General features: G+C 71.2%; 53 protein-coding genes and 2 pseudogenes (1 of these 55 cut by a window edge). 32 read left to right on the forward strand and 23 right to left on the reverse strand.

Annotated elements, in window-relative coordinates; translation table 11 throughout:
* Positions 1-90 precede the first annotated feature (90 nt).
* Both ACGFIQ_RS34060 and ACGFIQ_RS34065 read right to left on the reverse strand, forming a co-directional pair.
* Positions 91-606, reverse strand: coding sequence for an SRPBCC family protein (locus ACGFIQ_RS34060; protein WP_393250107.1), 516 nt, complete (start codon positions 604-606; stop codon positions 91-93).
* On the reverse strand, positions 603-965 hold the full coding sequence (locus ACGFIQ_RS34065; RefSeq protein ID WP_393250109.1) for a metalloregulator ArsR/SmtB family transcription factor: 363 nt from the start codon (positions 963-965) through the stop codon (positions 603-605). Before ACGFIQ_RS34065 ends, ACGFIQ_RS34060 begins: the two co-directional genes overlap by 4 nt.
* A gap of 90 nt (positions 966-1,055) precedes the next feature.
* On the opposite strand from ACGFIQ_RS34065, the gene ACGFIQ_RS34070 reads away from it, so the two are divergent.
* A complete protein-coding gene (locus ACGFIQ_RS34070) occupies positions 1,056-2,156 on the forward strand; it encodes a calcium:proton antiporter (RefSeq protein WP_393250213.1) in 1,101 nt (366 codons plus the stop codon).
* Positions 2,157-2,171: 15 nt separating this feature from the next.
* Here the strand turns inward: ACGFIQ_RS34070 and ACGFIQ_RS34075 are convergent, their stop codons facing one another.
* The 3 genes from ACGFIQ_RS34075 to ACGFIQ_RS34085 all read right to left on the reverse strand — a co-directional run bounded on the left by ACGFIQ_RS34075 (position 2,172) and on the right by ACGFIQ_RS34085 (position 4,390).
* Positions 2,172-3,428 (reverse strand): RNA polymerase sigma factor, encoded by a 1,257-nt coding sequence (locus ACGFIQ_RS34075; RefSeq protein ID WP_393250111.1) that lies wholly within the window; start codon positions 3,426-3,428, stop codon positions 2,172-2,174.
* A gap of 2 nt (positions 3,429-3,430) precedes the next feature.
* Positions 3,431-3,823, reverse strand: coding sequence for a YciI family protein (locus ACGFIQ_RS34080; RefSeq protein WP_393250215.1), 393 nt, complete (start codon positions 3,821-3,823; stop codon positions 3,431-3,433).
* Positions 3,824-4,024: 201 nt separating this feature from the next.
* The gene (locus ACGFIQ_RS34085; protein ID WP_393250113.1) at positions 4,025-4,390 is read right to left on the reverse strand and encodes a hypothetical protein; all 366 of its coding nucleotides are present in this window, start codon (positions 4,388-4,390) and stop codon (positions 4,025-4,027) included.
* Between the two features lie 162 nt (positions 4,391-4,552).
* Here ACGFIQ_RS34085 and ACGFIQ_RS34090 point away from each other — a divergent pair, with 162 nt between their 5' ends.
* Both ACGFIQ_RS34090 and ACGFIQ_RS34095 read left to right on the forward strand, forming a co-directional pair.
* Positions 4,553-5,296, forward strand: coding sequence for a neutral zinc metallopeptidase (locus tag ACGFIQ_RS34090; RefSeq protein WP_393250115.1), 744 nt, complete (start codon positions 4,553-4,555; stop codon positions 5,294-5,296).
* Between the two features lie 120 nt (positions 5,297-5,416).
* Positions 5,417-6,067, forward strand: a complete 651-nt coding sequence (locus tag ACGFIQ_RS34095; RefSeq protein WP_393250217.1) for an HAD family hydrolase — start codon at positions 5,417-5,419, stop codon at positions 6,065-6,067.
* A 72-nt stretch (positions 6,068-6,139) separates the two neighbouring features.
* On the opposite strand, the gene ACGFIQ_RS34100 is transcribed toward ACGFIQ_RS34095, so the two are convergent.
* Entirely contained in the window at positions 6,140-6,787 is a 648-nt protein-coding gene (locus tag ACGFIQ_RS34100; RefSeq protein WP_393250117.1) for a TetR/AcrR family transcriptional regulator, read from the reverse strand.
* Between the two features lie 128 nt (positions 6,788-6,915).
* Between ACGFIQ_RS34100 and ACGFIQ_RS34105 the strand changes: the two genes are divergently transcribed.
* Complete coding sequence (locus ACGFIQ_RS34105) at positions 6,916-7,839, forward strand: SDR family NAD(P)-dependent oxidoreductase (protein ID WP_393250119.1); 924 nt, start codon at positions 6,916-6,918, stop codon at positions 7,837-7,839.
* 84 nt (positions 7,840-7,923) lie between these two features.
* Positions 7,924-8,363 (forward strand): annotated as a pseudogene (locus ACGFIQ_RS34110) (transposase family protein); the annotation flags it as partial.
* A gap of 116 nt (positions 8,364-8,479) precedes the next feature.
* Here the strand turns inward: ACGFIQ_RS34110 and ACGFIQ_RS34115 are convergent.
* The 4 genes from ACGFIQ_RS34115 to ACGFIQ_RS34130 all read right to left on the reverse strand — a co-directional run bounded on the left by ACGFIQ_RS34115 (position 8,480) and on the right by ACGFIQ_RS34130 (position 14,051).
* Positions 8,480-11,035: an ABC transporter permease gene (locus ACGFIQ_RS34115; RefSeq protein ID WP_393250121.1), complete on the reverse strand. Its 2,556-nt coding sequence runs from the start codon at positions 11,033-11,035 to the stop codon at positions 8,480-8,482.
* A complete protein-coding gene (locus ACGFIQ_RS34120) occupies positions 11,035-11,802 on the reverse strand; it encodes an ABC transporter ATP-binding protein (protein ID WP_357074016.1) in 768 nt (255 codons plus the stop codon). Before ACGFIQ_RS34120 ends, ACGFIQ_RS34115 begins: the two co-directional genes overlap by 1 nt.
* A gap of 355 nt (positions 11,803-12,157) precedes the next feature.
* Positions 12,158-12,844 carry a response regulator gene (locus ACGFIQ_RS34125; protein ID WP_393250123.1) on the reverse strand — a complete coding sequence of 229 codons (687 nt, stop codon included), beginning with the start codon at positions 12,842-12,844 and terminating at the stop codon, positions 12,158-12,160.
* Positions 12,845-13,136: 292 nt separating this feature from the next.
* Positions 13,137-14,051: a PD-(D/E)XK nuclease family protein gene (locus tag ACGFIQ_RS34130; protein WP_357074009.1), complete on the reverse strand. Its 915-nt coding sequence runs from the start codon at positions 14,049-14,051 to the stop codon at positions 13,137-13,139.
* Positions 14,052-14,128: 77 nt separating this feature from the next.
* Here ACGFIQ_RS34130 and ACGFIQ_RS34135 point away from each other — a divergent pair, with 77 nt between their 5' ends.
* Genes ACGFIQ_RS34135 through ACGFIQ_RS34145 form a run of 3 tightly spaced genes read left to right on the forward strand, consistent with a single transcriptional unit; the run spans position 14,129 to position 16,900 of the window.
* Positions 14,129-15,283, forward strand: a complete 1,155-nt coding sequence (locus tag ACGFIQ_RS34135; RefSeq protein ID WP_393250125.1) for a M50 family metallopeptidase — start codon at positions 14,129-14,131, stop codon at positions 15,281-15,283.
* Positions 15,280-16,281, forward strand: a complete 1,002-nt coding sequence (locus ACGFIQ_RS34140) for a tRNA (adenine-N1)-methyltransferase (RefSeq protein WP_393250127.1) — start codon at positions 15,280-15,282, stop codon at positions 16,279-16,281. The genes ACGFIQ_RS34135 and ACGFIQ_RS34140 overlap by 4 nt, the downstream gene beginning before the upstream one ends.
* Positions 16,282-16,327: 46 nt before the next feature.
* Entirely contained in the window at positions 16,328-16,900 is a 573-nt protein-coding gene (locus ACGFIQ_RS34145) for a hypothetical protein (protein ID WP_357074003.1), read from the forward strand.
* 52 nt (positions 16,901-16,952) lie between these two features.
* On the opposite strand, the gene ACGFIQ_RS34150 is transcribed toward ACGFIQ_RS34145, so the two are convergent.
* The gene (locus tag ACGFIQ_RS34150; protein ID WP_393250129.1) at positions 16,953-17,246 is read right to left on the reverse strand and encodes a ferredoxin; all 294 of its coding nucleotides are present in this window, start codon (positions 17,244-17,246) and stop codon (positions 16,953-16,955) included.
* 178 nt (positions 17,247-17,424) lie between these two features.
* Between ACGFIQ_RS34150 and arc the strand changes: the two genes are divergently transcribed.
* The 7 genes from arc (at position 17,425) to prcA (ending at position 25,471) form a co-directional block, all read left to right on the forward strand.
* Positions 17,425-19,209, forward strand: coding sequence for a proteasome ATPase (gene arc, locus ACGFIQ_RS34155; RefSeq protein WP_393250131.1), 1,785 nt, complete (start codon positions 17,425-17,427; stop codon positions 19,207-19,209).
* Positions 19,210-19,412: 203 nt separating this feature from the next.
* Positions 19,413-21,377 (forward strand): hypothetical protein, encoded by a 1,965-nt coding sequence (locus ACGFIQ_RS34160; protein ID WP_393250133.1) that lies wholly within the window; start codon positions 19,413-19,415, stop codon positions 21,375-21,377.
* Positions 21,378-21,499: 122 nt separating this feature from the next.
* Positions 21,500-23,017, forward strand: a complete 1,518-nt coding sequence (gene dop / locus ACGFIQ_RS34165; protein WP_393250135.1) for a depupylase/deamidase Dop — start codon at positions 21,500-21,502, stop codon at positions 23,015-23,017.
* A gap of 104 nt (positions 23,018-23,121) precedes the next feature.
* On the forward strand, positions 23,122-23,337 hold the full coding sequence (locus tag ACGFIQ_RS34170; protein WP_030332902.1) for a ubiquitin-like protein Pup: 216 nt from the start codon (positions 23,122-23,124) through the stop codon (positions 23,335-23,337).
* Between the two features lie 220 nt (positions 23,338-23,557).
* On the forward strand, positions 23,558-23,821 hold the full coding sequence (locus ACGFIQ_RS34175; protein WP_393250219.1) for an endonuclease VII domain-containing protein: 264 nt from the start codon (positions 23,558-23,560) through the stop codon (positions 23,819-23,821).
* Positions 23,740-24,579, forward strand: a complete 840-nt coding sequence (gene prcB, locus ACGFIQ_RS34180; protein ID WP_393250137.1) for a proteasome subunit beta — start codon at positions 23,740-23,742, stop codon at positions 24,577-24,579. The genes ACGFIQ_RS34175 and prcB overlap by 82 nt, the downstream gene beginning before the upstream one ends.
* Positions 24,580-24,640: 61 nt before the next feature.
* Positions 24,641-25,471 carry a proteasome subunit alpha gene (gene prcA, locus ACGFIQ_RS34185; protein ID WP_393250139.1) on the forward strand — a complete coding sequence of 277 codons (831 nt, stop codon included), beginning with the start codon at positions 24,641-24,643 and terminating at the stop codon, positions 25,469-25,471.
* 129 nt (positions 25,472-25,600) lie between these two features.
* On the opposite strand, the gene ACGFIQ_RS34190 is transcribed toward prcA, so the two are convergent.
* The 5 genes from ACGFIQ_RS34190 to rfbB are packed head-to-tail and all read right to left on the reverse strand — an operon-like array spanning position 25,601 to position 29,855.
* Positions 25,601-26,911 carry a lipopolysaccharide biosynthesis protein gene (locus ACGFIQ_RS34190; RefSeq protein WP_393250141.1) on the reverse strand — a complete coding sequence of 437 codons (1,311 nt, stop codon included), beginning with the start codon at positions 26,909-26,911 and terminating at the stop codon, positions 25,601-25,603.
* Positions 26,908-27,609, reverse strand: coding sequence for a glycosyltransferase family 2 protein (locus tag ACGFIQ_RS34195; RefSeq protein WP_393250143.1), 702 nt, complete (start codon positions 27,607-27,609; stop codon positions 26,908-26,910). The genes ACGFIQ_RS34190 and ACGFIQ_RS34195 overlap by 4 nt, the downstream gene beginning before the upstream one ends.
* Positions 27,602-27,973 carry a DUF2304 domain-containing protein gene (locus tag ACGFIQ_RS34200; RefSeq protein WP_110567401.1) on the reverse strand — a complete coding sequence of 124 codons (372 nt, stop codon included), beginning with the start codon at positions 27,971-27,973 and terminating at the stop codon, positions 27,602-27,604. The genes ACGFIQ_RS34195 and ACGFIQ_RS34200 overlap by 8 nt, the downstream gene beginning before the upstream one ends.
* The gene (gene rfbD, locus ACGFIQ_RS34205; protein WP_393250145.1) at positions 27,970-28,857 is read right to left on the reverse strand and encodes a dTDP-4-dehydrorhamnose reductase; all 888 of its coding nucleotides are present in this window, start codon (positions 28,855-28,857) and stop codon (positions 27,970-27,972) included. Before rfbD ends, ACGFIQ_RS34200 begins: the two co-directional genes overlap by 4 nt.
* Entirely contained in the window at positions 28,854-29,855 is a 1,002-nt protein-coding gene (gene rfbB / locus ACGFIQ_RS34210; RefSeq protein ID WP_393238511.1) for a dTDP-glucose 4,6-dehydratase, read from the reverse strand. The genes rfbD and rfbB overlap by 4 nt, the downstream gene beginning before the upstream one ends.
* An 87-nt stretch (positions 29,856-29,942) precedes the next feature.
* On the opposite strand from rfbB, the gene rfbA reads away from it, so the two are divergent.
* From rfbA to ACGFIQ_RS34230, 4 genes are all read left to right on the forward strand, one after another.
* On the forward strand, positions 29,943-30,833 hold the full coding sequence (rfbA, locus tag ACGFIQ_RS34215; RefSeq protein ID WP_393250147.1) for a glucose-1-phosphate thymidylyltransferase RfbA: 891 nt from the start codon (positions 29,943-29,945) through the stop codon (positions 30,831-30,833).
* Positions 30,830-31,453 carry a dTDP-4-dehydrorhamnose 3,5-epimerase gene (gene rfbC / locus ACGFIQ_RS34220; RefSeq protein WP_393250149.1) on the forward strand — a complete coding sequence of 208 codons (624 nt, stop codon included), beginning with the start codon at positions 30,830-30,832 and terminating at the stop codon, positions 31,451-31,453. Before rfbA ends, rfbC begins: the two co-directional genes overlap by 4 nt.
* Positions 31,454-31,521: 68 nt before the next feature.
* The gene (gene pafA / locus ACGFIQ_RS34225; protein WP_007459930.1) at positions 31,522-32,880 is read left to right on the forward strand and encodes a Pup--protein ligase; all 1,359 of its coding nucleotides are present in this window, start codon (positions 31,522-31,524) and stop codon (positions 32,878-32,880) included.
* Positions 32,881-32,947: 67 nt separating this feature from the next.
* The gene (locus ACGFIQ_RS34230) at positions 32,948-33,142 is read left to right on the forward strand and encodes a hypothetical protein (protein WP_393250151.1); all 195 of its coding nucleotides are present in this window, start codon (positions 32,948-32,950) and stop codon (positions 33,140-33,142) included.
* Positions 33,143-33,178: 36 nt separating this feature from the next.
* On the opposite strand, the gene ACGFIQ_RS34235 is transcribed toward ACGFIQ_RS34230, so the two are convergent.
* Positions 33,179-34,264, reverse strand: coding sequence for a DUF3866 family protein (locus ACGFIQ_RS34235; protein ID WP_393250153.1), 1,086 nt, complete (start codon positions 34,262-34,264; stop codon positions 33,179-33,181).
* 60 nt (positions 34,265-34,324) lie between these two features.
* Positions 34,325-35,329, reverse strand: a complete 1,005-nt coding sequence (locus ACGFIQ_RS34240; protein WP_393250155.1) for a cation diffusion facilitator family transporter — start codon at positions 35,327-35,329, stop codon at positions 34,325-34,327.
* A 118-nt stretch (positions 35,330-35,447) separates the two neighbouring features.
* Between ACGFIQ_RS34240 and ACGFIQ_RS34245 the strand changes: the two genes are divergently transcribed.
* The 6 genes from ACGFIQ_RS34245 (at position 35,448) to ACGFIQ_RS34270 (ending at position 40,409) form a co-directional block, all read left to right on the forward strand.
* Positions 35,448-36,446 carry a helix-turn-helix transcriptional regulator gene (locus ACGFIQ_RS34245; RefSeq protein WP_393250157.1) on the forward strand — a complete coding sequence of 333 codons (999 nt, stop codon included), beginning with the start codon at positions 35,448-35,450 and terminating at the stop codon, positions 36,444-36,446.
* Positions 36,443-37,498, forward strand: coding sequence for a helix-turn-helix transcriptional regulator (locus ACGFIQ_RS34250; protein ID WP_393250159.1), 1,056 nt, complete (start codon positions 36,443-36,445; stop codon positions 37,496-37,498). Before ACGFIQ_RS34245 ends, ACGFIQ_RS34250 begins: the two co-directional genes overlap by 4 nt.
* A 10-nt stretch (positions 37,499-37,508) precedes the next feature.
* Entirely contained in the window at positions 37,509-37,754 is a 246-nt protein-coding gene (locus ACGFIQ_RS34255; protein ID WP_357067263.1) for a hypothetical protein, read from the forward strand.
* A 168-nt stretch (positions 37,755-37,922) separates the two neighbouring features.
* Positions 37,923-38,237, forward strand: coding sequence for a Sec-independent protein translocase subunit TatA (gene tatA / locus ACGFIQ_RS34260; RefSeq protein ID WP_393250161.1), 315 nt, complete (start codon positions 37,923-37,925; stop codon positions 38,235-38,237).
* Positions 38,238-38,255: 18 nt separating this feature from the next.
* Positions 38,256-39,206 (forward strand): twin-arginine translocase subunit TatC, encoded by a 951-nt coding sequence (tatC, locus tag ACGFIQ_RS34265; protein WP_393250163.1) that lies wholly within the window; start codon positions 38,256-38,258, stop codon positions 39,204-39,206.
* Positions 39,207-39,503: 297 nt separating this feature from the next.
* Positions 39,504-40,409 (forward strand): diacylglycerol kinase family protein, encoded by a 906-nt coding sequence (locus tag ACGFIQ_RS34270; protein WP_393250221.1) that lies wholly within the window; start codon positions 39,504-39,506, stop codon positions 40,407-40,409.
* Between the two features lie 69 nt (positions 40,410-40,478).
* On the opposite strand, the pseudogene ACGFIQ_RS34275 reads toward ACGFIQ_RS34270, so the two are convergent.
* Positions 40,479-41,162, reverse strand: a pseudogene (locus tag ACGFIQ_RS34275) (DMT family transporter); the annotation flags it as partial.
* Between the two features lie 457 nt (positions 41,163-41,619).
* Between ACGFIQ_RS34275 and ACGFIQ_RS34280 the strand changes: the two are divergent.
* From ACGFIQ_RS34280 to ACGFIQ_RS34290, 3 genes are all read left to right on the forward strand, one after another.
* Entirely contained in the window at positions 41,620-42,828 is a 1,209-nt protein-coding gene (locus ACGFIQ_RS34280; RefSeq protein ID WP_393250165.1) for an MFS transporter, read from the forward strand.
* A gap of 101 nt (positions 42,829-42,929) precedes the next feature.
* Positions 42,930-43,238, forward strand: a complete 309-nt coding sequence (locus ACGFIQ_RS34285; protein ID WP_393250167.1) for a hypothetical protein — start codon at positions 42,930-42,932, stop codon at positions 43,236-43,238.
* On the forward strand, positions 43,235-43,633 hold the full coding sequence (locus tag ACGFIQ_RS34290; protein ID WP_393250169.1) for a PIN domain-containing protein: 399 nt from the start codon (positions 43,235-43,237) through the stop codon (positions 43,631-43,633). The genes ACGFIQ_RS34285 and ACGFIQ_RS34290 overlap by 4 nt, the downstream gene beginning before the upstream one ends.
* An 11-nt stretch (positions 43,634-43,644) precedes the next feature.
* On the opposite strand, the gene ACGFIQ_RS34295 is transcribed toward ACGFIQ_RS34290, so the two are convergent.
* On the reverse strand, positions 43,645-44,409 hold the full coding sequence (locus tag ACGFIQ_RS34295) for an HAD family hydrolase (protein WP_393250171.1): 765 nt from the start codon (positions 44,407-44,409) through the stop codon (positions 43,645-43,647).
* An 86-nt stretch (positions 44,410-44,495) separates the two neighbouring features.
* Between ACGFIQ_RS34295 and ACGFIQ_RS34300 the strand changes: the two genes are divergently transcribed.
* Both ACGFIQ_RS34300 and ACGFIQ_RS34305 read left to right on the forward strand, forming a co-directional pair.
* The gene (locus ACGFIQ_RS34300) at positions 44,496-47,297 is read left to right on the forward strand and encodes a DEAD/DEAH box helicase (protein ID WP_393250173.1); all 2,802 of its coding nucleotides are present in this window, start codon (positions 44,496-44,498) and stop codon (positions 47,295-47,297) included.
* Positions 47,298-47,462: 165 nt separating this feature from the next.
* Positions 47,463-48,347, forward strand: a complete 885-nt coding sequence (locus ACGFIQ_RS34305) for an MHYT domain-containing protein (protein ID WP_393250175.1) — start codon at positions 47,463-47,465, stop codon at positions 48,345-48,347.
* 23 nt (positions 48,348-48,370) lie between these two features.
* On the opposite strand, the gene ACGFIQ_RS34310 is transcribed toward ACGFIQ_RS34305, so the two are convergent.
* The 3 genes from ACGFIQ_RS34310 to ACGFIQ_RS34320 form a co-directional block, all read right to left on the reverse strand.
* Positions 48,371-49,237, reverse strand: a complete 867-nt coding sequence (locus ACGFIQ_RS34310) for an endonuclease/exonuclease/phosphatase family protein (protein ID WP_393250177.1) — start codon at positions 49,235-49,237, stop codon at positions 48,371-48,373.
* 119 nt (positions 49,238-49,356) lie between these two features.
* The gene (locus ACGFIQ_RS34315; protein ID WP_393250179.1) at positions 49,357-50,295 is read right to left on the reverse strand and encodes a superoxide dismutase; all 939 of its coding nucleotides are present in this window, start codon (positions 50,293-50,295) and stop codon (positions 49,357-49,359) included.
* A gap of 184 nt (positions 50,296-50,479) precedes the next feature.
* Positions 50,480-52,813 carry a beta-L-arabinofuranosidase domain-containing protein gene (locus ACGFIQ_RS34320; RefSeq protein ID WP_393250181.1) on the reverse strand — a complete coding sequence of 778 codons (2,334 nt, stop codon included), beginning with the start codon at positions 52,811-52,813 and terminating at the stop codon, positions 50,480-50,482.
* Between the two features lie 752 nt (positions 52,814-53,565).
* On the opposite strand from ACGFIQ_RS34320, the gene ACGFIQ_RS34325 reads away from it, so the two are divergent.
* Both ACGFIQ_RS34325 and ACGFIQ_RS34330 read left to right on the forward strand, forming a co-directional pair.
* Entirely contained in the window at positions 53,566-55,359 is a 1,794-nt protein-coding gene (locus ACGFIQ_RS34325) for a family 43 glycosylhydrolase (RefSeq protein WP_393250223.1), read from the forward strand.
* A 396-nt stretch (positions 55,360-55,755) separates the two neighbouring features.
* Positions 55,756-56,890 carry the 5' portion of an endo-1,4-beta-xylanase gene (locus tag ACGFIQ_RS34330; protein ID WP_393250183.1) on the forward strand. The gene runs 260 nt beyond the window's last position, so only the first 1,135 of its 1,395 coding nucleotides appear in the window; the start codon lies at positions 55,756-55,758; the stop codon falls past the right edge of the window.

Here is a 56,890-nt window from a genome sequence, read left to right on the forward strand (position 1 = left end):
GGATACCGGTGTTGTATCCGGGCCAATCTCCAACGCGGCCGGTCGTCGTCTGGGCCCGCCGCAGGCCGGCCAGGGGCTTTGACACAGGCCCTAGGCGTGCGGCGCGGCTTCTTCGGCGGCCAGGGCCTGATAGTAGGGCTGCATGGCGGGGTGGTACTCGTCGAACTCGGGCCGGGGTGAGCCGTCCCGGGAGGCGACGAGCAGGTCCAGGTAGTACTCCCAGCCGGCGCCGACCTCCGCGACGCCCTCCAGGCTCGTCAGGTGCTGGACGAACCGCAGCTCGGTCGTGCCGTCGGTCTCGGTCAGCACCAGTTCCAGCCGCCAGGTGCCGTAGCTGTCGATCAGCGACACGGCCAGGCGTCGCTGTGGCTCGCACGCGTCGATGTGGACGTCAGACCAGGGCTGCTCCTCCTCGTACGCCATCTGGAGCCGGATGGTCCGTCCGGGCGCGGCGTCGCCCTCCCACGGGCCGAACCAGCGGGCCGTGCGCTCCGACTCGGTCAGGCTGGCCCAGACGTCCGCCGCCGGGGCGCGGAAGGTCCGGGTGAGGACGAGATCGTGGCCGGTGGCGGTGCGGAACAGGCGTCCGGCGGGCGTACGGGTCATGCGGTGTGCTCCCTTCGATGCTCCGCCGGGCCGCTGCCGCGGCGCTCTCGGCGGGTGCGATAGATCTCGGTCTCCAGCGCGTCGAGGTGCCGCTCCCACCGGTCGGCGCCGGCGAGCCCGGCGAGCCAGTCGGCAAGCGGGGCGAGTGGGCCGGGGTCGAGGCGGTAGATCCGCTGCCGGCCGACCAACTCGTCGCGGACCAGCCCGCTCTCGCGCAGGACCCGCAGGTGGCGGCTGATCGCGGGTCGGCTGATCGTGAAGCGTTGGGCGATGTCGCCGGCGGAGAGGGGTTCGTCGCGCAGCATGGTCAGGATGTGCCGTCGCACCGGGTCCGCGATTGCGGTGGCCACCTCGTCCACACCGGAAGCGTAACCCATAGGTTACGGGTTTGCCGACCCGCCTGCGTCGATGATGGGCACATGATCAGCTGGCCTGGCACCCTGTACGGCATGGCCACCCTGCTTCGCTCCCGGATGACCGACTGGACCGTTGCCGTACCCGTGCTCGCCGTGCTGGTGCTGCTCGCCACCTGGGGGCGGGACCTGCCCGGGCCGATCATCGCGGTGGTCGCGGTGCTGCTGGGAGGTGCGGTGCTGGCGGCCGTGCACCACGCGGAGGTGGTCGCCCACCGGGTGGGGGAGCCGTACGGGTCGCTGGTGCTCGCCGTCGCGGTCACCGTGATCGAGGTCGCCCTCATCGTCACACTGATGATCAGCGGGCCGGAGAAGACCCAGTCACTCGCCCGCGACACCGTCTTCGCCGCCGTCATGATCACCTGCAACGGCATCCTCGGCCTGTCCCTGCTGCTCGGGGCACTACGCCGGCGCGTCGCCGTGTTCAACCCGGAGGGCACCGGTGGCGCGCTGGCCACCGTGATCACCCTGGCCACGCTGAGCCTGGTCATCCCGACCTTCACCACGGCCCGGCCCGGCCCGGAGTTCAGCCCGGCCCAACTCACCTTCGCCGCCGTCGCGTCGCTGGCCCTGTACGGGCTGTTCGTGCTGGTGCAGACCGGCCGGCACCGTGACTACTTCCTGCCGGTCGACAGCCAGGGGCGGGTGATCGACGCCGAGGAGCACGCCAAACCGCCGACGACCCGCGCGGCACTGATCAGCCTGGGGCTGCTGCTGGTGGCGTTGATCGCCGTGGTGGGTGACGCCAAGACCGTCTCGCCGACCATCGAGGCCGGCGTGGCGGCCGCGAACCTGCCGCACGCCTTCGTCGGTGTGATCATCGCCCTGCTGGTGCTGCTGCCGGAGACCCTCGCCGCCGCCCGCGCCGCGCGCCGCGACCGCGTACAGATCAGCCTGAACCTCGCGCTCGGCTCCGCGATGGCCAGCATCGGCCTGACCATCCCGGCCATCGCGATCGCCTCGATCTGGCTGGACGGCCCCCTCCTGCTGGGCCTCGGCGGCACCCAACTCGCCCTGCTCGCGCTGACCGCGGTCACCGCGGTGCTGACCGTCGTGCCGGGCCGGGCCAACGTGCTGCAGGGTGGCGTACACCTGGTGTTGCTGGCCGCGTTCGTCTTCCTGGCCGCGAGTCCCTGACCGTCCGCCGCCGGCTCAGCCGGCAGGCGGCGGGTCGCCCGCGAGGCGGTCCGCGCGGGCGTTCAGGTAGCGCTGCTGCGCCAGGTTCGTCGAGCGCGCCGCCGCCCTCCGGTACGCCTCGCGCGCCGCGACCCGCTCACCCTCCAGCTCCCACAGGTGCGCGCGGGCGGCCGGCAGGCGGGGGTCGTCGGCCAGCCGCGCGTCGTCGGCCAGGTCGGCGAGCAGCGCCAACCCTGCCGACGTGCCCCGACTCATCGCCACCGCCACCGCGTGGTTGAGCGCCACCACCGGGTTGTCGGAGATGCCCAGCAGCACCTCGTACAGGGCGGTGATCTGTGCCCAGTCGGTCTCCCGCGCACTGGGCGCCTCGTCGTGCAGTGCCGCGATGGCCGCCTGCACCTGGTACGCCCCGACGACCCCGCGCGGCAGCGCCCCGGTGATCAGCTCGACCCCCTCGGCGATCTGGTCGGCCCGCCACCTGCTCCGGTCCTGCTCGGCCATCGGCACCAACTCGCCGTGCGGGCCGAGCCGCGCCGGAGCCCGCGCATCGGTGAGCAGCATCAACGCGAGCAGCCCGGTGACCTCGGGATCCTCGGGCAGCAGCCGGTGCACCAGGCGGGTCAACCGGATCGCCTCGGTGGTCAGGTCAGCGCGCAGCAACCCGGGACCGGCCGTGCGGGCATACCCCTCCGTGAAGATCAGGTAGAGCACGTGCAGCACGGCGGCGAGCCGGTCGGCGCGCTCCGGGCCGGTCGGCGGCGCGAACCGCAGTCCACTGTCACGGATCCGTTGCTTGCCCCGGCTGATCCGCCGGGTCATCGTCGCCTCCGGCACCAGGAACGCACGCGCCACCTCGGCGGTGCTCAGCCCGCCCACGGCGCGCAGCGTGAGCGCGATCTGCGACGCCGGCGACAGCGCCGGGTGGCAGCACAGGAAGAGCAGGATGAGCGTGTCGTCCGCGTCCGCCGGCGAATGGTCGGCCGCCGGAGCCCGCCACTGCTCCGGCAGCACCCACCGTGCCACCGTGTCCTCCCGCCGCATCCGGGCCTGTTCGGAGCGCAACAGGTCGGTCAGCCGGCGGGACGCGACGGTGATCAACCAGCCGCGTGGGTTGTCCGGTACGCCGTCGCGCGGCCACCCGCTCACCGCCGCGATCAGCGCCTCCTGCACCGCGTCCTCAGCGGTGTCGAAGTGCCCGTAGCGACGTACCAGCGCGCCGAGGACCTGCGGCGCCAGCTCGCGCAGCAGGTCCTCGACGCGTGTCGGCGGCATGGTCAGCCGGCCAGGTCCTCGATGCCCTCCAGCACCGGCCGCACGTCCACGTACCCGTCGGGCGCGGTGGGGTCGACAAGTCCGGCGGCGATCTCGGTGGCCCGGTCGAAGCTGGCGCACTCCACGATCGTGTAACCCGCCAGGACCTCCTGCGTCTCCGGGTACGGGCCGTCGGTGACCACGGGTGCGCCCTCGCGTACCTGCACCCGGCGCGCGTGCACGGGCTCGGTCAGGCCCTGGGCGTCCACCAACTCCCCGGACTCGGCCAGCGCCTGGTGGAACGTCTCCATGTGCTTGTGCATCGCCGCGATCTGCTCGGCCGACATCGCCGGCCGGTCGGAAGCCCGCCCCGACAACACGTCGTAGTCCTGCTGCGAACCGTAGAGCAAAATCATGTACTTCACGGGTGCTCCCTCCTGTCTCTGGTGCCGCCGCGGCACCGCTCACCAGAAACGTCGAAGCCCAACCCCCACCACCAGACACCACCCCACCGATTCGATCCGTTGATCATGAGGTTATAGCTCCGACACGCCGACACCGGAGGCAATAACTCCATGATCAACAGGGGAGAGGTGGGGAGGCCGGCGGCTGACGGTTCACTGGCCGTAGGAGCGGCGGAGCCGGTCATTGATCAGGTAGTTGAGCCGGTGCCGCAGGTACCCGAGTGTGCTCTCGCTCGGCACCTCCCCGTCGGTGGTGAGCGTCCACCGCAGCGCGCACTCCGGGCCGGGTGGGTGGGCGGCCAGGTCGAAACGGACCCGGTCCAGCGGCCGGTGCGGCCACAGCGACGACCAGATCAGCAGTACGGGGGCGTAGCCGGCCAGCACCCTCGGCGGCACCTCGTCGTCACGCAGTTCCAGCCAGGGCCGGCTACCGACCTCGTACGGGTCGCGCAGCGAACGCCACACGACGTGGGGCGGGGCCGGCTGACGGCGAAGGCGGCTGCCCAACTCGTGCACCACGACCCTCCTCGCTGGGCGGCCACACCCGCCCTCGTCTCATTCTGGTCGCACGGCACGTGAACCATCCGGTGCCCGTGCCCGTGCCCGTGCAACCGACGACGGGCGTGGCGGTCGTATCGTCGGGGTACTGCGTAGCGCGAGCACGGATGTCTGGGAGGCACAGTGGGCACACGGTCAGGACGCGACGCCCGGGGCCCGGTGGCGGCCCTGCTGACCGCCGCCCTGCTGTCGCTCGCCTGCGCGGGAGGCGGGCTGGCCGAGCCGGAGGGCGAGCGCCCCGCACCGGCCCGTTCGCCGGGCTCCCCGGAGCCGACCACCACCCGGGCCGACGGCACCACGAGCGTCGCCGAGTTCAAGCAGGACGTCGCCGACGCGCAGACGATCGCCGAACGGTACTGGGCGGCCCAGTTCAAGGAGTCCGGGCAGCGGTTCCAACCGATCCGGCGGATCACCCCGTACCAGCGGGCGGGCGAGGTGTCCTGCGGGGGCGAGCCGCTGCCCCGCAACAACGCCGTCTACTGCTCGCGGGGCGACTTCATCGCGTACGACGTCGCCTGGTCGGTGGCGGCGTTCCGCCAGGTCGGCGACGCGTTCGTGTTCTACCTGCTCGGCCACGAGTACGCCCACGGCATCCAGGTGCGGCTCGGCATCAACTACAGCTTCACCATCCAGCAGGAGTTGCAGGCCGACTGCATGGCCGGCGCGTACCTCGGCGACTCGGTGCGCGCCAAGGCCCTGACCCTCGCCGACGGTGACCTGGACGAGTTCCGCGAAGGGCTGGCCGCCGTGGGCGACGACCCGGACCAGCCGTGGTTCGCGGAGGGCTCGCACGGCACCGCGCAGCAGCGCACCGACTCGTTCTTCCGCGGCTACGAGCGTTCGCTGGAGGCCTGCGACCTGGGCTGAGGGGGTTGTCCGGATCACGTCGGCGCCCAGCACGGTCACCGGCGGTGCCCTGGCCTGGCAGGATCGCCGGTGTCGCCCACGACCCTGGAGGATCCGCTGAGCAGCCACCACCTTGCCGCCGTGCTCTTCGACATGGACGGCACGCTTGTCGACAGCGAGAAGCTGTGGGACGTCGCGTTGGAGGAACTCGCCCGGGAGTACGGCGGCGAGCTGTCCGAGGACGCCCGCCGGGCGATCATCGGCACCAGCATGGCGGAGTCGATGCGGCTCCTGCACGACGACCTGGGGCAGCCCGAACGGGACCCGGAGATCAGCGGAGCGTGGATCTACGCCCGGATCCTGGAGTTGTTCCGCGGCGGCCTGCCCTGGCAGCCCGGCGCGTTCGAGCTGCTGCGTGCCGTCCGCGCGGCGCAGATCCCCACCGCGCTCGTCACCTCCAGCCCCCGGGCGCTCGTGGAGATCGCCCTGGACACCCTGGGCCGGGACAACTTCGACGTGGTGGTCGCGGGCGACGAGGTCGTGGCGGCCAAGCCGCATCCCGAGCCCTACCTGACCGCGGCCCGCCTGCTGGGTGTGCCGATCGAGCGGTGCGTGGCCATCGAGGACTCGCCGACCGGGGTGGCCAGCGCACGCGCCTCGGGTGCGGCGGTGCTGGCCGTACCGGCGGAGGTGGCGCTCGCGCCCACTGTCGGCGTACACCAGGTGCAGAGCCTGACCGGCGTGGACCTGGCGCTGCTCGCGGCGCTGCTGGCCGACCGCGCCGCGGCCTAGCGAGAGAACGGGGCCCCGGCGCCCGCCGCGGCCTAAGGGATATCTCGTAACTCGATTACCGTGCTGGCCTGTTCAGGTGAGTCGTACCCCGTCGAGGAGCATGGTCAGGCCTCGCTGGTAGTACTCCTGCTCGTCGGGAAGTCCGAGGAAGAAGTCGGCGGTTTCGGTCAGGTGGGGGTAGTCCTGCGGGGAGAGTGACTTCAGCCGCGCGCGCTTGGCGTTGAGCAGGGACTCCCGCAGGGCCGGGTCGGCGACGGCGGTTTCACCCGGCTGGCGGATCACCAACCCGATCAACGCGTTAAGCAGGAAGATGCTCAGCTGCGCTGCGGCCACCGGCGAGTGTCCCTCGGCGCGCAGCAGTCCGATGACCCGCTCGGCCAGATCGATGCCGGCGTCCGTGCGCATGAAGCGGAGGGGTGCGATCTCGGCGAGGGCGGGGTGCGCGCGCAGGACACGCAGCAGGGCCGCCATCACCGTAGGCAGGTCGGGCTCGCTGTCGGCGGTCAGCTCCATTTCGCCGAGGATCCGCTCGACCAGCGCGTCGAGGAGGGCGTCCTTGCTGTTGAAGTGCCAGTACAGCGCCATGGGAGTGACGTTCCAGACCGCAGCGACCCGGCGCAGTGTGACGGCGTCGAGCCCGTCCGCATCCGCGATGGCGAGGGCTGTGGACAGGAGCTCGCCGCGATCGAGTCGCTCGGTGGCCGGGGGTCGGGGTGACATGAGGCTCACTATATCTCGTAAAGGGTGCGGTTGACGATACAGCAAGGAGGCGTTATCTTCGATATACAGAGTAAATTTACACCATATAGTTAGAGGCGGCCATGAGTCTTCAACAAGGGGAGAACCCTGTGACCCGCACCATCGTCATGACCGGCGCGACTCGCGGGTTCGGCCGCGTCGCCGTCGAGCGCGTCCTCGACGGCGACGCTGAGGCGCACCTCGTGCTCCTGGCCCGTGGCGCCACGGGAAACGAGCTCGCCGCCCAGCTCCGCCGCAACGGGCGCGCCGTGACATCGATTCCCATGGACCTGTTGTCGATGGGCAGCGTCCGCGCGGCAGCTGACGAGCTGATCCGACGGCTCGATACAGGAGATCTGCCGCCGCTGCGCGGATTCATCGGCAACGCCGGCCTGCTTTACACGAACAACGTCACGGAGAGTCCGGACGGATTCGAGGCGACATTCGCCGTCAACGTGCTCGCCAATCACGTCCTTCTCCGCCTTCTGCAGGATCGATTCGAGGTGCCGTCACGGATCGTCCTCACCGTCAGCGACGCGCACTTCGGCGACTTCCGCCACAACGCGGGAATGATGCCCGCGCCGTCCTGGCAGGATCCGGCCGGCCTGGCCCGCATCCGCGCGTTCCCGGAGGCCGACACTGTCACGGCGGGAGGGACGGCTTACTCCACCAGCAAGCTCGCCGCGATTTACCTCATCCACGAGTACGCACGACGCCTGCCGCAGGGCGTCGACATTGTCGGCTACAACCCTGGATTCGTGCCCGGTACCGGCCTGAGCCGCGATGCAGGCGCAGCTGTCCGGTTCGTGGGGCGGCGGATCATGCCACTTTTGACGCTGACCCCGATGGCGTCGAGCCAGAAAGTCGCCGGCCAGCGCCTCGCCGACGTCGCGCTCGGACGCGTCCCGGCACCTTCCGGTTCCTACATCGACCGCACCCGAGTGGAGCGCTCGTCCAAGGAGTCCTACGACCCTGACCGTGAACGACAGCTTTGGGAGGCCGTAGAAGACCTGCGCTCCTCAGTCGCATCCTGAGAGACACCCCAGACGTAAGCAATATCCCGTAATCCGGTGAAGGTCCGAGCCGGGCGGTGGGTGATCATCGATGGGTGCAGGTGGTTCGGGGTTTCTCACTCGGCGGTGCACCGGGTGATCGATATCCTCGGGCCGCTACTCGCGTCGGCGCCGGTACGCCACTGCCCGAAAGACCAGGTCGCGATCGTGGACGGCACCCTGTTCCCGACCCGGGATCACCGGCTCGCCGCGCAGAGCAAGAACTACCGCTACTCGACCAACCTGCTGGTGGCGATCGACGCGAACACCCGCCTCGTCATCGCCTTGGGCGACCCGCAACCCGGCAACCGCAACGACACGATCGTGTACCGCAGCAGCGGCATCAACACCCAACTCGCCGGTCGCGAGGTGATGGCCGACGGCGGCTACCGCGGGAACCTCGAAGTGATCATGCCGTACCGCAAGCCCGTGACGGCAGCGAGTTGCCCGAGTGGAAGCAGGACTGTAACGCCAGGCATCGCAACGATCGCCCACCTGCACAACATCGCTCTGTCCAGCTGACCGGAAACCGGCGGCGAGCAACGCCTGCATCGAGTTACGAGACGTCGCCTAGCGAGGAAAAGGGGCCCCGGCGTCTGCCGAGGCCCCTTTTCCTTCCTGCTCAGTCGTGGGCGATAGCGCCCAGGACGTTGATCCGAGCCGCACGGATGGCCGGGAGCACCGCGGCCACCACCCCGATGATCGCGGCCAGGCCGAGGAAGACGCCCATCTGCCCCCAGGGCAGGATCAGGTCGGTGATCCCCTCGTCCTTGAGTGCCTCGACCACGGCGGCACCGAGGCCGGTGCCGACCGCCACGCCCAGCAGCGCGCCGAACACGGAGATCACCACCGCCTCCACGGTGATCATGCCCATGGTCTGCGACCGGCGCAGGCCGATCGCCCGCAACAGACCCAACTCCCGGGTCCGCTCCAGCACCGAGAGCGCCAGGGTGTTGATGATGCCGAGTACGGCGATCACGATGGCCAGGGCCAGCAGGATCTGGATCATCGTGAGCAGCCCGTCGAGCTGACCGGTCTGCTGCTTGATGAACGCGTCCCGGTCCGCCACCGACACCTCGGGACTGTCCGCCAGCAGCGTCTCCACCTGGGGCTGCACGTCGGCGACCCGGGCACCGGGGGCGAGCTGGATGAAGCCCTGGATGGGCTGCGGGATGGTGAAGTCCGTCGCGGCCTGCACCGGCAACGTCACCGGGTTGGTCAACTGGGACGACTCGTAGATGCCGCTGACGGTGTACGTGCGGGCCTCACCGCGGGTCAGCTGCACCGTGACCGTCGAACCCACCGACCAGCCACGCGAGGTGGCCGTGTCGGAACTGGCCAGCATCTGGGTCGGCCCGAGCCGGTCGATGTCACCGGCGGTGGCCTTCGCCCCGAAGATCTGCCGCAGCGACGTGATGTCACTGCTGGCCGCGACCCAGGTGCTCTTGCCGTCGAGCTTCGCCATGTCGCCGTACTCGCCGTCGACCAACTGCACACCGGGCAGGGCCTTGGCCTTGTCCAGCACACCCGGGTCGAAGCTCGGCGGACGCGGACCACCCTGCTGACCGGAGATCACCAACTCGGCCTTGATGGTGTCCTGGGCGAGCGCGCTGATGCTGCCCTTGGCCGAGTCGAGGATCACCGTGACGCCGGTGACCAGCGCGATGCCGACCATCAGCGCGGCGGCGGTGATCGCCGTGCGGCGCGGGTTGCGCCCGGAGTTGAGCCGGCCCAGCTTGCCCGGCACCGACCAGGAGAAGATCGCACCGAGCAGGCTCACCACCGGCCGGCTGATCAACGGGGTCAGCAGCGCCACACCGATGAAGGCGAACAGCACCCCACCCAGGATGGTCGGCAGGGTGCTGCCGCGGGCATTGCCGCTGAGCCCGAGGAAGAGCAGCACCGCGCCGATGGCGGTGACCAGCGACCCGGCCACGGTGACCTTGGTCAACGGCCGGTCCGGCGTGGCCACGTCCTGCATGGCCGCGATCGGCGGGATCCGCGATGCCCGCAGCGCCGGCAGCAGGGCCGCCACCACGGTGATGACCAGACCGACCGCGAACGAGCCGATCACCGCGGCCGCCGGCACGCCGACCCCGGCCAGGGCCAGGCCACCGGCGAACTTGCCGAACAGGAACGCCAGCAGCGCCCCCACCCCGATGCCGGCGGCGAGGCCGAGCACCGAGGCGATCAGGCCCACCGCGATGGCCTCCAACACCACCGAGCCGATGATCTGCCGGCCGCTGGCCCCGATGGCGCGCATCAGCGCCAACTCCCGGGTGCGTTGCGCGACGATGATCGAGAAGGTGTTGAGGATCAGGAACGTGCCGACGAGCAACGCCACCGCCGCGAAGCCGAGCAGGATCTTGTTGAAGAAGGACAGCCCCTCCTTCAGGCTGGCCGACGCGTCCGCGGCCAGCTGCTTGCCGGTCTTCACCTCGAAGTCCGGGCCCAGGGTGCGAGCCACGTCGTCGCGCAGCTTCTCGTCGGAGACCCCGCCGACGGCGTTGACGGTGATGCTGCTGAACGTGTCCGGCTGGCCGAGCATCAGCCGCTGCGCCACCGGCGTGGTGAAGAAGACCTCGTTGACCCCGCCGATCGAGTCCCGGTCGCCGCTGTAGCCCATGATGCCGACCAGGGTGAAGTCGCGCTTCTTCGACTCGAACGCGGTGAGCACGCCGACCTTCTGGCCCACCTGCACCTTCGCCGTCGTGGCCAACGCCTTGTTGAGCACGATCTCGTCCTCGGCCTGCGGCGCGCGTCCCTCCCGCAACTGCATCAGCTCGGTCTCGCCGATCCAGTTCTCGCCCAACTGCGGCGGGCCGAACGAGGTGACCACCTTGCCGTTGCTGCCGATCACGCGGGCGCCGTCGGCGTTGACGATGCCGGTCGCCGACGCCACCCCCGGCGCCTGCTTGACCCGTTCCACCACGGCGGCGGGCAGCGGGGCGTTGGTCTGCTCGCCCTCCATCTCGCTGAGCTCCACCTTCGGCTTCGCCGCGACGTTCACGTCGATCTCGGAGAAGCCGTCGGCGAAGACCGAGTCGAACGAGCGACCCAGCGTGTCGGTCAACACGAAGGCACCGGAGACGAACATCACCCCGAGCACCACCGCCAGACCGGACAGGATCAGCCGGACCTTGCGGGCCAGCAGACTCTTCATTGTCGCGCGGAACATCAGTTGCCCACCTCGGCCGGAGTGTCCAGCTTCTTCATGGTGTCCAACACCGTCTCGGCGGTCGGCTCGATCAGCTCCGAGACGATCTGCCCGTCGGCGAGGAAGACCACCCGGTCGGCGTACGCCGCGGCGGTCGGGTCGTGGGTGACCATCACGATCGTCTGGCCGTGCTCGCGGACCGAGTTGCGCAGGAAGTTGAGCACCTCCGCGCCGGAGCGCGAGTCCAGGTTGCCGGTCGGCTCGTCCGCGAAGATCACCTCGGGGCGGGAGACCAGCGCCCGCGCGCACGCCACGCGCTGCTGCTGCCCGCCGGAGAGCTGAGCCGGCCGGTGGTCCAGCCGGTCCTTCAGACCGACCGTGGTGATCACCGTGTCGTACCAGGTCGGGTCCGGCTTGCGCCCGGCGATCGAGAGCGGCAGCAGGATGTTCTCCTTGGCGGTCAGCGTGGGCAGCAGGTTGAACTGCTGGAAGATGAAGCCCACCTTGTCGCGGCGCAGCTTCGTCAGCCCCGCGTCGCCCAGCCCGGTGACTGTCGTCTCACCGATCGCCACCGTCCCCCGGGTCACCGAGTCCAGGCCGGCGAGGCAGTGCATCAGCGTCGACTTACCCGAACCGGACGGCCCCATGATCGCGGTGAACCGGCCACGTTCGAACTCGGCGCTGACCCCCCGTAGCGCGATGACCTGAGCCTCGCCGCTGCCGTACACCTTCCACACGTCGTTCGCCCGGGCCGCGGCCTGCGCCTGCTGGCCTACCGTCGCGGTCACGTCATCTACCTCTTCCGTCTGTCCGTATGTTCACGCCGCCCCCCGATGGTCCGGCGTGACTGTTCCATCTTCGGCGCTGATCACGCCCGTTCCGTCCGCCCACGGGGGGACCCGGTGCGGATTTCCCGCTGCGGGTGGCCCCCGATGTCGGCTCAGGGTTGCCCCTGACCCGACGACCGGTCGACCCCTTTCCCACGACCGGCGAAGCCGCCGAACCCGACTCTGCCCCCTCACGTCACAGGAGGGTCAACAGGGCCGAGCCGTCTCCGGTCACGGTAGGTGACGACGGCAACGAGGCCGTCCCCCCACGGAGGGATTCCCGAGTACGCCCGGTGGGGTAGTCGCCGTACGACGGCTACGCCCGTGGGCGGATCAGACCCGACTCGTACGCCAGCACCACGGCCTGCACCCGGTCCCGCAGTCGCAGCTTCGTCAGCAGGCGCCCGACGTGGGTCTTCACGGTGGTCTCGCTGACCGACAGCACCGCCGCGATCTCGGCGTTGGACAACCCCCGTGCCACCTGCACCAGCACCTCGCGTTCCCGGTCGGTCAGCGTGCCGAGCACCGGCGAGGGCGTCGCCGCCGGGTCGGGCAGCAGGTCGGCGAAGCGCTCCAGCAGCCGCCGCAGGATCCGTGGCGCGACCACCGCGTCCCCGCCGGCCACCGTGCGGATCGCCGCGATCAGCTCCTCGGCGGGCACGTCCTTGGCCAGGAACCCGCTGGCACCCGCGCGCAGCGCCCCCACCACGTACTCGTCCAGGTCGAACGTGGTGAGCACCAGCACCCGCACCGGCAACCGGGCGTCGACGATCGCCCGGGTCGCCGCCACCCCGTCCATGCGGGGCATCCGGATGTCCATCAGCACGACGTCGGGCAGCAGCCGCCGGGACAGCTCCACCGCCTCCACACCGTCGCCGGCCTCGGCGACCACGTCCAGGTCACCCTCGGCCCCCAACACCATCCGGAAACCGGTGCGCAGCAGCGGTTGGTCGTCGGCGAGCAGGATTCGTACCGGCCGCGCCGAGGCCCCCCGATCCGTCATCTCGTCTCCCGTTCCGCCGACGCCGTGCCCGCACCGCTCATCCTCGCGTACGCCGGACGGTGCGTCGCGGACCACGGTAGAGGCCACCCCGCCGCGGTGTCCCCACCGACGCGGCACCGCTTCGATCGGGCCGGCCGGCGGGGCGTGGTGCCACGCGGCGGGGCGCGGTCGGCGGGGGTGTGGTGCCACGCGGCGGGGGCCTGGTCGGCGGGGCGTGGTGCCACGCGGCGGGGCGCGGTCGGCGGCCGGCCGGACACGGTGCGGCGGGCACAGGCGGCCCGCCGCGAGGCGCTCACTCGTCGGCGCCGGGCACCACCGGGGCGGACCGGGCGTCGCGCAGCGGATCGGCGGTCGCCGCGGCGACCGGAAACGGCGGTGGGGTGCCGCCGAAACTCGGGCACAGCGCCTGGTGGCTGCACCAGTCGCAGAGCCGGCTCGGCCGGGGGCGGAAATCCTGCCGGGCGGTGGCCTGCTCGATCGCCCGCCACAACGCCACCACCGTGCGCTCGAAGCGGAGCAACTCGTCGGCGTCCGGCGTGTAGTCCAACACCTCGGCGTCGCGCAGGTAGAGCAGTCGCAGCACCCGGGGCACCACCCCCCGGGTGCGCCACAACACCAGCGCGTAGAACTTCAGCTGGAACAGTGCCCGCGCCTCGAACGCCTCCCGTGGCGCGCCCCCGGTCTTGTAGTCGACCACCCGCAGCGCACCGTCCGGAGCGACGTCGAGCCGGTCGAGATAGCCCCGGATCAGCAACTCCTCGTCGACCACCGCCGAGATCAGGCTCTCCCGTTCGGCCGGCTCCAGCCGGGTCGGGTCCTCCACGGCGAAGTAGCCCTCCAACAGCCCCGCCGCCGAGCGGAGGAACTCCACCGGACCGGCCGGCTCCGCCCCGTCGAAGATCGCGGCCAGCTCCGGCTGCTCGGTGACCAGCCGGTCCCACTGGGGGGCCACCAGATCGCCGGCCGCCGCCGGTGTGCGGCCCTGCGCGGGCAGGTCGAACAGGCGCTCCAGCACCGCGTGCACAAGCGTGCCCCGGGCCTGCTCGATCGTGGTGCGCTCGGGCAGCCGGTCGATGCTGCGGAACCGGTAGAGCAGTGGGCAGGTCTTGAAATCCGCCGCCCGCGACGGCGACAGCGAGGCCCGCACCGTCGGCGGCGCCTGCGCCGGAGAGGAGGGCTGGGAGGTGGTGACCGGTTCCGCCGTCATGTCCGCAAAGGTTAGGGCACCGGTGTGACACCGACCGCCGCCCGCCCCGCGCGGCGACGGTCCGTAGCATCGTGGCGATGGAGCAGACCCCCCGGCCGCCGCGCCGACCCGATCGGCGCCTCGGCCTGAACGTCGGCCGCGTGTTCGGGGTGCCGCTGCACCTCAACGGCTCCATGGTCCTGCTCGCGGTGCTCATCGCCGTGCTGTACGCCGAGTTCGCCCGCCGGCAGCTGGACCTGCCGCAGATCAGCGGCTACCTGATCGGCTTCGGGTTCGTCGTGTCGCTGCTCGGCTCGGTGCTCCTGCACGAGCTGGGCCACGCCCTCACCGCCCGGCGCTACGGCATCGGTGTGCGCGGAATCACCCTGGAACTGCTCGGCGGCTACACCGAGATGGACCGGGACGCCCCGTCGCCCCGCGTCGACCTGCTGGTCTCGCTGGCCGGCCCGGCGGTCTCCGCGGTGCTCGGCGTCCTCGCGGTCGTCGCCACCCTCGCCCTGCCCGAACGGACGGTGGCGCACCAACTCGCCTTCCAACTCGCCGTCAGCAACGTCATCGTCGCCCTGTTCAACAGCCTGCCCGGGCTGCCCCTCGACGGCGGCCGGGCGCTGCGCGCCGCGGTGTGGGGGCTGACCCACGACCGGCACCTCGGCACCGAGGTCGCCGGCTGGGCCGGCCGGGTCGTCGCGGTCGGCACCGCCGCCCTGGTCGGGCTGCTCACCGTGGCCGACTACCTGGCGCCGCTCGCGCTGCCGCTGATGCTGCTGGTCGCCATCACCCTCTGGCGCGGCGCCGGGCAGGCGATCCGGGCCGCCCGCGTCAGCCGCCGGTTCCCGCTGATCGACCTGTCCCGGCTGGCCCGCCCGGTCTGGCCGGTGGCCACCGGTACGCCCCTGGCCGAGGCCCAGCGCCGACGCGCCGAAGGTGGGCAGCCCACCGCGGCCCTGCTGGTCACCGACTCCACCGGCCGGCCGGTGGCGCTCGTCGACCCGGCCGCCGCCGACGCGGTGCCCGTCGACCGCCGACCGTGGTTGGCGGTGGACTCCGTCGCCCACGCGCTGGGCGCACTTCCCGCGCTGCCGGTCGGCCTGGACGGCGAGCGGGTGATGGAGGCCGTACAGGCCCACCCGGGCGCGCAGTACGTGGTGACGTCAGGCGAAGATGTCGTCGGCATTCTGCACATCGCGGACCTGGCACAGCTCCTCGAACCCAACCGGAAGATGACACCGTGACCGCAACTCCCTCCACCGTCGGAGCCGACCCCACCACCCCGGCGCTGACACCCGTGCACCGTGGGCCGTTCCGGCCCGGCGACCGGGTCCAGCTGACCGACCCCAAGGGGCGGATGCACACCGTGACGCTGGAGCCCGGCAAGGAGTTCCACACCCACCGCGGCATCCTGGCGCACGACACGCTGATCGGGCTCCCCGACGGCAGCGTGGTGACCACCGCCGGTGGCGGCACCGCGTTCCTCGCCCTGCGGCCACTCCTGTCGGACTATGTGCTGTCCATGCCGCGCGGCGCCCAGGTGATCTACCCGAAGGACTCGGCGCAGATCGTCGCCATGGGTGACATCTTCCCCGGCGCGAAGGTCCTCGAAGCCGGCGCCGGCTCCGGCGCGCTGAGCTGCTCCCTGCTGCGGGCCGTCGGCACCGAGGGCGAGCTGCACTCCTTCGAGCTGCGCGACGACTTCGCCCAGATCGCCAAGCGCAACGTCGAGGCGTTCTTCAACGGGCCACACCCGTCGTGGCACCTGCACGTGGGTGACGTCGCCACGTGTGAGGAGACCGGCTTCGACCGGATCATCCTGGACATGCTGACCCCCTGGGAAACTCTCGACATGGTCGAGCGGGCGCTGGTCCCCGGCGGGGTGTTCATCGGCTACGTCGCCACCACACCGCAGCTGTCCGAGCTGGTGGAGGCGCTGCGCGAGCGCGGCGGCTGGACCGAGCCGCGCGCCTGGGAGTCGCTGGTGCGCGACTGGCACGCCGAGGGCCTCGCCGTCCGGCCGGACCACCGGATGATCGCGCACACCGCGTTCCTGGTGTCCGCGCGCAAACTGGCCCCCGGGGTCACCGCGCCGCCGCGCCGCCGCAAGCCCAGCAAGGGCACCGAGGCGTACGCGCAGCGCCGCCAGGACCTGCGCGCGGCGGAGGCGGCCCGACAGGCCGCCGCCGCCGTGGCCGCGGACGCCCAGTCCAACGGTACGGGGGAGATGGGCAGGCCGTGACCATCGAGCTGGCTGCCGGCACCGTCGAGCAGGGGGAGGCGCTGGCATGAGCCGACCGGGCTACGGCGGCGGTGACCTCCCCGCGGTCTTTCCCGACTGGTCGCCCTACCAGGATCTGGAATCGGCGGCGCGGGCCTACCTGCGCGACCCGGACGTCGCACTGGAGGCTCTGGGTGGCGTGCTGCGCGGCGCGTCGGTGCTCGGCTTCACCCTGGAACGCTTCGTCAACGAGGTCAACGGTGTGTGGCAGGAGGTCGTCGTCTGCGACGGCAGCCGGCTGATCCTGTGGCACGGCGAGGACGTGCCGCCGGAGGAGGGCCCACCGGGCTCGATGACGTCGTCGTTGCGGGTCGTGCCGGTCTCCACCGTCACCGAGGTCGGCTGCCGGCGGCGGCTCAACCGTTCCGAGAACGGCGAGATCCGGGTCGACAGCATCGACGTCTACCTGCTGCTCACCTCACTGGACGAGGCGCCGCCGAGCGAGGAGATGGTCGGCACACCACGACACGACGCGCTGCGCTTCGGCAAGACCCTCGACGACGGCGGGGCCGGGCAGATCGCCCGGTTGGAGGAATTCGCGCGGCTGGTCGCCTCGGTGGTCGGCCGACCGATGCTCTGAGGCGTACCCCATCCGGACCCGGCCGGGCCACGTGGCCCGGCCGGTGGGTGGCTCAGTCGTCCTCGGCGTCCGGACCGGCGACCTCGACACCGTCGCCGCGCACCACGTGGATGCAGTCGCCCGGGCACTCCTTCGCCGAGTCGATCACCTCGAGTCGCAGGTGCTCGGGCACGTCGACGCGGCTGCCCGGCGTCGTCCGCAGCTCACCGTCGGCACCCTTGACATACGCCAGGCCGTCGATGTCGAACTCGAAAACCTCCGGCGCGTACTGCACGCAGAGCCCATCGCCCGTGCACAGATCCTGGTCCACCCAGACCTGCAGCTGATCGGTCGCGACCTCGGTCACCGGCGCACCCCCCATGTTCTCCCGTCCTACGCTTCGACGGTACCCGAACGCCAGTAACGGCCCGTCAGGCCACCCTTGGCGATCAAGGTTCGGTGACGAGGGTGTTGCGTGGGACCGAATCGGCCTCATAGCGGCTAGTGTTAGGGCAGAACGTTCAAGCCCCCCGGGGAGGTGGGACGTGGCAGCACGCAGCGACGACGCGGACTCGCGCGCCGCACGGTGGGAGAAGGAAGCCCACGATCTCTCCACGCAGGTCGCGTTCCTGCAGGAGGAACTCGCTCTGGTGCGTCGTAAGTTGACCGAAAGCCCCCGACACGTCCGGCAGCTCGAAGAGCGGCTGGCGGCCACCCAGGCACAGTTGGCGCGGCTGACCGAGAACAACGACCGGCTGGTGAGCACCCTCAAGGAGGCTCGCACGCAGATCGTGACGCTCAAGGAAGAGATCGACCGGCTCGCGCAACCGCCGAGTGGTTACGGTGTCTTCCTGGCCAAGCACGACGACGGCTCGGTGGACGTCTTCACCGGCGGTCGCAAACTACGGGTCGCGGTCTCACCCTCGCTCGACGTGGGTGACCTGCGGCGCGGCCAGGAGGTCCTGCTCAACGACGCGCTCAACATCGTCGACGCGTTCGGTTACGAGCGGGTCGGTGAGGTCGTGATGCTCAAGGAGATCCTGGAGGGGCCGAACGGCGGCCCGGGCGACCGGGCGCTGGTGGTCTCCCACTCCGACGAGGAGCGCATCGTGCACCTCGCCGAGACGCTCATCGGCTCGGCGATCCGAGCCGGCGACTCGCTCATGATCGAGCCCCGCTCGGCGTACGCGTACGAGCGGATCCCGAAGAGCGAGGTCGAGGAGCTGGTCCTGGAGGAGGTGCCCGACGTCGACTACGGCGACATCGGTGGCCTCCAGTCGCAGATCGAGCAGATCCGCGACGCGGTGGAGCTGCCGTTCCTGCACGCGGACCTGTTCCGTGAGCACCAGCTCCGCCCGCCCAAGGGCATCCTGCTCTACGGCCCGCCCGGCTGTGGCAAGACGCTCATCGCCAAGGCGGTGGCCAACTCGCTGGCCAAGAAGATCGCCGAACGGCAGGGCAAGGAGAAGCACACCAGCTTCTTCCTCAACATCAAGGGCCCCGAGCTGCTCAACAAGTACGTCGGCGAGACCGAGCGGCACATCCGGCTGATCTTCCAGCGTGCACGGGAGAAGGCCGGCGAGGGCACCCCGGTGATCGTGTTCTTCGACGAGATGGACTCGATCTTCCGGACCCGTGGCTCCGGTGTCTCCTCCGACGTGGAGAACACCATCGTCCCGCAGCTGCTCAGCGAGATCGACGGCGTGGAGGGGCTGGAGAACGTCATCGTCATCGGCGCCTCCAACCGGGAAGACATGATCGACCCGGCGATCCTGCGCCCCGGTCGGCTCGACGTGAAAATCAAGATCGAGCGACCGGACGCCGAGGCGGCCAAGGACATCTTCTCCAAATACATCCTCGCCGGGCTGCCCCTGCACCCGGACGACCTGGCCGAGCACTCGGCCGACCCCCAGGCCACCGTCGCGGCGATGATCGACGCCGTGGTGCTGCGGATGTACTCCGAAACCGAGGAGAACCGCTTCCTCGAGGTCACCTACGCCAACGGTGACAAGGAAGTCCTCTACTTCAAGGACTTCAACTCCGGCGCGATGATCCAGAACATCGTCGACCGGGCCAAGAAGATGGCCATCAAGGAGTTCCTCACCTCCGGACGCAAGGGGCTGCGCCTGCAGCACCTGCTCGACTCCTGCGTCGACGAGTTCCGCGAGAACGAGGACCTCCCCAACACCACCAACCCCGACGACTGGGCCCGCATCTCCGGCAAGAAGGGCGAGCGGATCGTCTACATCCGCACGCTCGTCTCCGGCGGCAAGGGCGCCGAGGCCGGGCGGTCCATCGAGACCGCCAGCAACACCGGCCAGTACCTCTGAGCAACCGGTGACCAGCGGGGGCCCGCCCGGCCCCCCCCCCCCCCCCCCCCACCCCGCCCCCCCCCCCCCCCCGCCCCCCCCCCCCCCCCCCCCCCCCCCCCCCCCCCCCCCCCCCCCCCGCGGCCCACACCGGCCCCCCACACACGCTCGACCGCACCGGATACGCTGTTGCGCCCCCTTCAACCGACCCGCCGAGGATCCGCGTGCCGTCCGAGCTCACCGTCACCGTCCCGCCGGCACGCGCTGCGGTCGACCCGGGCACCCCGCCGCCCGCCCGCACCTACCGTTCGCTGCTCGTCGCACTCGCGGCAGCCTGGCTGATCCCCGCCGCGGCGTACCCCCTGCACCTGACCTGGCTGCTGCCCCCGCTCGTGCTGCTGGCCACGGCCAGCCTGCTGCGCGGTGGCCGGACCCTGCTCGACCGCCTGCTGCTCGGCGCTCTGCTGCTCGTCGGCGCCACCACCGTCGCCGGACTGCTCTTCACGGTCTGGCCGTGGGGGCTGCACCCGGTCGCGGTCAGCGGCACCGCGCTGACGGCGCTGACCCTCATCGCGGCGGCCACCGGCCGACGTCCCACCCTGCCGCGTCCGAGCTGGACCGACGTGCTGCCGGTCATCGCCACCGCCGCCACCGTCGGCTATCTCGCCCAGCCCTGGCTGCGCGCCGGCACCCTCGCCGGGCGTCTCAGCCTGCTCACCCTCGGCGAGGACAACTTCCGCCACGTCGCCCTCGTCGACGCCATCGGCCGGCTCGGCGGGTACGCCTTCCTCGACCCGGCCGGCTCCCGCGACGACATCGTCTCGTTGCTCGCCCGCTATCCGCAGGGCTGGCATCTCACCACGGCGCTCCTCGACACGCACCTGCGCTCGGCCACCGGCACGCCCAGCGGAGTCAGCAGCCTCACCCACTACGGGTGGTGGTGCCTCGCCACCTTCGGCCTGCTCACGCTCACCCTCTTCTGGGCCGCCCAGCGACTGCCCGGCCCCCTGCACCCGTTGCACCGCGGCGTCCTGACCATCGTCGTCGGGGCGCTCGTCCTCGGCAGCCAGATGCCCCGCCTGCTGATGGCCGGCTACCCCAGCGAGGTGCTCGGCCTCGCCCTGGCCGTCGCGCTGGCCGCCCTGGTCGTCCGCCCCCTGGCCGGCAACCGCGAACAACTCGTGCTGCTGGCCGCCCTGCTCATCGGCATCGGCTTCACCTACTACCTCTTCCTCCCACCGGCCGGGCTGCTCGTCCTCGGCTGGCTCATCGCCCACCGCCGCGAGCTGTTCCAGATCCGCCGGACGCTGCTCGCCGTCGGCCTGGTCACCGCGCTGCTCGCCCCGCTGCCCCTGCTGGTCGGCGTCCTCGGCGACAGCCAGACCGAGGCGCTCGACGCCAAGGCCGGCCCCGAACTCGCCGAGGCATGGCGTGCGCTGCTCGGCTTCACCCCGATCGTGCTGATCGCCCTCGTGATCCAGGCCCGCCGCGCCGACCGGGCCTGGCGCCGCCACCTCGCCGCCGTGCTGGTGGCGGTCGGGTTCGCCCTCGCCATCGCCTTGGTCAACGTCCTCACCGGCGTCCAGCCCGCCTACTACTTCATGAAGGGCACCCACCTCGCCACCGGCCTGCTCATCGTCGGCACCGCCGCCCTGGTCCGGCTGCTGCCCGTGCCGTCCGCCGCCGACCGTCGCGACCGGATCCGCGCCGCCGCCCCACCCGTGCTCGCCGCCGCCCTGGCCGTGCTCACCGTCGTGACGCTCTGCGGGCTGACCGGCTGGCGCGGCAGCCTGCTCGTGGTCGACAAGCAGAGCTGGACCCAGCTCTTGGTCCGGCACACCGTCGACAAGCCGTCGAGGGTGGCTCGGGTCTGCGCGGCCGCGTACCGTCGTCACCCCGTCCAGCCGGGCACCGTCACCGTCGTGCTGGATCGCACCGCCTACCGCGGTTACGCCGAATCGATCTGCCTGTCCGCGCTGCAGGCCAGCACGGCGCAGACCGAACAGGCCATTTACCTGCCCGTGTTCGAGGAACCCGCGCGCACCCGCAAGATGCTGCGCGAGACGTCCGGTCCGATCCGGCTGCTGGTCAGCGACCCGGCCGCGCAGCTACGCGTCGACAGTCTGCTCACCAGACACCCCGAACTGCGGTCGCGCGTCACCACCGTGCCGATGATCATCAAGTACTGAGCGCGCCGCCACCGGGACGACACCCGTAACCCGCCCGCACCGGCGTGCCCCCCGTCCCCGAACAGTCGGACTACGCTCGACATGACGGGGGACCGGGTCGGGCGAGCGAAGCGGGTAGGTCGATGAGCGTAAGACGGATCATGGGCACTGAGGTCGAGTACGGCATCTCCGTGCCCGGACAGGCCGGAGCCAACCCGATGGTCACCTCATCACAGGTGGTCAACGCCTACGGGGCACGCCCCGAGCTCAACCGGGGCGGTCGAGCCCGCTGGGACTACGAGGAAGAGTCGCCGCTACGCGACGCCCGCGGTTTCACCTACTCCGGCGCCGCCTACGACCCCGCCGAGGCACTGGCCGACGAGGATCTCGGCCTGGCCAACGTGATACTCACCAACGGTGCACGTCTCTACGTCGACCACGCCCACCCCGAATACTCCACCCCGGAGGTCACCACCCCGCGCGACATCGTGCGGTGGGACAAGGCCGGCGAGCGGGTGATGGCCGAGGCGTCCCGCCGCGCCGCCACCATCCCGGGCAGCCAGCCGATCCACCTCTACAAGAACAACACCGACAACAAGGGCGCCAGCTACGGCGCCCACGAAAACTACCTGATGCGCCGGCAGACCCCGTTCGCCGACATCGTGGCGTACCTGACGCCGTTCTTCGTCACCCGCCAGATCGTCTGCGGCGCCGGCCGGGTCGGCATCGGCCAGGACGGCGGGCAGAGCGGCTTCCAGATCTCGCAGCGCGCCGACTTCTTCGAGGTCGAGGTGGGACTGGAGACCACACTCAAGCGGCCGATCATCAACACCCGCGACGAGCCACACGCCGACGCCGACAAATACCGTCGGCTGCACGTGATCATCGGCGACGCCAACCTCTCCGAAATCTCCACCTACCTCAAGGTCGGCACCACCGCGCTGATCCTCAACATGATCGAGGAGAAGGCGCTCGGCGCCGACCTCGGCATCGCCGACCCGGTCAGCGAGTTGCGCGCGGTCAGCCACGACCCCGGCCTGTCGCACCTCATGCGACTGCGCGACGGTCGTCGGCTCACCGCACTGGACCTGCAATGGGCGTACCTGGAACGGGCCCGGTCCTTTGTCGACGACCGCTACGGCACCGACGCCGACGAGCAGACCGTCGACGTGCTCGACCGCTGGGAAAGCGTTCTGGACCGGCTCGGCCGCGACCCGATGCTCTGCGTCGACGAGCTGGACTGGGTGGCCAAGCTGCGGCTGCTCGAGGGTTACCGCGAGCGGGAGAAGCTCGGCTGGGGCGCGCACAAGCTCCAACTCGTCGACCTACAGTATTCCGACGTCCGGCCGGAGAAGGGCCTCTACCACCGCCTGGTCACCCGGAAGGCGATGAAGACGCTGCTCACCGACGACGAGACGCGCACCGCGATGACCGAGCCGCCGGAGGACACCCGGGCCTACTTCCGGGGCCGCTGCCTGGCCCAGTACGCCTCCGAGGTCGTCGCCGCGAGCTGGGACTCGGTGATCTTCGACGTGGGCCGGGAGTCGCTGGTCCGGGTGCCGATGATGGAGCCGGAGCGCGGCACGCGCGCGCACGTGGGAGCGCTGTTCGACCGTTGCGCCAGCGCCAAGGATCTGCTGGAGACGTTGACCGGCGGCTGAACGCACGTCCTTATGCCCGTCGCGTGCCGTAAGCCGGCGCGCGGCGGGCTTTTCGTCGCCCGCGCGAGGTAAGTTCATCGCAGACGATCGTGGAGGAGGCAGCAGTGGCCACTCATGACAGCGGCGGCCAGTCGCAGTCCGGCAAGTCCCGTCAGGGCGAGGAAATCGAGGACGTCACCACCGAGGCCAACCCTGAGGTGGCCGAGCGGCACGCCGAGATCACCGAGGACGTCGACGACCTCCTCGACGAGATCGACTCCGTCCTCGAAGAAAACGCAGAGGAGTTCGTCAGGGGCTACGTACAAAAAGGGGGGCAATAGGGGCAATACTGGTCAAATCGGACATGCCTCGTCTCTCAGCTGACCGAGACGGCCATCGCCGCTGTCGAGATACCGCTCCGGTCGTGGGGGACACGGCCGATACTGCAAGCCTTGCCACAACGAGAAGGGCAAGGAGGGCAAGATTCGGCTGCACGGCGGCACACGCGAGTACCACCTGCGGCGGCGGTACGGCATTGGGGAGAAGGAGTTTCAGGAGCTCCTGGCCGAGCAGGGCGGGGTCTGCGCGATCTGCGGCGGTGCCGACCCGCAACATCTGGACCACGATCATCGCACCGGATGGGTGCGCGGGATACTCTGCTTCAACTGCAACGGTGGTCTTGGCCAGTTCCGTGACAGTCCCATGAGGCTGGCCAGGGCAATCACGTATCTGAGAGGAACCACGTGGCAGCGGGCTTTGATCCATCCGGGCGTCTACCAGATGTGTTCACCAACGCGGGGACGTCCTCCTTCACGACGTTCCTGAGTCGGGTGGCCCCCGAGATGCTGCCCGGCCGGCGGGCGTTGCCGCCGGGCATGGCAGCGGACCTGGCGCCGCACGCGACCACCATCGTGGCCATCTCGGCCGCCGGTGGCGTCGTGATGGCCGGCGACCGGCGGGCCACCATGGGCAACCTGATCGCCCAGCGCGACATCGAGAAGGTGCACCCGGCCGACGCGTACTCCCTGGTGGGGATCGCCGGCACGGCGGGCATCGGGATCGAGCTGATGCGACTGTTCCAGGTGGAGTTGGAGCACTACGAGAAGATCGAGGGCGCGATGCTCTCGCTCGACGGCAAGGCCAACCGGTTGGCGTCGATGATTCGCGGCAACCTGGGTGCGGCCATGCAGGGTCTGGCCGTGGTGCCGTTGTTCGCCGGGTTCGACCTGGCGGCCGCCGACCCGGCGAAGGCCGGTCGGATCTTCAGTTTCGACGTGACCGGCGGTCCGTACGAGGAGACCGGCTACGACGCCATCGGTTCCGGCTCGCTCTTCGCGAAGTCGGCGCTGAAGAAGCGTTTCCGCAGCGGTGTGTCGGTCGATGACGCCACCCGCCTCGCGGTCGAGGCGCTCTACGACGCGGCGGACGACGACACCGCGACCGGCGGACCGGACCTGACCCGTCGGATCTATCCGGTGGTGATGACCGCTACCGCCGAGGGCACCCGCCGGTTGACCGACGCCGAGACGGCGGCGATCGCCGAGGGCGTGGTCGCCAGTCGGATGGAGAACCCGGGCGGGTGAGCCCCGTCCACCCCCACCAGTCAGCAGTCGTCAGCACCGCGCCGTAAGGAGAACCGCCGCCGTGGCCATGCAGTTCTACGCCTCGCCCGAACAGATCATGCGCGACCGCTCCGAGTTGGCCCGCAAGGGCATCGCTCGGGGTCGCAGCGCGGTGGTCCTCAGCTATTCCGGCGGGGTGCTCTTCGTCGCGGAGAACCTCTCCAGCGCCCTGCACAAGGTCAGCGAGATCTACGACCGGATCGGCTTCGCCGCGGTCGGTCGGTACAACGAGTTCGAGAATCTGCGTCGTGCCGGTGTGCGGATGGCCGACCTGAACGGGCTCAGCTACGACCGGCGTGACGTCACCGGGCGGGCCTTGGCCAACGCGTTCGCGCAGACGCTGGGTGCGATCTTCACCGAGCAGTCGAAGCCGTTCGAGGTGGAGATCTGCGTGGCGGAGGTCGGGGCGAGCGCGGAGGACGACGAGTTGTACCGGCTGACGTACGACGGCTCGGTCAACGACGAGCCGGGGCGGATGGCCATGGGTGGCCAGGCCGAAGCGATCACCGGGGTGTTGAAGTCGCAGCACCGCGCGGACATGTCTCTCGGCGAGGCGGCCCGGGTTGCGGTGCAGGCGTTGAGCACGGTTGGTGGTGAGGGCGGTGCCGCCCGGACGATCGCCGCCAACCAGTTGGAGGTGGCGGTGTTGGACCGCCACCGCGTGGGGCGTACGTTCCGCCGGATCACCGGTGCGGCGCTGACCGCGTTGTTGGACGGCGACGTGTCCGACGGCGAGCAGCCGGCGGAGGCGGGTGGGCCGGACACTCCGGCGCAGCCCACCACGGAGTCGCACAAGCCGACGACGTCGGCGGCGTCCGCCGACCTGGAGGACAAGCCGGCGGACGGCAAGTAGCAGCTGTCGATGCGGCGGGCGGCTGGGTGTCATGGCCGCCCGCCGCGGCATGTTCGGCACCGGGCTGCGGCCGGGACGCTCCGAGCACCGCAGGTCGGAGTGACCTGGGTGCTCGGTGTGTGACCCCGATCAGACCCCGCCGGGCACGCCGCCGGGCGTGGCGGCCTCGAAGGCAGGGGCGTGGGTCGGCGCCGGGGTGGTGGCGCGGGTGCGCAGCAGCACGGCCATGACGGCGGCGACCACGACGGAGCCGATGGCGTAGCCGAGCTCCACTCGCAGCGCGGTGGAGACCGGGGCGAGCGTCGCGACGACGAGTGCGGCCACGCCGATGGCCCAGGCGAGGGCCTGTGCCCGGTGCCGGTTGAGGGCGAGCAGTGCCTGGCCGAGGACCATCGCCCAGAGGTAGGCGAGGGTGGCGACGGCGAGCCAGGCGAAGTCGGCGTGGCCGAGGACGCCGGGCGCGTCGAAGAGGGTCTGCACCAGCCAGGGGCCGAGGAGCACGGCGAGGATGGCACCGCTGAGGCCGAGGGCGCTGACGATGCCCAGGGCGCGGCGGAGCAGGTTGTGGAAGCCGCTGAGGTCGCCGGTGCTGGCCGAGGTGGCGAGGCCGGGTAGCAGCGATGCCTGCAGCGAGGCGAAGACGAACAGGGGGATCCGGACCAGCACCAGCGCGGAGAGCAGCGCGCCGGCGGTTGCCACGTCGGACGGGTCGAGCACCTTCACGTTGATCACGCCGATGTTGACCACGACCTGGGCGAGCAGGCTGGAGGCGGTGAGGAGGCCGAGGCCGCGCAGGAGGGCCGCCCAGGCCACGGGGGCGCCGCCGCCGATGACCCGCAGGACCGGTGGCGCGGTGAGGATGGCGCCGGCGACGGGTGCGATGACCAGCACCGCGCCGTACCAGACGGGGTTGGTGACGCCGTTGAGGCCGAGCACGGCGACGAGTGCGATGCGCAGGCCGCCGTCGATGCCGAGTTGGGTGCCGTACCAGGGGAACAGTTGCAGGCCGGAGAGGACGCCGCGGGTGGTGTGCGCGACGGCGAGCCCGGCGAGCGAGCCGATCAGGACGGCGACCATGGCGTTGTCGCCGGCGAAGAGCCGGTCGGCGAGTGTCTCCCGGGTGGCGATGATCAGGGCGACGACGGCGGCGAGCAGGCCGGCGGCCAGGGCCGCCCCCCGGGCCAGTACCGGCCCGGGGGGAAGGCCCTGGCTGTGCCGGGCGGCGACGAGTCGGGCGATCTCCTGCTCGACCGGCATGAACAGGCCGATGCCGAGGGTGAAGACGATCGACCAGAGTACGGAGAGAGAGTTGTAGTCCGCTCCGCTGAGGCTGTGCCCGGCGACCGCCAGGTGGACGTAGGAGGCGAGCCCCAGCAGGGCCAGCCCGGCGCCAACAGCGACGGTGCCCGGTGGGACCAGACTCAGGAGCCGGCGGATCACCGGCGAATGAGCGCCAACGTGAGGACGGCGAACGCGCGGCCGAGGTAGATCATGGCCTTGGCGGGGGAGTGGCTGGGGGTGCCCGCCATCCGCTTGCGCATGGCCACCGGCACCTGGCGGATGGTGTAGCCGCGGCGGGCGGTGTGGACGAGCGTCTCCACGGTGTCGCCCAGGTATTCCACCGGGTACCAGGCGGCGAACATCTCGATCACCCGACGGTTGGCCGCCCGGAACCCGGAGGTGGTGTCGGTGAGCTTCGTGCGGGCGACGCGGGACAGCACGCCGGAGAGCATGACCATGGCCCAGCGGCGGGGGCCGCGGACGTTGTAGTCACCCTCGCCGGCGAACCGGGCGCCGATCACCAGGTCGGTCTCGTCGAGCAGGTCGACGAGTTTCGGCACGTACCGGGGGTCGTGCTGGCCGTCCGCGTCGATCTGGATGGCGACGTCGTAGTCGTGGTCGCGCGCGTACCGGTAACCGACCCGCATGGCGCCGCCGACGCCGAGGTTGTAGGGCAGTTTCGCGACGAGGGCGCCGGCGGCGGCGGCGACCGCCGCGGTGCGGTCGGTGGAGCCGTCGTCGATGACGATCACGTCGACGCCGGGCAGCTCACCGCGGACCTCGCCCACCACCTCGGCGATCGAGCCGGACTCGTTGAGCGCCGGGATGATGATCAGAACCCGCTTGCCGTTAACCATCGGTGCGCACCAGTTCGTCTCGGGCCGCCCGGTCCGCGTCGATCTCGGTGCGGAGTAGGGCGAAGTCTTCTGCCAACGTGCGGGTCTCTTCTTCCAGGTGGCTGACCTCCCAGCTGAGGTGCACGCACACCAGCAGCAGGAAGACGATGCCGAGGAAGAGCACGAGGCTCACGCCGGAGGCCACGCCGAGCAGCTCGGCGACGTTGTCCAGCAGGCGGGGGAAGAGCGACAGGGGGATGACGATCACCAGGACGCCGAGCCAGAGCATGCCGTACTTCTCGCGGAGCTGCCGGCGGCGCAGCAGCTCGACGATCGTGGCCAGCAATATCAGGCCGGTCAAGCCGGTGACGAGGGTGAGCTTCATGCGACCTTCCACGGAGCGGGCGGAGCGGGGGAGTCGAACGCGTCGACGAGTGTGGCATGCCAGTCGGGGAGCGACGGCAGACCTGCGGCCGCCCAGCGGCTGTGCGCTAGCACACTGTACGCCGGACGAGGAGCAGGAAGAGGATACCGGTCACTGGTGGTGGGTCGGATCCGGTCCGGGTCCAGACCGGCCAGCGTGAACGTGGCGCGGGCCAGCCCGTACTTGGTCGTCTGTCCGGCGCAGGTGCTGTGGTAGACGCCGGGAGCGGCCCGGCCCTCCAGGGCGGCGTCGGCGAGTGCGACGAGCCGCTCGGCGAGCGGGTAGGACCAGGTGGGCTGGCCGTGCTGGTCGTCGACCACGGTGATCTGTTCCCGCTGGGCGGCGAGCCGGAGCATGGTGGCCACGAAGTTCGGCCCGTGCGCGCCGTACAGCCAGGCGGTGCGGACCACGTACCCGTGGTCGGGCAGCAGCCGGGCGACGGCCTGCTCGCCGACCAGCTTGCCTCGGCCGTACGCGTTGATCGGTGCGGTGGGGGCGTCCTCCGGGTAGGGGGTGTTCGCGTCGCCGGAGAAGACGTAGTCGGTGGAAACCTGGATCAGCCGCGCGCCGCTGGCGGCACACGCCGACGCGAGATTCTCCACGCCGTTGCCGTTGACGGCGGTGGCTGCCGCCTCGTTGGCTTCGGCGCCGTCAACGTTGGTCCACGCCGCCGTGTTGATCACGATGTCGTGCTCGGCGACCGCCTCGCGGACGGCGGCGGGATCGGTGATGTCCAGGTCGGCGCGGCCGGCGGCGGTCACCTTGAGGTCGGACCGGGTGTGCAGCACGGTGACCAGGTCCCGGCCGAGCATCCCGCCGGCGCCGGTGACGAGTAGTCGGGTCATGCGGTGGGTGTGGTCTTGAGGGGTTCCCACCAGGTGCGGTTGTTCCGGTACCAGGTGACGGTGTCGGCGAGGCCCTGGTCGAGGGTGATGCTGGGGGTGTAGCCGAGTTCCTGGTGGATTTTGGTGATGTCGAGGGAGTAGCGGCGGTCGTGGCCCTTGCGGTCGGTGACTGGGACGACGCGGTCCCAGTCGGCGTCGCAGGCGTCGAGGAGTCGGCCGGTGAGTTCCTTGTTGGTCAGTTCGGTGCCGCCGCCGATGTTGTAGACCTCGCCGGCGCGGCCCTTCTGTTGGACGAGGGCGATGCCGCGGCAGTGGTCGTGCACGTGTAGCCAGTCGCGGATGTTGCCGCCGTCGCCGTAGAGGGGGACGGTGGCGCCGTCGAGGAGGTTGGTGACGAACAGGGGGATGACTTTTTCGGGGTACTGGTAGGGGCCGTAGTTGTTGGAGCAGCGGGTGACGACGACGTCCATGCCGTGGGTGCGGTGGTAGGACAGGGCGAGCAGGTCGGAGCCGGCCTTGGATGCCGAGTAGGGGGAGTTCGGTGCGAGGGGCCAGGTTTCGGTCCAGGAGCCTTCGTCGATGGAGCCGTAGACCTCGTCGGTGGAGACGTGCACGAAGCGGCTGGTGCGGTGGCGCAGGGCGGCGTCGAGCAGGGTCTGGGTGCCGAGGACGTTGGTGGTGACGAAGGGGGCGGCGCCGGCGATGGAGCGGTCGACGTGTGATTCGGCGGCGAAGTGCACGATGACGTCGTGGTCGGCGACGACCTCGTCGACGATGGTCGGGTCGCAGATGTCGCCCTGGACGAAGCGCAGTCGCGGGTCGTCGCGGACCGGGTCGAGGTTGGCCAGGTTGCCGGAGTAGGTCAGTTTGTCGAGCACGGTCACGACCGCCGGCTCGAGTGGTGGCACGCCGTCGGCACTGCCGAGGGGCTTGCCCAGCAGCAGGCGAACGTACTCCGACCCGATGAATCCGGCTCCGCCGGTGACGAGGATCCTCACGGGTCGGGAAGTGTACGCGAAGTTGGGTGCGGTGCGCGGGGCGCGACCCCCCGGCGCAGCCTGCTTTTGTGCCGCTAGGCTGCCCCGGTGCGTGGAATCCTACTTGCTGGCGGCACCGGTTCCCGGCTCTGGCCGATCACCCGTGCGGTTTCGAAGCAGCTGATGCCGGTCTTCGACAAGCCGATGGTCTACTACCCGCTCTCCACCCTCGTGATGTCCGGGGTGCGGGAGATCCTGGTGATCACGACCCCGGAGGACCAGGACCAGTTCCGTCGGCTGCTCGGCGACGGCAGCCAGTTCGGGTTGCGGCTGGAGTACGTCAGCCAGGAGCGACCGGAGGGCATCGCGCAGGCCTTCATCCTCGGTGCGGACTTCATCGGCGCCGAGTCGGTGGCGCTGATCCTGGGTGACAACATCTTCCACGGCGGTGGCCTGGGCCGGCAGCTCGCCGCCCACGGTGACCCGGTCGGTGGGCGGGTCTTCGCCTACCAGGTGGCCAACCCGCAGGAATACGGTGTGGTCGACTTCGACGACGCCGGTCGGGTGCTCTCGATCGAGGAGAAGCCGGCCCGTCCGAAGTCCCGCTACGCGGTGCCGGGTCTGTACTTCTACGACAACCGGGTGGTGGACATCGCCCGCAAGCTCACCCCGAGCGCCCGCGGCGAGCTGGAGATCACGGCGGTCAACGAGGTGTACCGGGAGACCGGGGAGCTGTCGGTGACGGTGCTGGATCGGGGCACCGCCTGGCTGGACACCGGCACGTTCACCTCGATGATGCAGGCGGCCGAGTTCGTCCGGGTGGTCGAGGAGCGGCAGGGTCTGAAGATCGGCTGTGTCGAGGAGGTGGCCTGGCGGGCCGGCCTCATCGACGACGACCAGCTGCGCGCGCTGGCCACCCCGTTGACCAAGAGCGGTTACGGCGACTACCTGCTCGGTCTGCTCGCCGAGCCGAACGGCAGCCACGGGGGGACCTGGTGAAGATCCGGGAGCTGAGCATCGAGGGCGCCTGGGAGATCACCCCCCAGCAGCACGGCGACCCGCGCGGCATGTTCATGGAGTGGTACCGCTTCGACAAGCTCGCCGACGTGGTGGGGCATCCGCTGCGGCTGGCGCAGGCCAACCTGTCGGTCTCCGCCCGTGGTGTGGTGCGTGGCATCCACTTCGCCGACGTCCCGCCGGGGCAGGCCAAGTACGTCACCTGTGTACGCGGTGCGGTCCTGGACATGATCGTGGACCTGCGGGTGGGCTCGCCGACCTTCGGTCGTTGGGAGGGTGTCCGGCTGGACGACACCGACCGTCGGGCGGTCTACCTCAGCGAGGGGCTGGGGCACGGTTTCTGCGCGCTGACCGACGACGCGACGTTGAGCTACCTCTGCTCGGCCACTTACAACCCGACAGGTGAGCACGCGGTGCACCCTCTGGACGAGGAGTTGGGCATCGAGTGGCCGGCCGACGTTCCGCTGCTGTCCGCCCGCGACGACGCGGCGCCGACGCTCGCCCAGGCCCGCGAGAGCGGCCTGCTCCCGGAGTACGACAACTGCCGGCGGTTCGTGGCGAGCCTCGGGCCGGACGGAATGTCGCACTCAACCGGTATGTGACCGCCCCCGGGGTACGACCTGTGGTGTGACAGTGACGAACGGGGCCTCCGGGCGGCTAATGTCTCACCATGGAGCGGCGAATCTTCGGCCTCGAGACCGAGTACGGCGTCACCTGCACCTATCGCGGGCAGCGGCGGCTGTCCCCGGACGAGGTCGCGCGGTATCTGTTCCGTCGCGTGGTGTCCTGGGGTCGGTCGAGCAACGTCTTCCTGCGTAATGGAGCCCGGCTCTACCTGGACGTCGGGTCGCATCCGGAGTACGCGACACCGGAGTGCGACTCGGTGACCGATCTCGTCGCCCACGACCGGGCCGGCGAGCGGATCCTGGAGGGCCTGCTCGTCGACGCGGAGAAGCGGCTGCACGACGAGGGCATCGCGGGTGAGATCTACCTGTTCAAGAACAACACCGACTCGGCCGGCAACTCGTACGGCTGCCACGAGAACTACCTGGTCTCCCGGCACGGGGAGTTCGGCCGGCTGGCCGACGTCCTCATCCCGTTCCTGGTCACCCGGCAGTTGATCTGTGGGGCTGGCAAGGTCCTGCAAACCCCGCGCGGCGCGGTCTACTGCCTGTCGCAGCGGGCCGAGCACATCTGGGAGGGCGTCTCCTCGGCGACCACCCGCAGCCGCCCGATCATCAACACCCGCGACGAGCCGCACGCCGACGCCGAGCGCTATCGGCGGCTGCACGTCATCGTCGGTGACTCCAACATGAACGAGGTCACCACGCTGCTCAAGGTCGGCACCGCCGACATCGTGCTGCGGATGATCGAGGCCGGGGTGGTGATGCGGGACCTGTCCCTGGAAAACCCGATCCGGGCGATCCGGGAGGTGTCGCACGACATCACCGGTCGGCGCAAGGTGCGGTTGGCCTCCGGCAAGGAGGTCAGTGCCCTGGACATCCAGCAGGAATACCTGTCCAAGGCCACCGAGTTCGTCGAGCGTCGCGGTGGCGACCAGGCCGCCAAGCGGGTCGTCGAGCTGTGGGGGCGGGTGTTGAACGCGGTGGAGAGCGGTGACCTGGAGCCGGTCTCCCGGGAGATCGACTGGGTCAGCAAGCTGCGGCTGATCGAGCGCTACCAGCGCAAGCACGACCTGCCGCTGTCGCACCCCCGGGTCGCGCAGATGGATCTGGCCTACCACGACGTGCGTCGTGGTCGCGGCCTCTACGGTCTGCTGGAGCGGCGCGGCGAGGTCGACCGGGTGGCCACCGACCCGGAGATCTTCGAGGCCAAGGAGACCCCGCCGCAGACCACCCGGGCCCGGCTGCGCGGCGAGTTCATCCGGCACGCCCAGGAGAAGCGGCGGGACTTCACCGTCGACTGGGTGCACCTGAAGCTCAACGACCAGGCGCAGCGCACCGTGCTCTGCAAGGACCCGTTCCGGGCGTACGACGAGCGGGTGGAGCGGTTGATCGCCAGCATGTGACGGGTGTGCCGGCCTCGGCGGTGGTGTGCGCCGACGGGGCCGGCCGGCCCGGTAGGCTGGGCGCGCCATGACGACTTCTGGACCATCCGACCGCTCCGAGCGCGGCACCGAGCGGCAGAACTGGGTCGAGCGCCGGCGGGAGAAGATCCGCGCCGAGATCGACCGTAACCGCCGCGGTGACTACACCGTGCCGACGTGGGTGCTGGCCCTGGCGCTGGTGCTCATCGTCGGCGGCTGGTTAACCCTGATCTTCCTGGCCTAACCCACCCCACCCCCAGCGCGGGGCCGGGGGAACGGGTCAGCTGAGGAGGGTGGTGGCGTGGCGGCCTGCTGCTGCGGCGGCTAGGAAATACGCGTGGTCGGCGTCGAGGCCACGGCCCATCGTGGACAGCGGCACGGAGCTGGCGCGCAGCGCGGCGTCGAGACCGGCGGTGGGCACCCGGACGATCCGGTGCCGGGCGGCGAGGGGGGCCAGCGACGCGTCCACCTCGGCCGCGAGGGCCGGGTCGAGGTCGTCGGGCACCACCAGGTCCGCCGGGGCGAGTGCAACCCTGCCGTACGCGGTGAGGCTGTGGTGCGACACGCCCCGGTGCCGGGGGCGGGGGTCGGCGGCGGAGATACGCAGCGAGCCGACCGGCCGTCCCCCCAGCGTGACGATCGCGTTGACCGCCTCGCCGACGGCGACGCCGGAGAACCCCCACCGGGTGCCGGTGCCCAGGTTGCCGGGCCCCTGGGCCACGATGGCGACGTCGGCGCCGAGCACGTACCGGGCGGCGAGCAGGCCGCCGTGCAGGGTGGTGGCCTCCAGGTCGCCGCCGAAGGCCTGCCCGACGGTGATGGTGCCGGCCAGGTCGGCGCGCAGGCCCGCGAGGGTGCGGGAGAACCAGGCGGGCAGGGCCCCGCCGTCGGTGAGCAGGTACGCCACCCGCGCCTGCGGGGCGTCGGCCCGGATGCCGGCCAGGATCGCCGGCAGCGCCGAGTGCAGGTCGGCGGTGACCACCGGCAGGCCGCCCAGGTCGTCCGCGTCGGCCAGCACCGCGCGGTGCGGGGACGCCTCCTCGTCGACGCCGAGCAGGATCGGCTGCAACGGGGTGTAGCGGGCCTTGACCAGGTGCCCGGCGTCGCGGGTGTCGCCGACGTCCGGCGGGTCCGGGGGTAGTCGGTCCGGCAGGGCCACCACGAGGGCGTACCCGCCGGTGCCCAACCCCATCAGCAGCGCGCCGGCGTTGAGCAGCACCCGGTCGCCGGGCTCGGGCGTGCCGACCAGCTCCGGGTAGGCCAGCGCCCGCATCCGCGTGCCGTCGGGCAGGTCGACGTCGAGCTCCACCGCCCCGGTCCACTGCCGTCGCAGCGTCGCCACCGTCCCCGTACGCCATCGCACCATGACGGGCACGCTAGCCGCGCGGCCCGGACGGTCCGCGCCCGGGTGCGGTGGGGTGTCGGATCAGGCCGGGTCGGCGCCGCCGGCGGCCGGGGTCGGCCCGGCCTGGGTGTGTCGGGCGGTGCCGGTGGATCCGGGCAGTGAGCGGGTGGGGTCGAGGAAGACGAACCGGATCTCCGGGTACCGGTCGGTGAGCCGCCGTTCGGCGTCGTCGGCGGTGGCCTCGATCTGCGCGCCGGTGGCCTCGTCGCGGAAGTCGACCTTCGCGGCGACCAGGATGTCCTGTGGGCCGAGCTGCATGGTCAACAGGGTGTCGATGCGTTCCACCTCGGGCAGCCCGGCCAGATCCTGCTCGATCTCGCGGCGCAGCCGCTCGGGGACGGCCCGGCCGACCAGCAGCGACAGGTTGTTGCCGGCGAGGATCCCGGCGACCGTGAGCAGCAGCAGCCCGATCAGGATCGACGCGACGCCGTCCCACACCTCGTCGCCGGTGGCGTGCGACAGGCCGACGCCGGCCCCGGCCAGCAGCAGACCGATCAGGGCCGCGCTGTCCTCCAGGAAGACCGCCTTGATCGTGGTGTCGGCGGTCAGCCGCAGGAAGCGCCGGGGCGTGGTCTCCCAGCGTCGCGACTCGCGGCGCACCTGGCGCACGGCCCGGGCCAGCGAGATCGACTCGATGACGAACGACACCCCGAGCACGATGTACGAGACCAGGTAGTCGCCGCTGTGCTCGTGCACCAGGATCGTGGTGACGCCGTGGGTGACGGCGAAACCGGCACCGGCGACGAAGGTGAACATCGCCGCGAAGAACGCCCAGACGTAGCTCTCCTTGCCGTACCCGAAGGGGTGTCGCTGGTCGGCCGGGCGGGCGCCCCGGCGCAGCGCCTGGAAGAGCAGCACCTCGGTGGTGGTGTCGGCGACCGAGTGTGCCGCCTCGGAGAGCATCGCGGCGGAGCCGGAGATCAGCCCGGCGATCAGCTTGGCGATCGCGATGGCGAGGTTGGCGGCGCCGGCGACGACGACGGTGCCGATGCTCTCGCTCTCCGGCCTGGCCTCCGTTTGCGACATGAGGATCACCCTATGACCGCGAGGCGGTGGCGCGCCGGGGGAGGCCCGTTCCGAACAAGTGTGCGGCACGCCCGCGTGGGTGCACGGTGTGGGCGCGTCGGCTGCTAGCGTCTACCGGGTGTCGCGGACCCGCACCGAACGCCTGGTCAACCTGGTGATCTGTCTGCTGTCCACGCGACGGTTCCTGACCGCCGCGCAGATCGCCGCGACCGTGCCCGGTTATGAGCACGACCCGGACGACGCGCGCGACCACGAGGCGTTCCAACGCAAGTTCGAGCGGGACAAGGCCGAGTTGCGCGAGTTGGGTGTGCCACTGGAGACGGGCACGGCGAGCGCCTTCGACGCCGAGCCCGGCTACCGGATCGCCCACCGCGAATACGCGCTGCCCGACATCCTGCTCGAGCCGGACGAGGCCGCCGCGGTGGGCATCGCGGCCCGGCTGTGGCAGCACGCCGGTCTGGCCGCCGCCGCGTCGTCCGGGCTGGCCAAACTGCGCGCCGCCGGGGTCGACGTGGACCCGCAGGCCACCCTGGGTCTGGAGCCGATGGTCACTGTCGATCCGGCGTTCGCGCCGCTGACGGCCGCGGCCCGGGACCGGCGCGAGGTCGGCTTCGACTATCGGGTGCCCGACCGTGACGCGCCCAGCCGTCGGCGGCTGCAACCGTGGGGCGTGGTCTGTTGGCGCGGCCGGTGGTATGTGGTCGGCCACGACCTGGACCGGGCGGCGACCCGCTGCTTCCGGCTGTCCCGGGTGGTCGGCGCGGTCCGGGTGACCGGGGCGCCGGGCGCGTACGAGCCGCCAGCCAACGTCGACCTGATCAGCCACGTCGCCCGCTGGTCGGGGCCGGTGGAGCGCACCGGCCGGGCCACCGTGCTGGCCGCACCGGGCCGGGCCGCCGGGCTGCGCCGCTGGGCCGTGGACGTGACCACCGGCCCGGACGGCGACCGCCTGGTCCTGCCGTACGCGGACCCGGACGGGCTGGCCGGTCACCTCGTCGGCTACGGCCCGGACGTGCGGGTGCTCGACCCACCGGAGGTCCGCGAGGCGGTCATCCAACGACTCAAGGAGATCGCCGTCCGCCACGACGAGTTGGCCGTCGCCGGGGGTGCCCGGTGACCCGCCCGGCCGCCCGGGGCGGTTCCCGCGCGTCCGCCGACCGGCTGGCCCGACTGCTCAACCTGGTGCCCTACCTGCTGGCCCGACCCGGCATCGAGATCGCCGAGGCGGCCGGTGACCTGGGTGTCACCGACCGCCAACTCCGGGAGGACCTGGAGTTGCTGTGGGTCTGCGGGCTACCCGGCTACGGCCCCGGCGACCTGATCGACATGGCGTTCGACGGTGACCGGGTGACCATCACCTACGACGCCGGCATCGACCGGCCACTGCGGCTCACCCCGGACGAGGCCCTCGCGCTGGTGGTGGCACTGCGGATGCTCGCCGAGACGCCCGGGGTGGCCAACCGCGAGGCCGTCGAACGGGCCCTGGCCAAGATCGAGGCCGCGGGCGACCTGGTGGGTGCCCCGGTGGCGGTGCGGTTGCCCGGGGACGCCCCGCGGGTCGAGGCGCTGCGTGCCGCCGTGGAGGGCGGCCGGGCGCTGCGGATCACCTACTACACGGCCGCCCGGGACGAGACCACCGAGCGCGTCATCGACCCGCTGCGGATGTTGATGGTCGGCGGTCGGGCGTACGTGGAGGCGTGGTGTCGGCGCGCGGAGGCCGTCCGCCTGTTCCGGGCCGACCGGATCGACGCGATCACCGAGCTGGCCGAGCCGGCCACGGTGCCGCCGCAGGCCGTCCCGCACGACCTCACCGAGGGCGTGTTCCGCCCCTCGGCCGACCTGCCGCTGATCACGCTGCGCATCGGTCGGGGCGAGCGCTGGATCACCGAATATTATCCGTGCGAGCGGGTGGAGGCCGGCGACGGCGACCAGTGGCTCGTCTCCCTGCGCGTGACCGACCTGGGGTGGGCCCGCCGGTTCGTGCTGGGCCTCGGCCCGGACGCCGTCGTGGTCGCCCCGGTCGAGTTGGCCGAGCAGGTGCGGGCGGCGGCGGCCAGCGCACTTGACGCGTACGCCGTGCCCGCCCCCACGGCCGTGCCCCGGCTGCCCGCCCTCGACGCGACGAGCGCGCCGACGGGTGACCCGGCGGTGGCCGGCCGCACCCAGTAGGCTGACCGCCGTGCTGATCTGGATCGTGCTCGCGGTGGTGCTGCTCCCGCTCGTGGCGCTCGCGCTGGCCGTGCGCCCGGTGCTGACCCGGCTGCCTCGGCTGCACCGTGCCGCGGTGGCCCTGCAGCGGCGGGCCGCCGAGGCCGAGGCGCTGCGGGAGACCGCCGAGGTGTTGCAGCAACGCGCCGAGGATGTCCAACGCCAGCTCGACACCACGTCCCAGCGGCTCGCGGTGATCAAGGCCAAGCGCGGCTGATCCGGCCCGGCCGAGCCGGTTCCCGGCGACAGTTGACGATCATCGCGCGTTGGTCAAGACTTCACCCTTCGGGTCGAACCACCCCCACCCGGCGGGTGGCGGGCAGCCGATCCGCACGTACGATGGGCTGCGTACCACCCCTCGGACACAGAGCGACTGGAGCTTCTCATGGGTGCCCTCAAGCCGTGGCACATCGCTGTTCTCGTGGTTGTGCTGATCCTGCTCTTCGGTGCGAAGCGGCTTCCCGACGCGGCCCGTTCGCTGGGTCGGTCGCTGCGGATCATCAAGGCCGAGACCAAGAGCCTGCAGGAAGACGACCGCGACCTCGCCGAGAAGGCCGACGCGCAGGCCGGCTACCAGCCGCTGCCGCCGCACGCCGGGCAGCAGGCGCCGTACGCTGGCCAGCCGCAGCAGCCCCCGTACCAGCAGGCGCCGCCGCAGCAGCCGGTCGTCGACCCGGTGCACCGCGTCCGCGACAACTGACCGAAGGGCCCCACCACCGTGGCCTTCGCACTGCGTAAACGCGGCCCCAAGGCGTTCGAGCGGGCCGCCGACGGCTCGATGACGCTCATCGAGCATGTCCGCGAGCTGCGCAACCGTCTGTTCCGCGCGTCCGTGGCGATCCTGATCGGCTTCGGCTTCGGCTTCTGGTTGGCCGAGCCGGTGCTGCACCTGCTCCAGCAGCCCTACTGTGACCTGCCGCAGGCCAGATATGTCGACGGCAAGTGCGAGTTCGTGCAGCTCGGCCCGGCCGACCTGTTCCTGCTCAACCTGAAGGTCGCGCTCTGGGTCGGGTTGATCGTGGCCGCGCCGATCTGGCTGTACCAGCTCTGGGCGTTCATCGCGCCCGGCCTGCACCGGCACGAGCGGCGCTACGCGTACTTCTTCACCGCCCTCGCCGCGCCGCTGTTCGCGGCCGGCGCGGTGCTGGCGTATTTCGTCACGGCCAAGGGCCTGGAGTTCCTGCTCAGCATCTCGGACAGCGAGATCAGCACGACCCTGGAGATCACCAAGTACATCTCCTTCGTCACCAACCTGATCCTGTTGTTCGGTGTGGCCTTCGAGTTCCCGCTTGTCGTGCTGATGCTCAACTTCGTGGGCATCGCCAGCGCGAAGCGGTTGCTCAGCTGGTGGCGGGTGGCGATCTTCGTGTTCTTCGCGTTCTCCGCAGTCGTCACCCCGACCCCGGACCCGTTCGGGATGACGGCCCTGGCGCTCTGCCTCTCCGCGCTCTACTTCGGCGCGGTGGGCATCGCGTTCATCAACGACAAGCGGCGCGGGCGCGGCAAGGAGATCTACGCCGGCATCGACGACGACGAGGTGTCGCCGCTGGAGTTCGACGCGGACCCGGTCGTGGCCGGGCAGCGGGTCGAGGCGACCGCCCCGATCGGGGTGCCCGAGCCGGTCGCCCCGCCGGCGCCGATCGAGCGCCGCTACGACGACATGACCTGACGGCCCCGCGCCACCCGGTCAGCCGACGCCGTCCCCGTTTCCCGGGGGCGGCGTCGTCGCGTCAGGGCGGTGACGGCACCTGCCCCGGTGAACGTCGGGCGCCCGACCGGTACGGTGCTGCCCGTGACCGCAGACGATCACTCGCCCGGCCCGCCCGCCGATGGCCCGGTCGACCGCTTCCCGGTCGTTGAGGGCCCGGTCGACCGCTTCCCGGTCGGTGATGGCCCCGTCGACCGTGTTCCGGTCGGTGATGGCCCCGTCGACCGTGTTCCGGTCGTTGGTGGCCCCGCCGACCGCCTGCCGCTCGCTGGTGGCCCGGTGGCCGTGCTCGCCAACCCGACCGCCGGGCGGGGACGCCACCGCACCCTGCTGCCGCGGCTGCTGGACGGGCTGGCCGGCGCCGGCCGACCGGTCCGGCTGCTGGCCGCGTCCAGTCCGGGCGAGGCGGAGGCGGCCTGCCGGGCCGCGGTCGCCGAGGGCGTCGGCGCGCTGGTCGCGATCGGCGGGGACGGCACCGTGCACCGGGCGATGCAGGCGGTCGCCGGCACCGCCGTGCCGTTCGGTCCGGTGCCGGCGGGGACCGGCAACGACTTCGCCCTGGACACCGGCTTCCCCGCCGACCCGGTGGCGGCGGTGGACGTGATCGTGTCAGCGCTGCGGGCCGACCGGACCCACGTCGTCGATCTGGCCCGGATGACCGGGGTCGACGGCGCCGAGCGCTGGTTCGGGGCGGTCCTCGCGGCGGGGTTCGACGCGATCGTCAACGAGCGGGCCAACCGGATGCGCTGGCCGCGCGGCCCCCGCCGGTACGACCTGGCGATCCTGGTCGAGCTGGCCCGGCTGCGGCCCCGCCGCTACACGCTGCGCCTCGACGGGGTGCCGCACGACCTCGACGCGGTGTTGGTGGCGGTGGGCAACTGCCCGACGTACGGCGGTGGGATGCGGATCTGCCCCGCCGCCGACCCGACCGACGGGCTGCTCGACGTGGTGGTCGCGGGTCGCGTCAACCGCCGGACCCTGATCCGGGTGAAGCCGCGCATCTACCAGGGCACCCACGTCAGCCACCCCCTGGTGACCAGCTATCGGGCCCGCACCGTGGAGTTGGCCGCCGACGGCATCGTCACCTACGCCGACGGGGAACGCTCCCTGGAGTTGCCGGTGACGATCAGCGCCGTCCCGGGCGCCCTGCGGCTGCTGCGTTGACCGCACCGCCCCGATGCTGGCCGCGATGACCAGCACGACGGCGGCGCACTCCAGCAGGGTCAGGGACTGCCGCAGCACCAACCACCCGGCGAGGGTGGCGATGGCCGGGCCGAGACTCATCAGGACCGCGAACGTGGCGGTCGGCATCCGCCGCAGCGCGAGCAGCTCCAGGGTGTAGGGCAGCCCGGAGGCGAGCACCGCGAGGCCGGTGCCGAGCGCCAGCACCTGCGGGTCGAGCAGCACCACGCCGCCGTCGACGATGCCCAGCGGCAGGGTGACGAGCGCGGCGAGGGTCAGCGCCAGGGCCAGCCCGTCCGCGCCCGGGAACCGTCCGCCGACCCGGGCGCTCAGCACGATGTACGCGGCCCACATGGCGCCCGCGCCGAACGCGAACGCCACCCCGACCGGGTTCAGCCGGTCGAAGCCGCCCTGCCCGAGCAGCGCCACCCCGGCCAACGCCAGTCCGGCCCAGCCCCAACTGGCGAGTCGTCGGGCGCTGACCACCGACAGCGCCAACGGCCCGAGCACCTCCAGCGTCACCGTGGGGCCGAGCGGGATGCGTTCGATGGCCTGGTAGAACAGCGAGTTCATGCCGGCCAGCGCCAGCCCGAACGCGCCTACCGCGAGCCAGGCCGACCGGTCGTGGCCGCGCAGTCGGGGCCGGCACACGATGAGCAGCAGCACCGCCGCGATGGTCAGCCGCAGGGTCACCGCGCCGGCCACCCCGGTACGCGGGAACAGCAGCGCGGCCATGGCGGAGCCGAACTGCACCGACAGCGCCCCGCCGAGCACCAGCCCCACGGCGACGACGCCGCCGCGCCGGGCCGGTGGCGTGTCGGCCGGCGTGGGCGTGGGCAGCGGCGTCTCGGTCACGCGCACGACGGTAGGCGGTCGGTTCCGGCTCCCTCGCGGCGGTGTCGAGCTGCCGCAATGCGGTCGGCCCCGACGAGGCGAGGGTCTGCTGCCGTCCGTCCGGCTCGCGGAGGTGGGGCATACGGAGACCTCGATGGGCGGCTACTCTCCTCGGAACGGTGTTGATCCACAGTTGGGAGCTGACATGCGCCTCGACCTGGTCACGGTCTCCGCCTCGCCGCGAGAGCCCGCCCGGCACTGATCGGGCACCACCGGGGATGTCCGCCGGTGGTCCGGTGCTCCTCGCCGCGGAGCGGTCCCACGACGACCGTCTTCTTCCCTGGCTCGAGGAGAACTTGTGCGTGCCCCTGTATCCGCGCGTCTCGGCGCGGACTTCACCAAACTTTGGACCGCCGCCACGGTGTCCAACATCGGCGACGGCGTCACCATGGCTGCCGGCCCGCTGTTGGTCGCCTCCGTCACCGACCACCCGGCCTCCATCGCCGGAGCCGTCTTCGCGCAGCAACTGCCCTGGCTGCTGTTCGCCCTGATCAGCGGCGCCTACGTCGACCGACTCGACAGGCGCCGCCTGGTCGTGGGTGTCAACCTGGTGCGCGCCGTGGCCCTGGCGGCGTTGGCGGCCACCATCGCGACCGAGACCGTCACCGTGCTGATCATCTACCTGGTGCTCTTCCTCCTGGGTGTCGGGGAAACCCTCGCGGACACCGCCCTGGGTGCGCTGCTCCCGGCGGTGGTCACCCCCGACGAGCTGCCGAGCGCCAACGCCCGGCTGTACGCGAGTTTCACCATCGGCAACCAGTTCGTCGCCAAACCGCTCGGCGCGTGGCTGTTCGTCCTTGCCGCCGCCGTACCGTTCGGCGTCGACGCGCTCAGCTTCGCGATCTCCGCAGCGCTGGTGGCGGGTATCCGTACCGGTCCGGTCGCCGCGAATCCCCGTTCGCGGACCTCGCTGCGTGCCGAGGTCGCCGCCGGTCTGACCTGGTTGTGGCGACACCGCCTGCTGCGGCTCCTCGCCGTCACCATGGGCCTGAGCAACATCACGTTCGGTGCCGCGTTCGCCGTGTTCGTGCTCTACTGCCGGGATCGCCTGGGCGTGTCCGACGTCGGCTACGGCTTCCTGCTGACCGCGTTCGCGGTCGGCGGCCTGGTCGGCACCACCCTCGCCGCGACGCTCAGCCGGGTGTTCGGCAGCGCCACCGTGTTGCGGGCGGGCCTGGTCATCGAGATCGTCACGCACGTGTCCCTCGCGGTCACGACGACACCCTGGATGGCCGCCATCGTGCTGGTGGTGTTCAGCATTCACGCCATGGTGTGGGGCATCGTCGTCACCTCGGCCCGGCAGCGGGTCGTGCCGCCAGACCTCCGCGGTCGCGTCGGCAGCGTGTACGCGTTGCTGGATCTCGGCGGAGCCGCGCTGGGGTCGCTCCTCGGCGGCCTGTTCGCCAGCCTCTGGGAGATCACCACGCCGTTCTGGATCGCCGCCGTGATGATGGCGACGATCACTGTCGTGGCCTGGCGTCCGCTGCGTGCGGCAGCGGACGTCTGACTCCTCTGCCGCTCGGCCCCGAGCGGCGATGTCTCGTCGTTCGGGGCCGACACGGCTGTTCCTGGTCGCCAACGCGGTGCTACCGGCGTACGGTTCCTGGTATGACCAGCGCGATGCGGAAGCTGTCGATCTCCGTGCCACCCGACGTGGCGGAGCGCCTGGAGCGCGAGTCCAACGCCAGCGCCTACATCACCCGGGCGGTCCGTGACCGGATGCGGCTGGACGCGTTGGACGCGGAGTTGGCCCACCAGGGCATCACCATCACCGAGCAGGGCGTGGCCGAGGCGCGCGCCCGCCGTGCCGCCGTGGAGGCCGACTGGTCCCCGGAGCGCCGCGGCGCGCTTCGCGAGCGGGCCCGCCAGCACGCGCTGGACGCCGCCGCCGGCACGCGCGAACAACCGGCGGCGTGAGCACCGAGGACGACCGCCCGGTCCGGCTCGTGCTGGACCGGTCGGCGCTGCTGGCGTACCTGGCGGGGTCGGTGCATGTCGGGGAGCCGCTGCACGAGGTCATCCAGGACCGCAACAGGTTCGGCGTCACCGCCGTGACCGCGGCGGAGACGCTGGCGATCGTCAGTGACCCGAAGGAACGGGCGACCCTGCACCGGCTGCTGAGTCTCGACGCCTGCGAGGTGCTCTCGACCGAGGGGCACTCCTGGCACGAACTCAGCTTCTGGCGCACGGTGACGGGCCGTGCCGATCTGGCCACCACGGCGCTGGCCGTCCTCGAACACGACGCCTCGATCCTCACCGGGGAGGACCGGTACGGCGACGGTGAGCTACCGGTGATTCACATTCCTGCCTGACGGCGCGCGGGTCAGACGGGCAGGGCCAGGTCGAGGACCGCGCCCAGCCCGTTCTCCCGACCCGGCTCGGCGGCCGGGAGCACCAGCACCGAGCAGCCGGCGGCCACCGCACCCGCGTCGGACGGGGTGTCACCGACCATCAGTGTCTGCTCCGGGTCGACGCCGAGCATCCCGCAGGCCCGCCAGAAGATCGCCGGGTCGGGTTTGCAGCGTCCCACCTCGTACGACAGGGCGAACGCGGAGACCAGGTCGGTCAGCCCCCAGGTGTCGAAGTGCGGTCGGAGGTCGAAGCCGATGTTGCTGACCACCGCCACCGGCACCCCGGCGTCCCGCAGCGCGGTCAGCGTGGGCGTGGTGTCGGCGTACGGCAGCCAGCCCTCGGCGGTCAGCAGCCGCTCGTAGAGCGCGTCGGCGAAGCCCTCGATGCCCGCGTCGACGGTCTCGGCCAGCCCGACGTACGCGCCCCGGTGGGCGTGTTGGTAGAGATCCCGGTCGGCCCACAGCTCGGCCAGCCGGGGCGGCACCCGCGCCGGCAGTGGCCCGCCGGCGCGCCCGGCGGTCAGCAGCCGGTCGGCCAGCGAGGTGGCCTTGACACGGTCCAGGGTGACCCCGCACGCCGCCGCGGCCTCCAGCACCCACTGCCGGGGCTCCTCCACCTGGGCCAGGGTGCCGTGGAAGTCGAAGAGCACCGCCTTGACGGGCCGTCGGGACGCCCGGGGGGCGGCCTCGGCGCTGCCCGGCGGACGGGTCTGGGGCGGTTCGGCATGGTCCGGCACGCCGTGCACCCTACCGACCGCCCCCGATGGCCCAACCGGACGGCCTTGTGGGGTGTCCCGTGCCGGCACGCACTAATCTTGGTGCCATGTCGAGCCCCGCCGAGCGGTACGCAGCGGCGCGCCGCCGGGCCGCACAGGCCGCAGAGTTTCCGGCGCTGGACGAGTTCGCCCTTGACCTGGGGTTCGACCTCGACGACTTCCAGCGGGAGGCGTGTCAGTCGTTGGAGCGGGGCAGCGGTGTGCTGGTCTGCGCCCCCACCGGTGCCGGTAAGACGGTGGTGGGGGAGTTCGCCGTCCACCTGGCTCTGCGTGGGCGACCCGGCGACCCGGCGGCGGCCGACGACCCGGCGACCCCACCGGCCCGGCGCAAGTGCTTCTACACCACGCCGATCAAGGCGTTGTCCAACCAGAAGTACCACGACCTGGTCGCCCGGTACGGCGTCGACCAGGTCGGCCTGCTGACCGGCGACAACGCCATCAACGGCGACGCGCCGGTGGTGGTGATGACCACCGAGGTGCTGCGCAACATGCTCTACGCGGGCTCCAGCACCCTGCAGGGGCTGGCGTACGTGGTGATGGACGAGGTGCACTACCTGGCCGACCGGTTCCGTGGCGGGGTGTGGGAAGAGGTGATCATCCACCTGCCGGCCTCGGTCACCCTGGTCTCGTTGTCGGCGACCGTGTCCAACGCCGAGGAGTTCGCCGACTGGCTGGTCACCGTGCGCGGCGAGACCGCCGTGGTGGTCAGCGAGCACCGGCCGGTGCCGCTGTGGCAGCACATGCTCGTCGGCAAGCGGATGTTCGACCTGTTCCACGACGCCGACGCGGCGCGCAAGCACGACGTGCACCCGGAGTTGCTGCGCTACACCCGGGAGACAGCACGGCGACTGGAGTTGGGCGAGGGTCGCAGCGCGGGGCCCGGTGCCGGCCGCCGTGGCCCGCGCTGGCGTGGCCCGCTGCGCCCGGACATCGTCGACCGACTGGACCGCGAGGGCCTGCTCCCGGCGATCCTGTTCATCTTCAGCCGCGCCGGGTGCGCCGCCGCCGTGCAGCAGTGTCTCGCCGCCGGGCTGCGGCTCACCTCGCCCGACGAGCGCGCCGAGATCCGTCGCGTCGTCGAGTCGCGGGTCACCGCCATTCCCGGCGAGGACCTGTCGGTGCTGGGTTACTGGGAGTGGCTCGACGGCCTGGAGCGCGGCCTGGCCGCCCACCACGCCGGCATGCTGCCGGTGTTCAAGGAGATCGTCGAGGAGTTGTTCGTCCGCGGTCTGGTCAAGGCGGTCTTCGCCACCGAGACCCTGGCGCTGGGCATCAACATGCCGGCCCGGTGCGTGGTCCTGGAACGGCTGGTCAAGTACAACGGCGAGGCGCACGTCGACCTGACCCCGGGGGAGTACACCCAGCTCACCGGTCGGGCCGGCCGCCGGGGCATCGACGTGGAGGGGCACGCCGTGGTGGTGTGGTCCCCGGAGACCGACCCACGGCACGTGGCCGGTCTGGCGTCCACCCGCACCTACCCGCTGCGCTCCAGCTTCCGGCCGTCGTACAACATGGCGGTCAACCTGGTCGGCACGGTCGGCGCGGAGCCGGCCCGGGCGCTGCTGGAGTCCTCGTTCGCCCAGTTCCAGGCCGACCGGTCGGTGGTCGGCCTGGCCCGGCAGGTGCAGCGCAACACCGAGACCATCGAGGCGTACGGCGCGGAGGCCGCCTGCCACCACGGCGACTTCGACGAGTACTTCGCGCTGCGGGTGGCGATCGCCGACCGGGAGAAGGCGATCGCCCGGCAGGGGCAGACCCAGCGCAAGGCCGCCGCGGTGGCGTCGCTGGAGCGGCTGCGGGTCGGCGACGTGATCCGGGTGCCGTCGGGCCGGCGGGCCGGGCTGGCCGTCGTCCTGGACCCGGCGACCGGCGGGTTCGGCGAGCCCCGGCCGATGGTGTTGACCCAGGACCGCTGGGCCGGTCGGGTCAGCCTCGGCGACTTCACCACCCCCGCGGAGGTGCTGGCCCGGATTCGGGTGCCCAAGCACTTCAACCACCGTTCACCGGCCGCCCGCCGGGATCTGGCCGCCGAGGTCAGCGGCACCGGCCTGGACCGGCACGGCGGCCGACGGGGTGGCCGTTCCCGGCAGGCGACCGGCGAGGACCACCGGCTCACCCAGCTCCGCACGGAGCTGCGCAACCACCCCTGCCATGCCTGCCCGGAGCGCGACGACCACGCCCGCTGGGCGGAGCGGCGTCGGCGGCTGGAGCGCGACACCGAGGAGCTGCGCGAGCGGGTCTCCGGGCGGACCGGGTCGCTCGCGCGGACCTTCGACCGGATCGTGGCGCTGTTGACCGACCGCGGTTACCTGGGCCGCGACGGCGCGGTCACCGACGCCGGTCGGATGCTCGGTCGGATCTGGACCGAGGCGGACCTGTTGGTCGCCGAGTGTCTGCGCCGGGGGGTGTGGAACGGGCTGTCGCCGTCGGAGTTGGCCGCCGCGGTGTCCGTGGTGGTCTTCGAGGCGCGCCGCGACGTCGACGAGCGGGCGTCGTTGCCGCGTGGGCCGGTGGCCGACGCGGTGGAGGAGACGCTGAAACTGTGGGGCGAGATCGAGGCCGACGAGGCGGCACGCGGGCTGACCGCGACCCGGGAGCCGGATCTGGGTTTCGCCTGGCCGGTCTACCGGTGGGCGCGGGGCGAGGCGCTGGCCAAGGTGCTCGGCAGCGGTCACGAGATCGACGGTGAGATGCCCGCCGGTGACTTCGTCCGGTGGGCGCGGCAGGTGGTCGACCTGCTGGGTCAGCTCGCCGACTCCGGCGGTGCGACACCGGAGCTGCGGTCCACCGCCCGCCAGGCGATCGCGGCCGTCAACCGGGGCGTGCTGGCCTACCACACCTCCGCCTGATCGTCACACTCAGTAACGGTCACCGACGAGTCGGCGCTTCGGACAGTCACCGCAACAGCACCCCCCGAACAGCTCGGGGGGCGCTGTTGCGCCTGATCACGCCACCCCTGATCATTGCCGAGCGCAGTTGTTGACGCGCCGGTAACGATCGGGGAGAAGAACGCTGTGGCGGACATCAATCACTTTGAGTACGGGTGGATCACACCTGCGCTGAGCTACGCGTTGTCCGTGCTCGGCTCGGTCCTCGGGCTGGTGTGCGCCGGGCGTATCCGCACCGCGCGCACCCCCGGCCAGCGGGCCTGGTGGGGCCTGCTGGCGGCCTGGGCGCTGGGCGGCACGGCCATCTGGGCGATGCACTTCATGGCCATGCTGGGCTTCGCCGTGCAGGGCACCCGGATCCGCTACGACGTGCCGCTGACCGCGGCGAGCACGGCCATCGCCGTGGTGGCGGTCGGCATCGGCCTGGCCATCGTGGGCACCGGCCGGCTGAATCCGGTACGCCTCGTCGCCGGTGGCATCTTCACCGGTGCCGGGGTGGCCTCCATGCACTACACCGGGATGGCGGCGATGCGCCTCAACGGCAGCCTCGGCTACGACACCACCCGGGTCGTGCTCTCGGTGGTCATCGCCGTCGTGGCGTCCACAGTCGCGCTGTGGCTCGCGATGACCGTCCGCCGAGGGTTGGCGATCTTCGCCTCCGCGCTGGTCATGGGCGTCGCCGTGAACGGGATGCACTTCACCGGCATGAGCGCCCTGTCGGTGCACCGGCACGAACGCGTGGGCGGGGTGACCGGTGCCCAGGTGAGCACGCTGCTGGTGCCGATCATGGTGGCGGTGATCTTCGGCGTGGTCGGTCTGCTCTACGCCCTGCTCGCCGCACCGACCGACGACGACCGGGCCGCCGCCGCGTACCTCGATGGGCGGCGGGCCCCGGAGCCGGCGCCCGCGACGCCCGCCGTCGCCCCGGATCCGGTCGGGTTGCGTGCCCGCTCCACCCTCGGTCAGCCGGGCACCCCGTTCCCGTCCCGCCGGGACAACCCGCCGCGCTGAGCGGCGACGGGGCGGGTGGGGGGTCAGGTCGGCGGGCGGTCGGGTCGACCGTGGTCGATGCGCAGGGTGGCCAGCAGCCCAGGATGGTCGGTCGCCCCACGCATCGCCACGGACCTGCGACAACAGAGACCGATGTCGGTCGTCGCGACGAGGTGTTGCCGCGCGCCGTCGTCGATGCGCTGGTGACCCGGCGGCGTGCAGGACCGCACGTCCGGGTCGCCGCCGTCGAGGAGGTTGAGGTCGCCACCGAGCAGGACTGGCGCGTGCCCGGTACGCCGGCGGATGGGCGGCAGGATCGTGTCGAGCAGGTGGCGGCACTGGGTGAGCGCGACACCGTAACCGGTGTTCGCCAGGTGCGTGGTGCAGGCGAGCAGGACCCCGTCGACGTCGACGCAGAGCCAGGCGCGTTCCTCGGGGTCCGCGAGGTCCTGCGTCGGGTGGATCCCGTGGTACACGGCGGGCGGGGTGTCGGTTGTCCGCACCCGCGTCAGCAGTCCCACGCCGTACGGTTGGCCGTTGCGGCACCGGGTGTCGTCCCCGCTGGGGCGGTCACCGGCGGCCTGGAACGCGGACACGACCCGCCGGCCGCTGTGGACCGTCGCGAACACCCGCTCCAGGGTGGTGACGTCGTCCCGGCAGATCTCGTTCAGGGTGACCAGGTCGGGTGCCTCGGTGCCGATCACCTCGGTGGCCCGGTGCACCGCGCGGCCGGTGAAACAGCCGGCGCGACCGCTGTTGCAGAGGTTCATCTGCAGCACCCGCAGGATGGTGGGCCCGGTGTTGTCGGTCGAGCTGGTCACCGGCGGCCCGGCGGGTAGTGCGGCGGCGGCGATCAGGCAGCCGACGGCCAGGGCGCGACGCAGAGGGCGGTGCGAACGACGGTCGGCCACACGGCCTCCGGGGTGCAGAGGGCGACAGTCCTCGCCGGGGTGCCCGTGATCCTACTGAGGACCGGCCCCCGCCCGGGCGGCCGAGGGGGCACCCGCGGTGCGCGTACCCCCTCAGGCACCTAGCGGGTGCGGACCGCGACGACCGTGTACGGCGTGGTCGGCGTCGGGGGCGTGGTGAAGCGGCCGTTGGGCAGGTAGAGCCGGCCCAGCGCCTCGGCGACGGTGGTGGGCACGTCGAAGCTCGGGTCGGTGATGGTGCCGGTGACCGTGCCCCTGGTGCCGGCGTGGTCCAGCGTGGCCACCGCGATCTGGTTGAGGCTGTTCTGCACGACGTAGAGGGTGTGGCCGCGCAGCAGCAGCCCGTCGCCGTTGGTGAAGGTGTAGCCGGGCACGTCCACGACGGTGGTCGTGCCGGTCGCCGGGTCGACCCGGTACAGCGTCCCGGTGTTGGACTGCACGACGATCAGCGCACTGCCGTCCGGTGTGGTGGTGATGCCGTTGAGGTTCACGCCGGTGCCGACCTGCGCGTACGCCCCGGTCAGGGCGATGGTGGTGAAGCTGTCGGCGGGCGGCAACGCCCCACCGCGACCGAGCGGCAGCCGGTAGAGCACCGGTCGGTGGGAGTCGGTGAAGTACGCGGCGTCGGGGGTCAGGATGACGTCGTTGACGAACGTCGGGGTGGTGGCGAACTGGTAGCTCGCCAGCACCTCGCCGGTGCGGGTGTCGAGCACGCGGGCGTCGCCGGCGGTGCCCCCGGCGACGAAGAGCCGGCCGCGTGGGTCGATCTTGAGGCCGAGCGACGGGGTGCCGGTGGGTGCGCCGATCGTCGTGCCCCGGCCGGTGACCAGGTCGAGGCGCTGGATGGCCCCGGTGGCGCGGGAGCCGACGTAGGCGTACCGGCCGGCGGTGGCGATGCCCTCGGGTGGGAACCCGTCGGGCAGGGCGAGGACGGTGGGCGGCCGTCCCGTGGGGTGCGCCTGTGCGGGCGCGACGGCGACGGAGGTCAGCAGGACGGCGGTCAGGGCACCGCCGAGCGCGGCCCGAATGGGTCGGTTCACTGTGCTCCTTCCGGGCGGAGGGCGGCACGAGCCGACAGATCCGCCACGATCACTGGGGCCAGGACCCTGCCCACTGTACGACCGCTGCCGACCGCCCGCCCGGCGTCGCCGGCGCGGTCCTCGGGGGTGACCGCGCCGGCGAGCCGGCGAGCTGGGGCCTGTGTCGAAGCCCCTGGGCGGATCGTCAGGCGTTGCGGACCAGCCGCCAGCGGTTGTCCGCGCTGCCGTTGTCCGAATCCTGCACCGCCTGGGCGCCCAGGGCGGTCGAGGCGTTCAGGATGCCGAGCAGCTTGTTGCTGTGGACGTTGCGGATCTTGTAGGTCCCGTCGCCGTTGTCGACGAGGATCCATCGGTGGTCGGCGGTGCCGTTGTCCGCCCACTGCAGGACCCGGGCGTTGTCGGCGGTGGACATGTTCTCCACACCGAGCACCTTGTTGCTGTGGGCGTTGCGGAAGCGGACCGCGTTGCCGTCGGTCACGACCACCCAGTTGTGGTCGGCGGTGCCGCTGTCGCTCCACTGCACGGCCAGGCCACCGTCGGCGGTGGACATGTTCTGCACACCGAGGACCAGCCCGGTGCCGACGTTGACCAGGCGGTAGCTGCCGGTGGGGCCGCCGCTGCCGCTGGTGTTCCAGTAGACCGTGTAGTTGTAGCCGTGGGCGTCGTAGAAGGGGGCGAGGTTCACCGTGGACCCGTTGGCGGTGGCGGTGAACGCGAGCGAGCTGGTGCTGGTCCGGGTGATCGAGGAGACAGTCAGGGTGGGCAGGGTGCTCAGCGCCGTGTTGCCGTAGTTGCCGGCCAGCACCGTGGGGCCGTAGGTGACCGCGCCGACGTTGGCGTTGTCGTTGGCGGCCTTGACGGCGACCTGCATGGGCAGCCGCACGGTGATGGTGTCGCCCGCGGCCCAGGTGCGCGTGACCGTGGCGTAGCTGCCCGGCGTGGTGGTGACGTTCTCCATCGTGCCGTTGACGGCGATCGTCGCACCGCTGGTCCAGGACGGGATCCGCACCCGGATGCTCCAGGAGCCGCTCATCGAGCCGCCCAGGGTCAGCGTGGTGGTGTCACTGACCGGGAAGCTGGTGGTCTGGGTGACCGTGATGCCGCGCTGCGTCCAGTCCAGCACCGACGGCGTGAACAGGTTCACGCTCAGCGTGGTGCCGTTGTAGAAGTAGATGGAGTCCATCAACCTCGTGTTGATCTCCAGGCCGGTGCCCTGGCAGCACCAGAACGAGTTGTAGTCGGTGCTCCAGGTGCCGCCACCCCACGCCGGGCCCACACCCCGACGACCACCCGGGCGTAGCGGGGTGAAGTAGGTGATGTGGCCGCGGCTGTCGGCCGAGTTCTGTCCGCCGATCAGGTGGTTCATCAGCGCGCGCTCGTAGTAGTCGAAGTAGTCGGCCCGGTTCGGGTCGAGCAGCCACAGCTCCCGGGTCAGTTTGAGCATGTTGTACGTGTTGCACTGCTCGCAGGTGTCGTTGGTGAGGTAGCCGGCGATTGCGTTGGGCGGCCGGAAGTGCTCCGCCTGGCTGTTGCCGCCGATGACGTAGGTGTGCGCGCCGACGGTCATGTTCCACGCGTTGCTGGCGATGTTCCGGTAACGGGTGGTCCCGGTGGCCTTGAACTCCCGGGCCGCGCCGATCCACTTGGGCACCTGCGTGTTGGCGTGCTTGCCGTTGAGCTGGTCCTGGTTGTTGGCCAGCGGGTCGAACACGCCGGCGTGGTCGAACCGCTGCGCGGTGGCGAGCCACCGGCTGTCGCCGGTCTGCTGGTAGATGTCGGCGAGCACGTCGTTCATGCCCCCGAACTCGGTGCCCAGCATCGACTGCATCTGGTTGTAGCTCAGTCGGCTCGTCCGGTTGTCGACCCAGCCGGCCAGCGACAGCAGCACGGTGCGGGCCTGCGTGTTGCCGATGTAGCGCCAGACGTCGAGCAGGCCGGCGAGGGTCTTGTGGATGCAGTAGTAGGGCACGTTGCCGTTGGACAGCGTCCGCGCTTCGAGCGCGGTGAAGTCGGACTCCGGGAAACCGGAGAGGTAACCCGCGCCGAACCCGGCGGCACCGTTGTTCGCCTGGCACTTGGCCAGCTCGGCGACCATGTAGTTCGCCTTGTCCCGGCAGGTGGTGTCGCCCAGCACCGCGTACGCGTACGCCCACGCGCTCAGGAAGTGGCCCTGCATGTGGGTGCGGAACGGGAAGTTCGGCGCGTCCCAGCCCCCGTTGGTGGCGGCGCCGTTCGTGGACAGCCGGTGGTTGGCCCGGAAGTTGTAGAGCATCCGGTCGACGTCGACGAACCGCAGGTAGTTGAGCGTCCGCGACTGGTTGTCCATCCAACGGCCGGAGGTCAGCCGCACCTGACCGAGGTCGAACGCGTACGCCGAGACGCCGATGTCCGCCCGGACCGGGGGAACCACGGCGGCCGCGGCGCTGCCGGCGGCGAGGGTGGTGCCGGCGGCGGACACCACCGCGGTGGCACCGGCGGCCTGAAGGAGGTGGCGACGGCTGAGGGGCAGGGATGGCATGGAAACCTCCAGGGACTGTGGTACGGGGACGGGTGCGCTATGGGGGGTGCTACGCACGGTGGAGTTCTGGCGGTCGGCGGTGCTCGAACTGCCACGGTGCGCGTCGGTGCTGGCGGTCGTCGGCGCGGCGTGGTGGAGCGGTTGCCGCCGTGGACGCGACGGGCTGCCCGGGGGCCTATCGCGGCACATCGATGTGATCGCTAACATAGTTGGTCGTTAACACGCCCGCAACCCCCGGGTGTGCCTCGCTGATCACCCTGGCGCCTCGGTCGGGTGGCGGCACCCCGTGGCCCCTGGTCGGTGGCGGTCGAGGGGTGGCACTTGGTCCGGAATGGACACCGATGGGGCTTCTGGCCACCACAAGATAACAGCGCGTAACGGGCAGCCGTTGCCGGCGGGCGGCGGCCGCCCCGTTGACGTCGGCCGCACGGCTCAGTACGTTGCATCGTAAATCTTGGATGTCGTCGTCGCTACATCCTCGCGGCGATGTCGTTACGGCGGGCACTCCGCATCGCTCAAAGTCCAGGTCAGACGCTGAGGAAAGCATTGACGAAGATCTGTTAGCGCTAACACGGGTGCCGCCCGTGCTCCTTCGCACGCGCACGGTGCGGCCCGTCCGACCGGCAACCCGGGTAGCGGTGACTCGTCGACTCGACGCGGGCCTCGCGCACAGCGCACTCTCTCTGGGAGTAATCGTGAAGGTGAGAACCCGAACCACCACCACCCGGACCACCCGTGGGCTCAGGCGCGCCATCGCCTGGCTGGCGAGTTTCGTCTGCGTCCTCGCACTGGTCCCCGCCACCGCCTCGAAGGCGGACAATCCGATCGTCCAGCACATCTACACCGCCGATCCGGCGCCGTTGGTGCACGACGGTCGGGTGTATCTGTACACCGGGCACGACGAGGACGGTTCGACGTACTTCACCATGCGCGACTGGCGGGTGTTCTCGTCGGCGGACATGGTGAACTGGACCGATCACGGGTCGCCGATGAGTCTGGCGACGTTCGCGTGGGCGGATGCCAACGCGTGGGCCGGTCACGTGGTCGCCCGCAACGGGAAGTTCTACTGGTACGTGCCGGTACGGCAGCGGTCGAACGGGCAGATGGTCATCGGCGTCGGCGTGGCGGACAGCCCGACCGGGCCGTTCCGTGACGCGCTCGGTCGGCCCCTGGTGGGCAACAACGAGATCGATCCGAACGTGTTCATCGACGATGACGGGCAGGCGTACCTGTACTGGGGTAATCCGGGTCTGTGGTACGTGCGGCTGAACGCGGACATGATCTCCTACTCGGGCAGCGCGACGCGGATTCCGTTGACGACCGCGGGCTTCGGCACTCGCACGGGGAACGCCTCCCGGCCGACGCTGTACGAGGAGGGGCCGTGGGTGTTCAAGCGCAACGGGTTGTACTACAACGTCTTCGCGGCGGAGTGTTGTTCGGAGTTCATCGCGTACTCGACGGCTCCCGGTCCGACGGGCCCGTGGACGTACCGCGGGACGATCATGCCGCGGCAGGGTGCGAGTTTCACCAATCACGCCGGGGTCGTCGACTTCAGCGGTGGATCGTACTTCTTCTATCACAACGGTGCGTTGCCCGGCGGTAGTGGTTACACCAGGTCGGTGGCGGTGGAGAAGTTCTCCTACACCTCCACCGGGATGTTCCCGACGATCACGATGAGCACGACCGGGGCGCCGCAGGTGGGGACGCTGAACCCGTACGTGCGCCAGGAGGCCGAGACGATCGCGTGGGGCTCCGGGATCGAGACCGAGGTCTCCAGCGAGGGCGGTATGAACGTCGGTTGGATCGAGAACGGCGACCACATCAAGGTCAAGGGCGTCGCGTTCGGCGCGGGCGCGACGTCGTTCACCGCCCGGGTCGCCTCGGCCACCAGCGGTGGGCGTATCGAGGTCCGCCTCGACAGTGCCACCGGCCCGGTGGTCGGCACCTGCACCGTGGGCGGCACCGGCGGCTGGCAGGCCTGGACCAGCACCACCTGCGCGGTCAACGGCGCCACCGGCACCCACGACCTGTACCTGCGCTTCGCCGGCGGCAGCGGCAACCTGTTCAACATCAACTGGTGGCAGTTCGCCGGCACCGGCGGCAGCGGCACCGTGCTCACCAACGGTGACGTGGAGAACGGCACGACGGGCTGGGGTGTGCACGGCAGCGGGACGCTCTCCCGGAACACGTCGGTCGTCCACGGCGGCGGCGGGTCGCTGTCGATCACCGGCCGGACCGGGGCGTGGAACGGCCCCGGCCAGGACGTGACCTCGAAGCTCACCAACGGCAAGACCTACACCACGAACGTCTGGGTACGGGCGCAGAGCGGCACGCCGTCGGCCAAGGCGACCCTGTCGCTGACCGCGAACGGCACGACGAACTACCTCCAGCTCACTCCCGCCGTGGGGGTGAACGTCAACGGCTGGACCCTGCTCACCGGCACGACGACCGTGTCGTGGAGCGGGACCCTGTCCAACGCGACCTTCTACGTCGAGACGGCGGCGGGCACCGACGGCCTCCTCGTCGACGACGCCTCGTTGCAGTGACGCGTGCTGCCGGAGCCGTCCGTGGACGGCTCCGGCAGCAGACGTGCCCCGGCGCGTGACGACCGGAGCGACTCGCTTCCCGGTGGCGGATCGTTACGACTTGACGAACGGCATGTTATCGCTCACAGTCGATGGTTGAGGGCGGGCGCACCTGTGGTTCACCGGGCGAGCCTGTCGGCCGCACCTCGGAGCTCGACGTCCGCCCAGGGCATGCCGGACGTCGTGTCGGGGTCTCCCACGACCGGTGCCGTGCTGGCGACCGGGCTTCCTGGTTTCGCGTTCGTGAGCCGACCCCACGGCGGGCTGGCGTCGACATCGCCGATGTCACCGACTTCGCAGGAGCGGATTTCGGGCGCTGCACCTCCATCACCGAACCACCACAGACAAGGAATTCGCATGAATCACAAGAGAGTCCTGCGATTGGCGGTGACCGTCGCTGCCACCGGCGCGCTCGCCGCCGGGATGACGATGACGCTGACCTCCACGGCCAGTGCCGGCACGACATTGAAGGCGTCGGCGGCCGAGAAGGGCCGTTACTTCGGCGCGGCCGTCGCGGGGCAGAAGCTCTCCGACAGCACGTATGTGACGATCCTGAACCGCGAGTTCAACAGTGTCGTGGCCGAGAACGACATGAAGTGGGACGCGACCGAGCCGCAGCAGGGTCGGTTCAACTACACAGGTGGTGACCGGCTGGTCGCGCACGCGCAGGCTAACGGTCAGAGTGTGCGGGGCCACGCGCTGTTGTGGTATCAGCAGCAGCCGGGTTGGGCGCGGGACATGTCCGGTAGCGCGTTGCGCAGCGCGATGATGAACCACGTCACGCAGGTGGCGACCCACTTCCGGGGGAAGATCCATTCGTGGGACGTGGTGAACGAGGCGTTCGCCGACGGTAACAGTGGTGCGCGGCGTGACTCGAACCTGCAGCGCACCGGCAACGACTGGATCGAGGCGGCGTTCTACGCGGCGCGGGCGGCGGATCCGGGTGCGAAGTTGTGTTACAACGACTACAACACCGACGGGATCAACGCGAAGTCGACCGGGATCTACAACATGGTGCGGGACTTCAAGTCCCGTGGTGTGCCGATCGACTGCGTGGGGTTCCAGTCGCACCTGGGCACGTCGTTGTCCAGTGACTACCAGGCCAATCTGCAGCGTTTCGCCGACCTCGACGTGGACGTGCAGATCACCGAACTGGACGTGATGAGCGGCGGCAACCAGGCCAACATCTTCGCCGGGGTCACCCGCGCGTGCATGAACGTCTCGCGTTGCACCGGCATCACCACGTGGGGCGTGCGCGACTGTGACTCGTGGCGTGGGTCGGACAATGCCCTGCTCTTCGAGTGCAGCGGTAACAAGAAGGCCGCGTACACGAGCGTTCTGAACGCCCTCAACGCCGGCCCCGCCATCACCCCGTCGCCGACGACCCCGGGGCCGACGACGCCTGGCCCCACCACCCCTCCGCCCACGACTCCGCCGCCCACGACGCCCCCGCCGGGCCCGGAGGGTTGCACGGCGTCGGTGTCACTGAACT

The organism is Micromonospora sp. NPDC048898 (assembly GCF_043198035.1).
Lineage (GTDB): Bacteria > Actinomycetota > Actinomycetes > Mycobacteriales > Micromonosporaceae > Micromonospora.

Coding starts and splice junctions, on each gene's coding strand:
- ACGFIQ_RS34060 (WP_393250107.1), bottom strand. CDS start 606: ATGACCCGTACGCCCGCCGGACGCCTGTTCCGCACCGCCACCGGCCAC.
- ACGFIQ_RS34070 (WP_393250213.1), top strand. CDS start 1,056: ATGGCCACCCTGCTTCGCTCCCGGATGACCGACTGGACCGTTGCCGTA.
- ACGFIQ_RS34075 (WP_393250111.1), bottom strand. CDS start 3,428: ATGCCGCCGACACGCGTCGAGGACCTGCTGCGCGAGCTGGCGCCGCAG.
- ACGFIQ_RS34080 (WP_393250215.1), bottom strand. CDS start 3,823: ATGATTTTGCTCTACGGTTCGCAGCAGGACTACGACGTGTTGTCGGGG.
- ACGFIQ_RS34100 (WP_393250117.1), bottom strand. CDS start 6,787: ATGTCACCCCGACCCCCGGCCACCGAGCGACTCGATCGCGGCGAGCTC.
- ACGFIQ_RS34115 (WP_393250121.1), bottom strand. CDS start 11,035: ATGTTCCGCGCGACAATGAAGAGTCTGCTGGCCCGCAAGGTCCGGCTG.
- ACGFIQ_RS34125 (WP_393250123.1), bottom strand. CDS start 12,844: ATGACGGATCGGGGGGCCTCGGCGCGGCCGGTACGAATCCTGCTCGCC.
- ACGFIQ_RS34130 (WP_357074009.1), bottom strand. CDS start 14,051: ATGACGGCGGAACCGGTCACCACCTCCCAGCCCTCCTCTCCGGCGCAG.
- ACGFIQ_RS34135 (WP_393250125.1), top strand. CDS start 14,129: ATGGAGCAGACCCCCCGGCCGCCGCGCCGACCCGATCGGCGCCTCGGC.
- ACGFIQ_RS34145 (WP_357074003.1), top strand. CDS start 16,328: ATGAGCCGACCGGGCTACGGCGGCGGTGACCTCCCCGCGGTCTTTCCC.
- dop (WP_393250135.1), top strand. CDS start 21,500: ATGAGCGTAAGACGGATCATGGGCACTGAGGTCGAGTACGGCATCTCC.
- ACGFIQ_RS34195 (WP_393250143.1), bottom strand. CDS start 27,609: ATGGTTAACGGCAAGCGGGTTCTGATCATCATCCCGGCGCTCAACGAG.
- ACGFIQ_RS34200 (WP_110567401.1), bottom strand. CDS start 27,973: ATGAAGCTCACCCTCGTCACCGGCTTGACCGGCCTGATATTGCTGGCC.
- rfbD (WP_393250145.1), bottom strand. CDS start 28,857: ATGACCCGACTACTCGTCACCGGCGCCGGCGGGATGCTCGGCCGGGAC.
- pafA (WP_007459930.1), top strand. CDS start 31,522: ATGGAGCGGCGAATCTTCGGCCTCGAGACCGAGTACGGCGTCACCTGC.
- ACGFIQ_RS34230 (WP_393250151.1), top strand. CDS start 32,948: ATGACGACTTCTGGACCATCCGACCGCTCCGAGCGCGGCACCGAGCGG.
- ACGFIQ_RS34235 (WP_393250153.1), bottom strand. CDS start 34,264: ATGGTGCGATGGCGTACGGGGACGGTGGCGACGCTGCGACGGCAGTGG.
- ACGFIQ_RS34240 (WP_393250155.1), bottom strand. CDS start 35,329: ATGTCGCAAACGGAGGCCAGGCCGGAGAGCGAGAGCATCGGCACCGTC.
- tatA (WP_393250161.1), top strand. CDS start 37,923: ATGGGTGCCCTCAAGCCGTGGCACATCGCTGTTCTCGTGGTTGTGCTG.
- ACGFIQ_RS34285 (WP_393250167.1), top strand. CDS start 42,930: ATGACCAGCGCGATGCGGAAGCTGTCGATCTCCGTGCCACCCGACGTG.
- ACGFIQ_RS34300 (WP_393250173.1), top strand. CDS start 44,496: ATGTCGAGCCCCGCCGAGCGGTACGCAGCGGCGCGCCGCCGGGCCGCA.
- ACGFIQ_RS34320 (WP_393250181.1), bottom strand. CDS start 52,813: ATGCCATCCCTGCCCCTCAGCCGTCGCCACCTCCTTCAGGCCGCCGGT.